The sequence below is a fragment of the Verrucomicrobiota bacterium genome (genome assembly GCA_039192515.1).
Classification (GTDB): Bacteria; Verrucomicrobiota; Verrucomicrobiia; order Methylacidiphilales; family JBCCWR01; genus JBCCWR01.
In genome coordinates this window covers 1-57,671 of sequence record JBCCXA010000019.1, presented here as the reverse complement: position 1 = coordinate 57,671, position 57,671 = coordinate 1, and the positions used below count along the sequence as shown (strand labels likewise).

Below are 57,671 nucleotides of genomic sequence, written 5' to 3'. Positions count from 1 at the left end.
GCCATTCGCCTAATATCTTGAGACACAAAACCGCATACAAGGCTCTACAACATTCATGGTAAAGCCTCTTAACGAGTTGTAAGCGGCAGCCTTAACTACCTACAGCTTGTCTAGCGGCTTCGGCTAATGGTGTAGACAAGTAGCGCTCTCCTGTCGAACAGCCAATGGTGACAATGAGTTTACCTTTATTTTCAGGTCTCTTTGCAACTTCCATAGCTGCCACCACGTTTGCACCTGCCGAAATACCTACGAGTAACCCTTCTTCTTTAGCTAAACGACGAGCCATCTCAAAAGATGCGTCGTTGGATACCTTAATTACTTCATCAACGATGTCTAAGTGAAGATTGTCAGGAACAAAACCTGCCCCTGTGCCTTGGATCTTATGTGGTCCGGGTGTTAACTCCTCTCCATTCTTCGTTTGAGAAATAACTGGAGAATCCTCAGGCTCTACCGCTATGGAAACCAGGTCAGATTTGCGCTTCTTTATCACCTCACTGACACCTGTGATTGTTCCACCAGTTCCCACTGCTGATACAAGGATATCAATTTTCCCATCAGTATCCTTCCAGATCTCCTCAGCAGTTGTCTTCTGATGAACAGTTGGATTGGCAGGATTTTTAAATTGCTGGGGCATCCAAGAATTATCGTTTTCTGCCAACAATTCTTCAGCTTTAGCTATGGCACCCTTCATCCCCTTAGCAGCAGGTGTTAAAACGAGTTCAGCACCTAGCATAGCCAGGAGCGTTCTGCGCTCTAAGCTCATACTCTCGGGCATGGTCAATATAAGTTTATATCCCTTAGCGGCAGCTACAAAAGCTAAAGCAATTCCAGTATTCCCAGAAGTTGGCTCAATAATGGTTGTTCCAGCCTTTAGTCTACCTTCCTGCTCAGCGGCTTCAATCATTGCAGCACCGATACGATCTTTTACGCTGCCTAACGGATTAAAAAATTCACATTTAAGCGCAATGGTCGCATCCACACCTTCAGTCACGCGATTCAGTTTTACCAATGGGGTTTTTCCAATGGTCTCAACAACATTGTTGTATAGGGGCATATTGGGTTCCTTCTCGTTTTAATTAGATTTTTGATCCGATATTCGTTATTACTATCGCCAAGATGAAAGCACTAATTCTAGCGGCTGGCAAGGGTACACGTATGCGTGAGCTCACAAAATCAGTTCCTAAGCCTATGATTGAGGTGTGGGGGAAACCTATTTTGCAACATATCATAGAAGGCTTGCGGGATAAAACAGCTATCCGAGACTTCTTTATTATTACAGGCTTCCAAGCAGAGATCATTGAAGCGTATTTCGGTAGTGGGTCTTCTTTCAATGTCTGCATGCATTATGGAAGGCAGGAGGTTGTAAATGGAACTGGCAAAGCACCTGAGGTGGCTAAAGAGTGGATTGGTGATTCTCCTTTTATACTTGTCTATGGAGATATCTTAGTCGATCAAACAGACTACGCTAATATACTAGAAGTTTTCACTCATGATGGTGTGATTACCGTTCGGAAAGGTGAAAACTTAAAATCAGGAGGAGCAGCCGTGTTTAACAACGATTTCTTTCTGAAAGATCTGGTTGAAAAAGCAAAGCCTGGAACAGTCTCTACTCCTTGGTATAATGCTGGTATCTATGCGTTTAAGCCAGCATTATTCAAATACACTGCTACATTAGAGAAATCGCCTCGTGGCGAATACGAACTTACTGATGCCATAAGATCCATGGCTCAGGATGGACTTAAAATTAAAGGCCTCGAACTTAAAGGCCATTGGGCAGATGTGAGAGATCCTGAAGTTTTAGCACAACTCAATGCCTCAAATGCTATGCCAAAGGTAAACGAAACCAAATAGTTGTTCCTTTACCAAGCTTACTCTCTGCCCAAACCTCACCTTTATGTAAATTGATGACATGCTTTACAATAGATAGACCCAATCCCGTACCACCCAAATCACGTGATCTGGCTTTATCTACTCGATAGAAACGCTCAAAAATATGTATGAGCTTTTCTCTTGGAATACCAATTCCATGATCCATCACAAAGCAATCAATAGACCGTTTTTCTGAGTTAAACTTTGCTCCGAGAATTATTTTTTCATTCTCAGCTGAATACTCTAATGCATTCTCTAATAAGTTATAGACTACTTGCTCAAGCTTAAGAGGGTCTCCCTCTATAGATTCTACCCCCTTACCAATATCGAGAACTAATTCACATTTCTTCCTAGAAAAAAGCATATCCCAATCTTCCTTAAGCCTCACAAAAAATTGCTCAATATTCAACGTCACCATAGAAAGTTCAGGGCGACCTGATTCCAGCCTTGCCAAGGTAAGAAGATCGTTCACCAGCGCAGTAAGTCGGTTAGAGTGCCGGTTTAGGGCATGAAGAACTCGACTGCTATCTTTTGCTTGCAAATCAGGCGTTTCCAATAATGTTTCCAGGTATCCTCTAAAAATTGAAAGCGGTGTTCTCAGCTCATGGGAAACGTTTGTAACAAACTCTTGTCTTACTTGCTCTAGTTGTTGGATACGGGATATATCATGAAAAACCACGACAACTCCAGATAACTTACCATGGGTGTCATGTAAAGGAGCAGAATTCATCTCAAATATTCTGCCCATTCGCTCCTCATCAACCAAATCTGAAAGCTCAATTTCCTGCAAATGTCCGCGCTCTTTCTGATTTGTTTCATCTATGGCTTTTAAAATGATAGGATGTCTTAAAACTTCAATAACTGTCCGTCCTACCACTTCTGCTTTGAAATGAAACATCTCTTTAAGGGCTTCATTTGCCATCAAAATTCGGCCTGTTGTATCTACTACCATCACCCCTTCGACCATGCTTGATACAATTGCTCTCAAGCTAAAATTTTCTGCCTCAGCATTTCGCTCAAGATCTTTTAAACGATGCGCAATGGCCTCAAGATTACGTGTAACTTGAGCTAAACCGAACTTCCCTTTTGCAATAAAACCAGTTGGCACTTCTCCTAGTGCCATTTCGTGCGTTAATTTCCTAATTACTGCGATTGGCTGAAGCACCTTGTAGTATAGAAAGGCTGCCACAAATATCAGGAAAACAATCGCTGTTAAGATGAGATACCACATAGGAGATACTAGAGCATACGATAAAAAACCCTCTGTGAGATCCTTTAAGCTGTTTTCGCTTCAGCCCTCTTCTTCCTAACTTGATACAAATAGAATCATCTAGGCTTAACCAATCAGCTATTAGATTGCCATAAGCATTGATTCACTAATGCGGTATCCAACTCCGCGGACTGTTTCAATGTAGTCAGAAGCAACACCTAGCTTTTCCCTTAAGCGCCGAATATGCGTATCGACGGTTCGAGTATCTATGACACTCTCATATCCCCAAACATCATTCAATAGTCGATCTCTACTTTGAACTCTTCCGCGTCTTTCCATCAAAATAGCTAGAAGTTTGAACTCGGTAGCCGTAAGGCATAACATCTCACCTTGGACGGTTACTTCATGCTTCGCATGATCCAATATGAGTTCTCCAATCTTGACACGTTCCGCAGCCTCTACAGGACCTTTACTGCGTCGCAAGACTGATTTTATTCTCAAGATAAGCTCGCGCGGACTAAAAGGTTTAGACACATAGTCATCCACACCTAGCTCAAGTCCAACAATGCGATCAACCTCCTCAGACTTTGCAGTAAGCATAATAATAGGGATTTGAGAGGTAAGTGTTTCCTTCTTCAGAGCCTTGCAGACCTCTAAGCCAGGAACTTGCGGAAGCATCAAATCTAATAAGATCAGTGCAGGCATTTCAGACCTAGCTTTAGCTAAACCGATTTGACCATTTTCTGCTGCAATCGGGATATAACCAGAAGCTTTTAAGTTCATGGCCACTAAATCTAGAACATCTGGTTCATCTTCTATTACAAGGATTTTAGAACTCATATCTCTCCGTTTACTTTATTCACTAGGGAAACTTTCTGAAAATTCTATACTTCAATTGTTACAGCATGGTGACAATTTGAATATTTTACCCATTTCCATCACCATTTCATGTCATTATGGCAGATTGGAGCCTTCATTTATCCATTTTAAATAAGCTTCTAGGCCATTCTCAGCATCAAAAAAGAGCAATTCAGGGCAATCGTAAGGGTGCAATAGCCTAAATCTTTCCTTGAATTTATCCACTAATTCCTTCTTAAGTTTTATAAGCAATAAGACTTCATTTTCCAGCTCTTGGTTTCCTTTCCAAATGTAGTGTGATTCCACCCCTGGTATAATTGAAATACAAGCTACTAGCTTATCCTTTAATAACTGACTAGCTAACTGCCTGGCTATCTCTAGTGTTGGCGCAGTAGATAGCCCTAGCTGAACTAACCCCCTGGATTCCATCATAATCAAAAGTATTTATAAATTAATTGTTATGTCCAGACCTTCATGATTCCTAGCCCTAGCTTCTTAACTGCTTTAAGAAGAAACCTCTCTGCTTTTCGGAGATGGCCATATCCACTCGCTCCATTACCTCAAGCAGATCCTCCCAAACTTGACGTTTTAAAGCAAGATCCCTTTGATAGAGTAAAAAAGCTGGATGATACGTTGGCATGAGCGGTATTCCTTGAAAATCATGCCACATTCCCCTTGTCCTTGTAATTGACATTTTTTCTCCCATCAGCCCTTCAATAGCCGTAGAACCTAGTGCTACCAAGACTTTTGGTTCTATAATACTGATTTGGGCTGCTAGATAAGGACGACAAGTTGTCATTTCACTCAAAGTAGGTTTGCGATTACCCGGAGCGCCTTGGGGCATGTCTGGCCGACACTTAAGCACATTGGCTATATAAACTTTCTCCCTCGTCAAACCCATAGCAGCAATCATCTTGGTTAAAAGCTGGCCCGCAGCACCCACAAAAGGCTCTCCCTTGAGATCCTCATCCGCACCAGGAGCTTCGCCTACAAACATGATGTCGGCATGAGGATTTCCAACACCAAATACCACTTGTGTGCGACTGCTCGCTAAGTGTTGACACTTCTGGCAAACCGAAGCGGTTTGCTGTAGAGCAGCCAATTCCTCAACTTTATTTGATGTCTCATCAATAGACCTCTCTATTCCCACCATTTCACTTGAAGCCAGAGAATTCTTCTGCTCTTCTACTCTCTGGGATAAACAAATCCTGTCCGTTTCATAAGCACCGGACTTAGAAAAAGTGCTCAGCGCTGAAGTGGTTTGATGAGACACATGACCAGACTTACCAAAATCTACTAGCCTATTGATAAGATCACTTTCAACCTCAACTTCTTTTAACCCTAATACTTGAAGCTGCTTGATATACTCGAGTGTGACTTGTTTGAAATTTGAGCTCATAGCGACATCATTTATACACAAACTTTTTACCACTAACAGCCTCATAAAAGGAACAAAAATCCTCAGGTAACGGAGCAACAAATTGCAACTCTTCCTTTGTCCTAGGATGCCTCAAGTGTAAACGAGAAGCGTGTAAGAGCTGCCGTTGAACACCTAGTTCCGAAGGCCATTTCACGTTTCCTCCATACGTTCTATCCCCAATCACCGGGCAACCGGCGTGAGCACTATGAACACGAATCTGATGTGTCCTTCCAGTATGAATTTGTAGCTCTATGAAAGTCGCCCACCTTGCTGATTGTTGACTTTTTTCATGACTCACACGGCAAAGTTCCTCTATAATACAATAATCTGTTCTCGCATGTCTCCCATTCTTTAAAACGGACATTTTATGCCTTTGAACCGGGTGCCGACCAATTGAACCATCCCAAGTGCCCTTCTCATTCGGAGGTTTTTTCAGAACAAAGGCTTGGTAGAATTTTTGGATAGTACGCGATTGAAATTGTTCAGATAATCCAAGATGCGCCTGATCATTCTTAGCTACAATAAGTATACCACTTGTATCCCTATCTAATCGATGCACTATACCTGGACGCTCAACCCCTCCAATGCCAGATAACTCCCCTTGACAATGGTGTAAAAGCCCCGCAACTAAAGTCGCATCTCGAACTCCTGCACCAGGGTGAACCGTAACACCAGCATTCTTATTTAGTGCTAAAAAGTCATTATCCTCGTATAGAATTTTTAAATCCATCTCCACAGGATTTAAAGCCATAGGCTTAGGGTCTGGCATGTAAACTTCTATCTCTTCATTACCTTCCAACTTGACTCGGGCTCCTACAGCCTCGCCATCGACAAGAACACTTCCACTTTCAATAAGTTGCTTCACCCGCATTCGTGAAATCTCTAACTTCTCTGCCAACGCCTGGTCAAATCTTCTCTTTTTTTTAAGTTCTTGGGCTTTTATGTAATAAATCTTCAAATCTCTTTCTATTAAAGTGTTGCCGCAGCTTTTATCAATGATATCATGAAAACTATCTTGAACATCATTAATACCGCTCTAAACCTTTGTCCAAGTTGTTTAAAGGAAGTGGATGTTTCAGGTCTCGACGTAGGCACGGGTGTGGTATGCCCCTATTGCAGTTACCAATTTTCTGTATTTTCCAAGTTTGACCACTTTCGACTTGAACACAAGCTTGGTGAAGGAGGTATGGGATCTGTCTTTCAAGCAACGGATGAAAATCTCAATCGCATTGTTGCCATTAAAGTTCTTAAAGTTTCCCTGTCGGAAAATAAAAAATTCATCGAAACCTTTTTACGCGAAGTCGAGATTACTTCATCCCTCGCCCATCCAAATATTGTTCAAGTTTATTCATTTGGTCAATTCGAGGGGCAATACTATTTAGTCATGGAATGCTTAGGCGATAATACCTTAGATGACGAAATTTCTAGACGAAAAAAATTGTCTGAAATTGAAGCCATTGACATTGCTATTGGTATCGCTTCAGGTTTAAATTTCGCCTTACAAAAAGGTCAACTCATTCACCGTGACATCAAACCTGGCAATATGATGATTGCCAACGATGGAACCCCCAAGGTAGTGGATTTTGGACTAGCTTTAACGCCTGAGACAGCCGATGAAATTGACGGTGAAATATGGGGAACTCCCTACTACGTCTCTCCTGAAAGGCTAGAAGGTATACCTGAAGACTTCCGAAGTGATATGTACTCCTTAGGTGTCACTATCTATCATTCCTTAGCTGGGCGCCCTCCATTTGATGCTGATACAGCTGAGCTCGTAGCTAGCATGCATTTACATAATACTCCCCTGCCTCTAGCCACATATGCCCCCAATGTAAGTGAACAAACTGTCTATGCCATCACCAAATGCATGGCTCGCCATCGCGATGACCGTTTCCAGAGTTACGATGAGTTTATAGCGCAACTTGAAGACGCAAAACGCAGACTTTCTTCAAAACCCTTTAATGCTGCCGCCCCACCTACGGTTACCCAAATTGAAGATAGCGTCTCGAACAACAAACAGGCTATATTGTTAATAGCTATACTAGTTGGTCTAGTAATCCTCATCATCGGAGCATATCTGTTGCACCGTATTTCACAAAGCGTCTAGAGCCACTGCTAAACTAATTTTGAAACTCTTTGGCCACCAACGCTAGAAAAGGATAAGAAATTATGAAGGGTTTTATCAATAGCTAGGTGATAAAACAGGGTTTTCTGCCCCTGTAATCCCAAGGTCTACTGTCCCATTCGGGTTAGCCTTTATAAATTCTGCACTCCCTCCAACTGTTCCCACAACGACCCCGTCTGGCCCCCACGGGGAATCCGCGCTAGCCATAGCAGGCAACTCAGGGCTGACAACACCCAGATTAGTGAAGGCTTTGACGCCTTTAGTTAAAACCAACGGACAACGACTTGGTGAATTTGTAGTGAGGTTATCTACATAAGCCCATGCCACATTTCTTGGGTCCAAGGTAAAAGCTGGCAGATTACCTGGATCGATTTTTGGAGGATTGGGTGTATTGGTCCCTGCAAAGACCCTTTCATCATCAATGTATCGATTATGAACAAGTTCTTCGAAAACCTCAGTGGAGGATGCCCCAGTAGGATACAATCCATTAGAATCTTGAGCCGCTAGATTAAGTGCTAATACTAAATTTCTCGCATTATTAGTGTCACTGATTCTAGATGCAACCTTTCTCGCTGCTGCTAGTCCTGGCACAGCTAAGCCAATAATAAGAGCAATAATCGTCATAACCACAAGCAGCTCGACAAGCGTAAAACCTTTACGGGATCTAAGTTTTATCATAGCTTCTTATGGTAATGACTTCCCATAATTTTGTCAAAACAAAGCAATGTAAATAATTGCTTTATAAAGTCATTGGCTTTGATTTTAGATGCAACCTATCAGGGCGGAAGCACTTAAATAATATCCTTTACATATCCATGCAGACCAACGATTTTCATTTTGAACTACCTTCTAAACTTATTGCTCGAAAGCCTACTTACCCCAGAGACCGTTCTAAACTCATGGTCATAGAACGAAAAACGAGGCAGATTTTCCACAGCAGCTTTCACCAACTGAGCGAATGGATCACGCCTCGAGATCTTTTAATCCTTAACAACAGCAAAGTAATTCCTGCTCGACTATTTGCTGAAAAAGGAAAAATCGAATTACTTCTGTTAGAAGAAACTTCTCCTAACCACTGGTTAGCTATAGGCAAACCCGCAAGAAAGTTATTACCAGGTAATAAATATCGTTTAGAAAAAAGAGGAACCGATCTCAAAGGACCAGAATTTGAAATTCTGCGCACACTAGAAGATGGCTCAAGAGTGATGAGGTTTTATCAAAAGCCAGATTTAAAAACATTCGGTGAACTCCCTCTCCCCCCCTACATCCAAAAGGCCAGAGAGGCGTCTGATGAAGATACTTTCCAGAATGAAGACTTTTCAGATTATCAAACCACTTATGCCCAAAAGGAAGGTTCCGTAGCAGCGCCAACGGCTGGACTACACTTTACTTCAGAACTTCTAAATCAATTTAATCATCAATTCATCACACTCCATGTAGGTCTAGGAACTTTTCGACCTGTAAAAGCTAAAGAAATCAAGAACCACCAAATGCACCGTGAAAGATATTGGGTTCCAGAAAGTTTATCTGAAGAAGTAAAACTTGCTGAAAGAGTAATAGCGGTAGGCACAACCAGCGCACGTGTTCTAGAAAGCAATCCCAAGCTAAATTCAGGTCCAGGTGACACAAATATTTTTATCCACCCGCCCTACTCTTTTAAACGAGTTGATAGCCTGATCACCAATTTTCATTTACCTGGATCGACATTAATCATGCTCATAGCAGCATTTATGGGTCATGATTTACAAAAAAAGGCTTATCAAGAAGCTATCGATAAAAAATACAGATTTTATTCTTATGGCGACGCCATGCTAATTTTATAAGGCCCCTTATCAATCTACCCCTCAATGGTCTGAATTTCTACGGGCTCAACTTTAACCCCTTGCTTCTCTAGCCAGACGACAGCCTGTTTGATAACTTCCCTAGCACCTGCAAGCTCCATCCCGATCACTCCTACTTCGTGATTCACGGACGCTTGACGTATGATAAATACTATGTCAAATCGCTTAGAGAGCTCGTAGACTAAAGGCTTTCCACAATGCTGCTCATCAAAATTGAGCCAGTAACGTGCTTTATATTCCGACATGGTAGATCATCTTAAAAACAACTTACAATGACCTGTATAAGCTTACAATCATTCATTTAATAGCTAAAAAACCTTCGAAGCAGACATATTTGTAGACCGTCATAACATCCACAAAGCCTGCTCTTTTAAACAAATCTAAGTTACCTTGGGTAGAGAAAGGCTCTAGAACTCCTTTTAAGCTCCTTGTTTTCTGCACGATCTCATCACCAGAATAACCATTAGCTAGTTTATAGTCTGTATACAAAGCGTTCATCATATCTTGAAAACGTGCGTCTGGACCTCTTACCTTTTCAAACAATAAAAATGCGCCGCCCCAGTTGAGGTTTTGGTAGATCAGGTTGACCAAATGCTGTCTGACTTTAGGTCGAATAAATTGTAGTGTATAAAAACAAGTTACGAAATCAGTTGGCTGCCATTCCAAATCCATCACATTGCCATGGCGTATTTCTATACGCTTGTAATCTGCACATCGAGCTTGAGCTCTTTTAACCATGGCCTCTTCAGCATCCACTCCAATGATTTGACAATCTTTAGCCTCATGTCGTCTGGCCAGTTTTTCGGGCAACACACCAGTTGCAGCACCTAAATCATAGACCACAGATTGCTCCATGACAAAGTAATCAGACAGCCGAAGCGCTAATTCATGACATTCGTGATAAAACGGAACAGAACGCTGTACATGCTGATCAAAATACTCCGCTGTTTTTTCGCCAAACTCCCACTGAGCACTTGCAGCTTGAATAAAATCTCCGACTGTTTCCGATCTTTCAGAATTCATAAATCTTATCTTAAAAGGTCTTTCAATTTTCTGATAGTAGAAATATAGATTTCTATCCTGGGTTATGGTTCAAAAACCTGGAATAGGTGCATAAATTAACTCTTGAACACAATAGATATCCCACTATTGAATAATGGTTATATGTTTGCTTTACGGAAGCCCCTACTTTATTGCTTGCTTCTCTTAGCTACTTTCAACGCTCCTTCATATGCTCTAGATCAAGCAAGAGGAACACACCAAAACCATTCGGAGGCCATTTCAAGCAGTGATGCCAAAGAAAATAATCAAGCTAACGATGCAAAAAAGAACTCCCAAGATGATCCAAGGCCTCGGACTAAAATTAGCTGGCTAGGACATGGGTTTCTCTATCTCATTACAAGCACCGATATACGCGTAGCTATCGATCCGTTCGATTATAAAAAAGTAAACTACACTTTTCCCAATAATTTATCAGCTGACATTGTATTAGTAACTGCGAACACTCCGGACCGATCTGATTGGCACCGCTTAATTGGAGACCCTCAAATTTTTATGAGTCTCACTGCTATTGGAACAAATCAGTCTAATGGTATCCTTTTTAAGGGAATCTCATCCTTTCGAGACTCTCAATTAGAACAAGGCGTGGGCCTCAATACTATCTTCACTTTTAGCATAGATCAGGTTCGCTATTGTGCATTAGGCGCTCTCGGCCATCGAATTAACGCTACTCTTCGGCGCAAAATAGGCCGCACGGATGTGCTTTTCTTACCAATCGGCAATAAGGCTCTAACACCTAAACACTGGTGGGACATTGCTGAGGAATTAAAAGCCAAGGTAATTATCCCTATTCTTTATAAAACCCCGAAGTCAGGAGCTTATGAAATGAGAAACCTAGATGAGAGTGGGTTAGAAAATCATAAAACTATCCATCTAGAGAGCAATGCATTAGCCCTTTCTAGCCAAAAACTACCTGCTGAACCAACTGTCTTTATTTTTCCTACACCATAATCTGATTTATTTCACCGCCTCCTGCCAAAATCAATATACTCCTTGCAGAAATCACCCATTTACATTTACTACCTACTCAGGCATGTTCTTGTGATTAATATGAAGGTTCTTATTGTTGGAAGTGGAGGAAGAGAGCACGCCCTGGGTTGGAAATTAGCACAGGATCCTCGTGTGACTCAGTTATTTTTTGCCCAGGGAAACGCAGGAACAGCATGCATTGGAGAAAATATTCCCATCAAAAACACAGATGTGGTTAACCTCACCGCATGGGCGAACGTTAACAAGCCAGATCTAACGGTTGTAGGTCCGGAAGCTCCCCTATGTGCTGGCTTGGTTGATGAACTACAAAATCTTGGCCTAAAAGTTTTTGGCCCCAATAAAAAAGCCGCGCAGCTCGAAGGCAGTAAGCATTTCACCAAAGAATTACTTACTCGGGCAGATATACCTACCGCCACAAGCCACACTTTTACAGATAGTAACGCTGCTAGAGAATATCTCCAATCCTTGGATAAAGAGGAATTTCCAATAGTGGTCAAAGCTGATGGCTTAGCTTCTGGTAAAGGGGTTATTATTTCACAAGACCTAGACCAAGCTCTCGCTGCCATCCAACAAATTATGGACGATAAAAGCTTTAGTGACGCTGGCAGTAAAGTGGTTATTGAAGAATTCCTCACTGGGCAAGAAGCTTCTATTCATGCTTTTACAGATGGACAAACCTATCAACTCCTTCCTACATCTCAGGACCATAAACGTATCTTCGATCACGACCAAGGCCCTAATACAGGGGGTATGGGAGCTTATGCTCCAGCACCTCTTGTTACACCAGAAATCCTCAACACTATCAAAGAAACCATCTTCAAGCCTCTCCTAGCTCAATTCCAAAAAGACGGCATCGATTACAAAGGTGTCCTCTACGGTGGGCTTATGATTGAAGATAGTAAGCCTAAAGTCCTCGAATTTAATTGTCGTTTTGGAGACCCTGAAACACAGGTTCTCTTGCCCCTTCTTGAAACACCTCTTTTAGACCTCATCTTAGCAGTTATTGATGAGACACTTGATAAGTATAAGATCAAAATCAAGAATGACTCTGCAGTAACTATTGTTTCTGCATCACAGGGATACCCTGAACAGCCTAGAACAGGCGACTCCATCACGGGACTCGAGACCAATCAATCCAATGAAGAAATCATCTTTCATGCAGGCACAAAGAAAGAAAACGATCAAGTCGTGACCGCAGGGGGTAGGGTTTTGGCTTGCACTGCTTTAGGCCAGGATTTCATGTCAGCTCGCGAAAAAGCATATAAACTTAACAAAACAATACAATTTGATGGCCGCCAATACCGTAACGACATTGGACAAAAGGCTATTGATAGCATGACACCCCACTAGATTCTATAGACCTAAAGTCTAACATCATGAGTAACAAAAAATCTTTACCACAAATCTCAACCCCCCTTTTCCTTAGTGCTCTAGCTGCCGCTTTTCTCATGGGCGGTTCCATCGTTTACTTTTTCCTCTTAACCACAAATTTCACCGAAAAGGAGCAAACTCCTATCGCAAGCCAAGATATTTCCGAAAAACTAACACAAATCAATACTCTTGGAGACTCTGATAAAAAGGATCAGCAGGAAAATAGGCCCTTAAATGAAATGGAAAAGCAGCAGCCTTTGCTATCACTAACACCAAAGGACACAAACATTCTTCTCAACCTATTGCGTACAGATTATATTGATAGCGCCTCACTCCTTTCTCAGCCCCTCAAACCTGAAAATGTTTCTAGCTATATCCAAAACGCGCCTGATAAAATCAAAGTCACTTTTGCACCTCTTCAAATTTATTCCGCAGACGAGCATAATGTATTGGAGCTACTTGCGCATAATATTGCCTACCTACGACTAACCAGTGTTCGTGAACAGGATATTAACGACCTGACATCTCTGTGGCCAGAATGGCACGAGAAAGCAATAGTTGGACTCATTCTAGATCTACGTTTTTTTTACGAGCAAACTGATTTCAGTTTATCAGCAAAATTCCTAAGCTTATTTGTATCACCTAACACTCCACTATTTTCTGTCCAAGACTCTAGCTCAACACTAAGTGAGTTTGATTCAAGCAGCCAACCTCTTAATATTCCGGCCAAGTTCCCCATACTCATCGTAATAAATAAGGACACCCGCGGAGCCGGAGAACTTATTGCCTCCTATCTCAAGAAACAACTAAATGCCATTCTCCTTGGCACTGAAACCTCTGGAGAAGCTGGACTATTCACCTCATCTAAAAAACTGCCTTCAGGCCGCTATGCTCGACTAGCTAAAGCAACTGCGATTTTACCAGATCAAACTGATCTACTGGGTAAACCTATTATTCCAGATATCCCTTTGCCAGAGAATGAGCAAACTACTGAAGCCTGGGAACTGGCTATCGAGAGTAAAGTATCGAACACAATTTCAGAAATCACACCGTTTCCTAGACGCAACTGGTTTGAGCAACCCGATAAAAATTCTGCACTAAAAAAGCCAAACTCTCTTAGAGATAATAATCTAACTCTGCGAGACAGTTTTTTACAAAAGGCTGTTAGCATCATACGCAGCATACATATCACTCAGCAAACGCCACCTGCCGCCCTTAGCAAATCAGAATAATTCAGTTTATGAAGGTCATTAGATTCCATTCAATAGCTATCAAAATTATAAGCTCAAATTTAAGCTAATTCGTAAGCTTTTCTGTTTCTAGGTCGAAGACAATACCTGGAAACATCATGATCAAATTCATTACAGAAAATATCTTCAAACAAGCCATAAAGCCTAGAACTCATTCTAAAAGCAAACAGAAGGTATGGGTTATCGAACGTCATGGAGGCAGATATTCAGATGCATGGAGAGAAATCTCTGTGAGTCATCACAGCGGGTCAGCTTTTCGGTGCTACAATTCCATCGACAATTCTATTAAGCAAGGTGGCGTAAGAATCACCTGCAACGGCAAGCTTATCAGCTCACGCTGGGTGCCTTTGAGCCGTCGTTATCATTGCGTCTTGAGCAGCTAAATTTAGCTCTTTTGGAGAGATCTTATCCAAATAGCTTGTGCATCGCCTGCGCTGGGAAGTATTTGCCCGGACAAATAGTCCGCTCGTTTTTAATTTCTCGGTGCAACATTAACTTCGGTTTACCGCCAAGTAGATCGCTGCGTAAATAATTCGTGAGCTCAATAAAAGATGCCACTTGATTGCGTGAAGGCTTCTTTTTTTGGAAGTTACCGACTAGACAAATACCAATTGAGTTTTGGTTGTACCAATTTGATTTCACATGTCCTCCATGTATTTGTTTTCGCCATCTTTCTGAAATCTCTATCTGCCCATCGCCCGAATCAGATCCATTGCCAATTACAAAGTGATAGGCTAAGCCGTTTTCCATACCACGACTGCGATGATAAGCATCAAAAATAGCACCACTACCAACTGGTGTTCCACTATGGTGTGCTACGATATACTTCCAGCGTTTACGGTTTAAATTTGCAACCTTGATCCGGCCTCCGATTGCCTTATTCAAAAACACAAACGATCTGCTAGATTCCCTTTTGGAGGAAACAGGTTGAATTGGCACTACAATTTTTTGGCCGATGTATATCAAATCATTTCTCAACTTATTCTCTGAACGAATGGCGGAGATATGACTATTCATTTTACGAGCAATTGTACTAATCGTATCACCCTTTTTTACCGTATAGGTCTTCTTTACAACTTTGTGGGACTTCTGGTTAGACGGCGAAGGAATCTCTAACTTCTGACCGATTAGGATCGTATCTTGTTTAAGGCCATTCGCAGATTTTAATAAAGACACACTACACTTATACTTTCTTGCTATAGAACTAAGTGAATCACCCTTTCTGACGGTGTAAGTTCTTAGTTTTTCAGTAGCCGCATATAAATTTGACGCCTCAAGATCAAGACAATATCCCCCTATGATGATATAGGCACTACTTAGAAAGTCTCGACGTGTCCAATTCATGGTTATCTAGAAATGATAAGTCTAGCTACTCTGCACGCAATACTTGAACATTGGCCCGCTGTAGAGCAAATGAACTTGCTCTCCAACTAAATAAGATACCCATCAAGCACAGAACTAGCATCATCATGAAAAGCCATAATAGCATAGAAAAGCTCCAATTTGCTGATAACGCTGGAATAACTGCTAGCAAGGATGCCATCACCCCTAGCGCTAAACCCCAAGCCATTAGATGAAAGCTTTCTTTTACCACTAAATACCTAACGTTCTTTTTACTGAAACCTACTGCCCGCATTAGACTAAACTCCACTTTACGCTCCATCACATTCCTCAGTAAAGTCACGGCCACACCAATACTACCCAAAATCAACCCAAGTCCTCCTAAGACTTGAAACATGGAGATATAGGCATTTTCCACAGCATAAAGTCGTGCTAGTCTTTCCCAGGTCGTTGTCACAGACATACCATAATCTCCAAGAACACGAGACAATTCCTCTTCCACTTTCTCAGAATGTCCTTCATCACTATCGATTAAAAATGCCTGATAACCTCCTTCATCTACAAAGATATTTCGAAAAGCCTCCTCATCTATGATTAAACTTCCCTGCAATAAGCTTCCTGTTACTGCTGCAACTATTCTTATGCGAAAAGGTTCTCCAAAATCATCTAGGTAATTTATTTCATCACCAATTTTTAAACCCAGTGACCAAGTGAGTGAATTCAAATCGCCTATTGCAGGAATGACTCTCTCCCCAAGATTATCTCTTAACAGAGCCCAACCTTTTCCTTGATTATTCGCTTTACTCGAAAAACTAAACGCCTTTCTGGATTCTAAGTCCTGGCTTTTCACCCCAAGAATCCTTGGCGACTGAGCAGTATTTAGATTTAAACAACTGGCTTCATCTCCTTCTTTGACTCGAAATGGCAAAAAGGCAACTCCATTCAAAACACCTCCCGCAAACCCCAAAGACTCCTGAACACTTGTTCTATTAAGATCATCATAAAGTGGAACAGTAGTTTCGCCCCATAAAACATAACCGCCTGTCCCAAAACTTCTTTCTTCAGACTGAACCGTGGCATCTTTTCGGAAAAGACCTACGGATATCAGCAAGAAAACCCCACATGCCAATACTCCAACTACCACCAAACTTCTACTACGTCTCCTAGCTGCATTTCTAACGGCGAGTTGTGATAGTGAACCGAAGGTATTTTTTAGGTTTGCTCCTTTAGCCAAATAGATGAACCATTCCGAGCATACCAAGATCCCTCCGGCTAAGGCCAAAGCTCCCGCACCAAAAAACATGCCAGATTGAATCACACCGCTGGCTGCTTGACCTCGTAACATCAGCACAAAAACAGACAGGAATGCACCTGCAATCATTACCCATGACCAACGAAATTTTTTACCACTCGGTTTTATTCTGACACTGAATTCATGATGTGTAAGCCCAGCCAACGACTCTCGAACCGAACTAGCAAACTGCTTCCTTAAAACCCAAAACATCGATACCCAAGCTATACCAAGACTAAGAAGCACACCTACTATGATAGACATAGCAGAAATATGGAAAATAAAATCAATCTCACCAACAGCTCCCTTCCAAATTGAATCAAGTCCCCAAAGCATCAACACAGTATAGGCTACGCCTAATAGCACTCCAAGGATCGATCCTAAAACAGACATACCCAAGCCTTCTGTTATAACCAGTTGTTTTATTTTTTTTCGACTCCAGCCAACAGCAAGGTAAACACCAACTTCCCGACTGCGCTGCTCTAAAGAAAATGCAAAAAACAGACCCATTAAAAAAGCTGAAGCCAGAATAATAAAAAAACTAAAACTCAAAAAAAGTTCTGAGAAATCAAATGGCGCTTTTCCTCCCTTGTGCGCTATCTCAGCGAAAGGCAGAAGCATTAGACCTAGATCCATCCCTTGAATCTTGGACCTCAAATCAGTACGTAGGCTTTTACTGGCGGTGTAACGAATAGCTGTTAGCTCTCCAAAACGCGATCCCCAGATTTTTTTTCCTTTAGCCAAAGTCATATAGGCTTTAGGAGCACCTTTATACTCATCCCAATAAACTTCATCTTTCTCACGAATTTTATCCAAATCAATCGGCACGCCAGGATCCCATTCGCGACAATTATCTTCTTCGGAGATTCCAGGAAAATCGGGCATCCATCTAGAATCTATTTGCGGTCCTTGCATCGGTAAAATAGCACGAACGTTCATCACTGTTTCTTGCTCTATAAGTTCTCGCCTTTCACCCTCTACATAATACCGAAGTGCAATCTTATCCTTTATTGAAAGATCTAGATCATCGGCTAACCATTGATTAATGACGACCTCATCATTATCTAAATCATCCGGTAAAAAGCCAACTTGCTTGGGATCAACTGCAGTCACCATAGAATAAGGTGTCCACAAAGAATTTTTATGATCTTCTAACGGCTTTATCTCATTCACTAAGTATGTGACTACACCGTAAGAATCATTGTTAACTTTTAACAACCTATTTTGCAGAGGAGTGTCAATAAAGACACGATCAGATGAAAGCTCATACTGACCATGATTCAGATCTTTTAAATTCAAAGCAAAGTCTTGTAACTTGAAGCAAGTCTCTAAAGCTTCACTCCATAAAGTAACGCCCTGCTTTTCAACATCCCCAATGAGAAGTAGATTAGCCTTACTCTCAAAACCTAAGGTCTTAGCGAGTGATTTCTGATCAATAAACACATTGTATGGAGCTAGATGGCTAGCATTTAAACTAAAAAGACCGAAAGATTTTGCATCTAGCACTCTGTCTACTTCCAATCTAATCGATTCTAGATAATCCCTTCCACCAGATATAGGCGCATCTCGAGATATCAAGGAAGGTCTCTCCATCCTTAGAACAATGGTATCACCAGGTCTAACTGACAACTGATTGGCCAAAGCTTGATTAATACCTACTTTTTTACCTTCTGGTTTCCAATCTATCAGCTCAGGCGCAAATTTCCAAAAGTCAGCCTCCATACCCATTATCTGAGCTTGATTGACTCTACTGTTTCCACTTGGCGTAGCAACCGTTCCAACAACCATGGCGCCCGAAGCTACAAGACCTTTTTGCTTTTCCCTTAAGTCTTGGCTTAATTCCTGACGAAAAAAACGATCTTTGGAAAACAATAAATAATCAATTTTCCCAATTCTTGCATTTACGATTTGCACTAGCGTTTCTCGCACGGAATCACCCACACCTAGTGCTCCCAACAAGACAGTTGTAGCTAATGATGCTCCTAGAACTAAACCTAAATGATCTCTCCAGTAAAACTTCGCATTGCGAATAGTAAGATTTAATAGATTCATAAGTTCAACTCTCAGCAAGTGATCCCTGCTCCAAGCGCAACTGCTTATTCATCTGCTTTGCAAAAACCTCAGAATGTGTCACCATGATCAGTGTTTGCTTATTCTCTCGATTTAGCTTAACCAATAGATCCATCAATTGCTCTCCGTTTTGACGATCCAATGCGCCTGTAGGTTCATCTGCCAGCAACAATACAGGCTCATTGATTAATGCTCTAGCCACCGCAACACGTTGCCTTTCACCTCCAGATAACTCTCCTGGCAAATGATCTACCCGATCCTTTAGGCCCACTTGCTCAAGCAACTCGTTCGCACGCCGCTCAGCCTCTAGCTGATTACCTAGGAACTCATTAGCCAAAGTTGGAATCAGGACATTCTCTAGCGCTGAGCAGTGTGGGAGTAAATGATGAGACTGAAAAACAAAACCCACAATCTCATTACGAAATCTAGCTAGTCCCTCTTCACTGAGATTATGTAAAGCCTGATCACCTACAAAAATTTCACCGCGACTTGGTTCATCTAAACCACCTATGAGGTTTAATAACGTGCTCTTGCCAGAACCAGATACCCCTAGAATTGCGACAGACTCACCTTTACTTATTTTTAGATCAACCTGTTTTAACACCTCTACTTCTGAGGAACCTTCTTGGTATGTTTTACTAAGACCTTTTATCTCAACCATTATTTTATTCCTTAATGATCCAACGTTTGGCCTTCATTTCAAACCTCGGTAAGCTCTCTTCTGGAACCGTTTCTACGGGAATCCTCAAAGCAAAAACCTGATGGAAACGCTCCTGCATCTTCTTGGCAATATCCTCGTTTCTCTGTCCATCTAACTCTACCTCTAATAATAATTCCGGCAAACTAGCAGTTTTGTCCAGCGTTACTCGATATTCTTTTAATTGAGGAAACTCACGCAAAACCCCATCAATCGCTGTAGGATAGATATTTACACCGCGCACAATCACCATGTCATCCATACGGCCGATAATACCTCCTTCTAATAAAGTTCGCCCCTTAGTTTTTTTCATTCGAACTAAATCTCCAGTGCAATATCTTAATACTGGAGTGGCTGATCGCCCTAGTGGTGTTAAAACCAATTCACCTTCAACAGCTTCATCACTTACTGCAATCAAGGCTTTTGTCTCTGGATCGATCAATTCCGCAAGATATCGATGATCAAAGATTTGCAAAGTATCTTGGTATTCTGGATCTCTAACAGCAACAGGACCGACTTCTGTCATCCCATAATGATCGATAAGATCAATCCCAGGCGCAACTTCCGCAAAATATTTCCGAAACGCAAAAGAGCTACCTCCAGGCTCCCCCGCTACTAAAACTTTTTCCAAATGCAGTTGTCTTGGCCCAATCGATTGCTCTCTTGCAATCTCAAAAAACCTTATTGCATAGGTCGGTGTGCAACACAAAACACTAACCTTATGACGTCGAACCATCTCTATTCTAGTTAGCGTATCCATATTGCCACCTGGTATTACAAGAGAACCTAACTCATGAGCCGCTTCATAAGCTGTCCAGAACCCCAAAAATGGACCAAATGAAAATGCACAAAAAATTCTATCATCCTTGCTTACTCCAGCACATTGATAAACCTTCACCCAATTTTCAACCATCCATGCCCAGCTCTTATCTGTATCTAGCCAGACTACTGGCTTTGCACCGCTTGTTGCACTTGTTTGGCTGAAACGAGTGTAGGCTGAAATTGGATAAGTTAAATTTGTACCATAAGGTGGATTAACTTTCTGATCATCCACAAGATCTTGCTTCTTCAACAACGGAAATTTTTCTGTAAAGCCTTCCAAACTCTTAATATCTTCGGTTACACCCGACTCTTTCAGTTTTTTGCTAAAAAACGGATTGGTCTCGCGAAGCTGCCGCAACAAATCATTTAGGCTTATTAGCTGCTGAGCTTGGAGATTCATAAGACACCTAGGTAACTTACGCCATTTCTAAATCGTTATGTTCTTTAATTTGCACTAAAAACGACTCCGGAATACTGCGCGACTTCAACTGCCCCTCTTTTCTGCCTAACTCTACACAAACCGTCGTCAGATAACCCCTTGCAACCTTTTCCAAAACCTCACTATTTCCATCAGTCTTCATAACTTTCTGGAACTGAAATTGCATTTTTAGTGATCGCTCTCGAATTTCCTCAATACGCAGGACAATCTCTACGACATCTTCAAACTTTAGCGGCTTTAGATACTCACAGTGCGCTTCTACTCTAGGCCAACCAATCGTTTTACCATCCACTTTTTCATGAACCGTACTTCCCAGTGAACGGAAAAATGCGTGCTCTGTTTGCTCCATCATCCGAAAAAAATTGGAAAAATGCATGATTCCAGCCATATCAGTCTCTACAAACTCGACTCGCTGCCTCTGTGAAAACTCTGAAATTGCCATTACTTGCTCATTTTTTCGAAAAGATTTATATCACCTAATTTACTCATTATCAATACCTTACAGATAATTTCATCCAATTACTCAAACTATACTTGAATAAGTCGATAGACTTTGTAGACTTTCGAATTATCTTCAATCCATGGTTATTACTAAAACACCAAAAATCGCCATGAATCATACATCTTCACTCGATAGTGCAGCGACTTCTCAAACATGGCAAGACCTAGACCTTAGGGAACTGAATAATACCTTAACGACTCGCAGCGCCGAGGAGCGCCTTCAATGGGCTGTCAATCAATTCCCTGAAAAAATTGTTATGACTAGTAGTTTTGGGGCACAAGCAGCAGTTACTCTCCATTTGACAACACAAATATGGCCAAAAATTCCAGTAGTCCTCATTGACACTGGCTATCTTTTCCCTGAAACCTACAAATTTATCGACGACTTGACTGAACGCTTAAAGCTCAATCTAAAAATATATCGCCCTGAAACTAGTGCCGCCTGGCAAGAAGCGCGCCATGGAAAACTGTGGGAAAAAGGAAAAAAAGGTATTGAACTCTACAACCAAATGAACAAAGTAGAGCCACTGCAACGCGCGCTTCGGGATCTGCGAGCAGACGTCTGGATCGCTGGACTACGTCGTGCTCAATCGAGCAGTCGAGAAAATCTTTCTGTTATTGCGCTGCAAGAAAACCGCCTTAAACTCCACCCTATTGTTGAATGGACAGATAAAAATATCTATGACTATCTCACCAAGCATGACCTGCCCTACCATCCACTATGGCATGAGGGTTATGTCTCTATTGGAGATACCCACACCACTCAAAAATACTCCGATGGAATGTCCATAGAAGAAACTCGCTTCTTCGGCCTCAAAAGAGAATGCGGCATCCACGAGAATGCCCAGATCGATTTTTCAATCTAGATCCTTAAATAAATCGAACACCTAAGGGCACAAGGAAATGTGGATGGAGCACTAAGCCCTTACACCTCTTGACTTTGTAGCCACATCCTTATGAAAGGATTAAAAAATCGGTAGCCTTTTTTATCACGAAAGAGAAGCCGCCTTTGCTCTAGCGCATCTACTGCTCTTCGAACAGAGGCATAATTAGCTGCTTTACTCTTCTTGATAAAATCTGCTCCCAAAACATTATTTCCCTTGTACTTCGCCATTTCCATAAAGACTCTACGTTGCACTTTAGGCAACTGTGTCATAATGAGTTGATACGCACTATTTCTTTCGTTAAAAATCATAGTCATGGCCTTACGAAGTGATTCAGAAGTTAAATGTGTGCCTTCAGTTCGCCAAAGCCATGAGCATAATTCTTGCGCATCCCCTGTGACTCCATCAGCAATCTGTAGTATTTCCTCAACTAACCCTTCATCGACTTCACGTTTCCCCTTAGCAAACTTACCCATAAGAAATTTGCGGAATTGCTTAGCGTCTAAACTGCCAAGCTCTAGGGTGATCGCCTGTTTATAAAAAGGACTATCTGGATCTAAAAAAAGCATATCCATATCATTGCGCACACTTCCCAAATACACAAAAGAGTGTTTAACCAGAAATTGGATCTTAGAGCGTAAAACCGCCAGGATCTGACGGTTTTTCTCCAACTTGAGCAGGTCTTGAAATTCATCTAGCACAATGATGCTATTTCCATAATCAATCTCTTTTTCAATGTAGTATAAACACTCTTCAAGATCATCTGGAGAATGAATAGGATCCACTGTGCGGTTAATAGAAAAAGTTGGATTTCCTGTGATGGCATCAATTTTTACACTAGGTCTCAAGCTTGCCAGCTTCTTCATCGCCTGCTTTAGAGAACTGTTTTTCTCCTCAAACATCAATAAAGCCTTAGCCAGACGACTCACCAGAACTTCCAACGAATCAATACCCAATAAATCTATATACAGTCATTTCCTTTTCATCCGACGGGCCACCTCAAAAATTAGAGATGTTTTGCCAATACGCCGCACTCCGCGAACCTGCACATTTTGACCCGCAGCTACAAGCTCCGACATCTCCTTGATTTTCTGAGGGCGACTACAAAAATCTCGCCCCGAAACGACCACTCCATATTTAAAGGGGTTCCTAGAATAATCATAGCTTGCTGAATAGAAGTTGCAACTTGCAACTTCTATTCAGCAAGTTTGATATCATATTCAACTAGAATGATTCTTTCTTAAAAGAACAGCCCAATAAGTGTGCGCGTAGCGATTCAAATAACACATCTTACTCTTAGTCAAGCTTTTGCGAATAACACGACTCAAGCCACTTCTAGGCTTTTCTGTAGCAAAGGATTCAACCACTTTAAAACCGTAATCTGGAGCCTTATTCTCCACAAACACACTCGCATCCTCTAATGAAAAGAACCATTTATGCCTATCCATAGGAACCTCCAGAGGTAGCCCATAATGCCCAATTTTACCCCTACCTTTTTCGATAGGACGACGCGCATTGGTCCAATTATTGGGGAGTGAGATAACTACATGCCTTCCGGCAACTCGTAGAAGTTCTCCGAAAATAAAATGAAAGCGGTTTAGGTGCTCTAGCACATCACAACAGACTACGGATTGAAATTCCTGATCCTCAAATGGGAGTTTATCTACCTCATCTAGATTTAGAATCATGTCTGGCTTGCCTCCTAAATCAACACCCAAATACCTTGACGGCTTTAGCAATTCTTTCAAATAAGCTTGATCACAACCGACATCTAACAAAGATCCACCAAGATATTTACCAAGCCTGTTCGCAACAAATTCTGATCTGATTCTTCTCTCCGCAAACCATGCAGTTTCACTCTTCATACTGGCAAAGCCTAGTGTCTAAAAGTTGATCTATACAATTAGAATTTCAGGTAAGATACTCTTTATCTATTGACTTCATCTATCCTAAATGGGAATTTCGGACACCTAAAAATAATAGACATATATGAGCAAGACAATTAATGAATATCAGGTAGAGCTACGCCAAGGCAAGCTTTGGATCGATGGCAAACATGAATTTTTAAAAATTGGCAAACCTTTACGCCATTATGGGGATGAGGAGCAGATTGAAAAACTGATCAAGGACTTACCTATTATCAAAGCAAAACACTACCGATGTCTGGAGCTTAATTGTTACTGGCACCACTTAGACCCTAATGGCGATGGTGAGATTGATGTTTCAACAGAACCTCTCAAGAAACTCATTAATGCCATTAATGAGTATGGTATGTTTGCATCTCTATCTGTAGAGACTTATGGTGTCGGGGGTGGACAAATCCCTCAAGGTTTCTGGGACCGCTATCCCAAATCTCTCGCCATGGACCACGAAGGTAACCTCGTAGAAGATACAGAATACGGCTATATGAGTAAAGTTCCCTCACTCTTTAATAGTGAATACCTCAGCGCCTCTAGAGCTTATATTCGTAACCTCACCAAGGCTCTTTCTGATTGTGATATCCTTTGGTATGAAACGACTGTGGAGCCTCAATATATGGGGTCGCGCTGGATTGATTATGGCCCTGATGCCAGAAGTGCTTATGAAAATTGGTTAAAAACAAGTGAGATAGACGGTCCTACATTCCCGGATACATTTCCAGTTACTGAGAGGTTTATGCGCGACCCCATTTGGAACAAATTCCGTGCTCAGAATTTGGCAAAATGGGTAAATGAGGATGCTCAAGCGTACCGTGATATTGTAGGTGAAGATGCTTGGATTGCCACTGATTATTTAGACGCTATTGAGGAAACCATGATCCAGCGTTGTGGCGACCCCCTAGAATTCTTGCGCTATTTGACAGGCCCAAATATTTTACAAGTCAATTGGACCTGGCATAATTTTGATCGCAAACCACATATGCAAGCCTACAACCGGGTTCACCAAATCATGAAGGAAACCGGAAGAGATTGGGCTGTTGCAGAACATATGACAATCAATGGAACAGACTATCACGCAGAAGACATGAATGGCCTGTTGGAGAACACCCTAAAAAATGGGACTTGTCTTGGCTGGGAATTTGTTGATGTCTGCGCCGACCTTGATAGCCCAGATGTAAAAGAAGGGGTAGTTGAGCCAGGTAATTTCAAACCTGCACACTTCACCGTTTATGACAAAGATTGGAATCCTATCCCTACAATGGCAGTGGTTGAAAACAATTGGGACAAATGGCTAGAAAGAGTAAAAGAAGTATGTAGCCAGCCCTCAGCTTAGAATTAGCTTCCTGATTGCTGAGCGCGTTGAATATTCCTCAGAAATATTTCACTAAGAGGGGTTGGAGCTATCACTAGCGGGAATCATGATCTACATAGATCCCGCTATACAATGGACAAGAATAGAGCCCGGATAATGTCATAGAAGTTTGAGCAACAAGAAAAAAGAGTCGACGGAAATATATCAAAATGATGATAGCTCTAAGTGACTCTCTCTCACTAGTGGCCAGGATCTTGTAAAGATGATGAAATCTCTATGGCATCATTCTGGTTAAATGACAGTGCCTTCAAGTGAGAACTTACCTATAATCTTTATTACCTGCTCAACTTGTAACTTGATGGCTAAATAAATTCACATCAGCTAGCCTTGATACAGAGGGAACTATTTAATCGCCGGAATCTCTTCGCTGGGTGGTATTTCTCCTCGCAGCATCTTTCTTATTTTTCCAGCAAGCTTGAGGTAGAAATCATTGGGTAACCCCTCATCATGTGTTCGAAATTCAGATCCTCCTCCCAGCGGAGGATCATTTGTGACTTTGAAAATTTGAGTGCCTTCATCTAACTCATCAAACATTGCTTGATAGATCATCTTGACACCTGCCTTCTTTGCGAGTGTGCTCTGAGTCCAAAGAAATTTCCCTTTAAGTCTTGGAATATAAGCTTCGTGAACTTCTTTTGAAAATTCTCCGATCGGTTTCAAATTCCTCCAACTGAACCCAGGAAACACCACAGGTAAAAAATCCACACGATTCTCTGTGCTCCACTTCACATCATCAATCAACGTATTTTTATAATAATCTTTAACATCAGCGATAGAACGATAACGCCCTATTGTCCATGGCATGACCACATCAGCCTTTTTAATAATTCGTAAGAGATCTTTGTCAGAGACTGTATCTCTATCCAGTGTTCTCCAATAAGTAGGAACTCCTAGAATGATACTGCAGCCTCCATAATTTGGGTCATTTTTCAGGAAGTCCATGAATTCCTCTACTTCATTCAGTGTATATTCTCTATTATCATTGAAACCTACCCCCCATATTCCCACGATAGGCTTACCGTTATGCTCCTGATAGAAATTATCTTTAGGGTCATTTAGCAACTTCAACTCATCTCTAAGATACTTCCAGTCATTTTTAACATTATCCATCCAGCCTTTAGGTATACTACTTAGATCATACATAAGGGCATAGCTACGTCCGTGATGATTAGCTGCAGCCCGCACATAGTTCAGCATATTATTATTAGATGGGAAAAGTTGTTCATATTCGTGATGGCAGGTTGTGACATCACAGGCAAAGCGTTGTAAAAAAGCACCATCTATTCCATATTCTTTCATCCACTTAAAATGAAGATCTACAACGTTAGGATTATGTGAGCTGAAAACATAAGCAGGGCTACCATCTTTGTGTCGAAAGGGAGTCTTAACGCGATCTTTTTCATCCAACTCAGAGACATCTGGCCAAAATTCAATTCCACACTTTCCAGGTTTAAATTCATCATAAATCCCCCGATAGTGCACCCAACCCATGTTAGATCCATCATCAGGAGTGCGAAACCAACCTTGATAACCACACATGAATTTACCGTCTAATGTTGTTATGTCTGTTTTATCAGCTTTGCATCCAGTTATTGAGCTGGCTGCTAATATTAGCCATAAAACTGCCTGTTTACAACTTCTGCGAATCATTAAGTCCTTATTCATTTTCAATATCTGATTTAAGTTTGGTCAGGCTCCTGGTTTATATCTAATTTCAACCTGCCAAACACTCTTATGCTTTTCACCAGCATGAAGAATCACTGATAGATCTGCTGGACCTTTGACAAGTTCTATATCTTTAAAGATTAATTCACCATTCTCTACTACTTTCTTTAACTTCTTGCCTTGAACACTTAGTACAACCTCTTCGATATTCTTTTTAGGACCAAAGAGACATTCTATATCATATTTCCCTCCGTAAGCTACTTCCAGCTTCCAGTAGGGACCTCTATCTCCTCTTGCTGCCTGTTGATCTTGACCCGTTAAAACCATTGGGTTCTCATATTTGGTCCCAACATGAATACTTGGCATAGCATAATCACCCTCACGAGAGCTATCTATCTCCTTTAGCCACGTATCATAAGCACCTCTCATAGACTCCACTATTTCTGGATATAGTGCTGCCACATTTTTTTGCTCATAAGGATCTTTACTGATTTCATATAATTCAAAAATAGGCTCCCCCTCAAACTGCTCTTTGTGAAAGCCACTAGGATGAACAAATTTCCATTCCTCGGTTATCACTGCGCTATGATGATAAGTAGTGGGACGAACTCCACGGTGTGCTTGTATAAAAAGATATCGATCAGGCCATTCAATCTTATCCTCCGAAAGTAGTGACAAAAAACTTCTTCCGTCAAATTCTCCCTCATATGAGACCCCACAAGCTTCTAATAAGGTAGGCATAATATCTATATGCGCCGCCACACGAGGGCTGCTAACAGGCTTCTTAAATTGTGCAGGCCATTCTATTAGAAAGGGCGTTCGAACGCCTCCCTGATAAACCTCTGTTTTAGCTCCTCTGAAACCAGAATTATACCTATTCCCATCAGGCCCATTGTCTGACATAAAAATAATCATCGTATTGTCCAAGATACCAAGCTCCTTAAGTCTTGGTTGAATTTTACCTACGTTTTCATCAATGTTTGAAATCATGGCAAAAATTCTCGCCCTAGTATCGAGCTGCTCATTATTTTCATTGGTCTGTAAAGGATAACCGGCTTGTGGGACATTTTTATTTCTTAAGTCCATTTTGCGATAGATATCATACCAGCTTAGGGGAACATCATGAAAAGGACTATGCGGTGCATTTGTCGAGATGTAAGCAAAGAAAGGCTTACCTTTTTTACTTTGTTTACTGATCCACTCTATAGCTCGGTCAAAATAAATATCTGTGCAATAACCCTTCTCTTGAACCTTTTTCCCATTATGAAAAAGGATAGGATCTGTGTATTTGCCTTCACCGCCAGGTGGATCTGACCTCTGTCCAATCCCTCCACCTTTATGCATCAAAACTTCTTCAAATCCCTGATCCTGTGGGCGCATTGGATAGCAATCCCCAAGATGCCACTTGCCAAAAAGCCCTGTAGCATACCCTGCGTCACGCAGAACCTCTGCCAAGGTAACTTCTTCAGTCTTCATCATCGAACGCCCCTTCCATGTATCCGTCACTCCTGTTCGATAATGGTAACGTCCCGTCATCAAAGACGCTCGAGTTGGTGAACAAACTGGGCTTACATAAAATTGAGTCATCTGAGCACAAGACTCAGCCATCTTATCCAGAAAGGGTGTTTGAATAAGTGGATTCCCAGTGAAGCCAAAATCACCGTATCCTTGGTCATCCGTAATAATAAATACAATGTTTGGTTTTTCTGCCATTACCACTTGAAACTGAAAAAAGGCAACACAAAGAAGAATTATAACTCTCTTGATAACAATCACGAATTGATTCACTTCAATTTTAATAGTCATAGGTCTGCGAAGAGATTTGCCGCAAAGCCTTTCGCGCCTACGTCTCGAATCACAAAAAGGCGACCGGCAAACTCTTCCTTTTCTGTCTTATGAATACCAGTAGTCACATATAGATCATTTAGATCGGACCCACCAAAGCAACATGCTGTTGTTTCAAGGCAGGGCAACTCAATTTTCTGAATCTGTTTACCTGCAACTGGATCAAATTGAATCACACAGGCACCGTGGCAAAAAGTTACCCATAAATGATCATCAGCATCAATAGCCATACCATCTGGAGATGCTTGGATAAATGAGGTATCCACAACACAGCATTTGTTAGTCAAAGAGCCTATTTTCGGATCATAATCAAAGGCAACGACCGTTTTGGTTGGTGTATCTATGTAATAGCAAATATTTCCAACTTTATTCCACACAATACCATTCGAATTAGTAACAGGCTCATAAGCAACTTCACAGTTCAAGTCCTTATTAAGTCGATACAATTTAGCCGACCCCTCTTTCTTCACTAGTGAAATAGTGCCTGCAAAAAGACGTCCATCAGGAGCACATTTACCATCATTGAATCTATTGTCTGGTAGTTCAGGTTCAGGGTCATGGATCGCCTTTATAGATCCGCTTTTTGTATCAAAGAAAAATAATCCTTTGTCTCCACCAAATAGTAGTCTGTTGGACTTAGATGGAACTACAAAACCGACTCGCTGTTCCACAGGCCACTCTTTTTCCTCTCGCGTATTAGGATCATAGGACACAATGGCATGTCCCTCAATATCCACATAATATAAAAGTCCTTCATGCCAAATGGGACCTTCACCCCATTTAGAAACACGCTTTCCCGCTGGTTCTACTTTCAAAGCCGACATTCTACCTTTATGACTCCATAACCCTTAAGGTCAATGGCCTTTTTGTGAAAAATCTTTATTGTAGACGTTTCTATTCATAAAATCATTCGTATTGAAAACCTCCGAGCGCATTGAACTTATCGATCAGTCTCTCTCCTCTGTTTCTTCTTCAATTTTCGTAAGTGCAGAAGATCTCACAGAATTACTACAAATTGAGCTGGGTCACAGGGAAGCACTTGATGCTTTTATTCCCTACTCAAAACACAAAAGAAAGGCCATAGCTCCTCGTAAGATCTACTATATTTGCGCGTCAAATCTTGATATATCCGCCCAGACCTCGCTTATCATTGGCTTATTACTGGGCAGTGAATTGACTTTTAAAATACCTACCCAAGGTCTCTCAGCCTTCTCAAAATTGGTAGAAGAATTACCTATTTCATTGAAGCAATATGTCACACTCATTTCAGAGCACCAAATAGAAAGCATGGCTATCTCGGATGTGGTAGTGGTTTTCGGCACAGATCAAACTATTGCCTCGGTCAAAGAACAAACCCATTGGAAACAACGTTTTTTGGGCTATGGACACAAACTTAGTTTTGGATTCATACCCAAAGGAAATTCAACAGAAGAATGGGCAAAGCTCGCTGTTCAAGAAATTAATGCTTATAACCAACTTGGTTGTTTATCTCCCCAAGCCTACTTCTGCCACTCATTAGAGGAAGCTGAACAACTAACAGATAATATCCGCTTGACATGGAAACAAGAACCTCCTCGTCCTCTACCAGATGATTTTGCATTAGAAGCTAAAATTTACAATGCTCGCCAAGAGTGTTTAGTGGATGGCATTCGGATTTTTACTCCTCAAGACAAAGGCTTAGACTGGACCATTGGGCTTCATCCCTGTGGAAGCACAGTATTTCGCCCCATGCCTGGATATCGCTTTATCCAAATCTATCCTACCCATGATTTAGCTAGTATGCTTAACCCTTGGAAGAATAACCTCTCTGCACTCTCAGTTGCCTCAGAAGAAATTACCCCTTTTACTGAGGAGATGTCTTTACCCTTCAGCCGCTTTTGCCAAACTGGCCGGTTACAAACCCCCCCCCTCCAGTGGTTGCATGATGGACGCCCACGCTTAGCAGATTTAGTAACCTGGCAGTTTATTGATTAGTTTAGGTAAGCTTTAGGCAGGAAGATTTTCGCTAAAAGCTGGCCCTTTTAGAAACTGCTCTCTACCCAAAAAATGGGCTACTTTTTATCTGCATTCGCAGCCGTGATCACTTCCTCAGACACATTTCTAGGGCACGCCGAGTAATGTGAGAACTCCATCGAGAACTGACCACGACCAGATGTCATAGAACGGAGATCTCCGATATAACCAAACATATCACTAAGTGGGCAATCCGCTTTAACACGAACACCTGTAGGCAAAACATCCTGTGTCTTGATCATACCACGGCGACGGTTTAGATCGCCAATCACATCACCAACATGATCTTCAGGAGTGAAGACATCTACGTGCATAATAGGCTCCATAATCTGAGGACCTGATTTTGGAATAGACTGTCGATATGCAGACTTTGCTGCAATTTCAAAGGCAACGGCAGAGGAGTCAACTGCGTGGTAACCACCATCTACTAAAGTAATCTTAACATCTACACATGGGTACCCAGCTAAAACACCTTTCTCCATACTCAGGCGAAATCCTTTTTCAACAGCTGGCCAGTATTCACGAGGAACATTACCTCCAACAACTTTGGACTCAAACTCAAAGCCCGCACCAACCTCGTTGGGCTCAATAACGTAATCAATCTTCCCAAACTGACCTGCACCTCCAGATTGTTTCTTATGCGTGTAAGAATCTTCACAGCGTGTAGTAATTGTCTCACGGTAAGCAACTTGAGGCTTACCAATTTCTACTTCCACACTGTGAGTCCGCTTTAGAATATCTACTTTTATGTCTAGATGGAGCTCTCCCATTCCTTTAAGTATCGTTTCTCCACTGTCCTCATCTGTCTCAACTCGAAATGAAGGATCTTCGCGAACCATCTTACCAAGCGCGATACCAAGCTTTTCAGCATTCACCTTATCCTTAGGCGCAACTGCAATAGAGATAACCGGATCTGGGAAAACCATAGGCTCAAGAGTTGCTGGCTTGTCAGGATCACAGAGCGTATGTCCAGTCTGAACGTTCTTAAGTCCAACAATAGCAATAATATCACCAGCCTGAGCCGAGTCTATTTCCTCACGAGAATCTGCATGCATCTCTACTAAGCGACCAATACGCTCAGTCTTCCCAGTTGCAGTATTGAGAACGTTCATCCCCTTTTCAATTTTACCCGAGTAAACACGTGTAAAGGTCAAAGCACCATATTTGTCATCCATAATTTTAAATGCCAAAGCGCGCAAAGGCTTACCAGGATCTACTGTCGCAACTTCTCCTGTCTCATTACCTTCTAAATCAACTTCTGGCTGAGGATCTACCTCTGTGGGACTTGGCAAATAATCAACCACGGCATCAAGAACAAGCTGAACCCCCTTGTTTTTAAACGAGGACCCGCAATAGGTTGGAAAGAAGGCCATAGAAATTGTTCCTTTACGGATACAACTCTTGATCGTATCTAAATCTGGCTCTTCTCCTTCTAGATATTTCTCCATAACCTCATCATCCTGCTCCACCGCCATCTCAACTAATTGATGGCGCCATTTCTCAACTTCCTCCTTCATGTCTTCAGGAACATCTTTGATTTCGTATTTCTGAGGATCTCCGGAATCATCCCACACCCAAGCCTTACGAGTTAGCAAATCCACCATTCCAACAAATTCACTTTCAGTCCCTATAGGCAGAACCATGACTAATGGTTTAGCAGCGAGCACCTCCTCGACTTGCTTCACGACTCGATAAAAATCTGCACCGATGCGGTCTAGCTTGTTGACATAAATAATACGAGAAACTTCAGACTCATTCGCGTAACGCCAGTTCGTTTCTGACTGAGGTTCTACACCGCCAGAACCACAAAATACGCCAACCCCGCCGTCCAAAACCTTTAAAGATCGGTACACCTCGATCGTAAAGTCTACGTGGCCCGGAGTATCGATTATGTTGAAGCGATGATCCTTCCAAAAGCATGTTGTTGCAGCAGACTGAATGGTGATGCCTCGCTCTTGTTCCTGATCCATGAAATCTGTTGTCGCAGCACCATCGTGCACCTCACCAATTTTGTGAATCTTTCCTGTTAATTTCAAAATTCGCTCAGTTGTCGTAGTCTTACCCGCATCTACGTGTGCGAAGATTCCGATATTTCTATATTTCGAAAGGTCTTTCATCTCTATTTCCTTAATTAATTTAACTCAAATACGTGATTCGCAGGGAACAGTGCTAGAGCATTCGAGTTAAATTGACAATACCTGCTTTACAAAAAAAGTGTAATTTCTTGCAACTTATCCCTCACACAAAAGCCCTAAAGAGTTCACTCTCTTCAGGGCTTCAAATTACTTAATTTACATTACCCCTTTGCGCCTGCCGCCGCACTAGCCGCCAGAGCTGCTAGACCACTTACAGGTGGCTCACTGCTAGAAGCCTTTTCCTTCTCTTCTTCTTCATCCTCATTGCCTACGAGTGGATCTCCTACAGGCTCTCCCAGTTCTTTCAAGCGAATATTATTGTAAAGCGGGAATCCAGTTCCGGCTGGGATCAAGTGCCCCATAATAACATTTTCCTTAAAGCCACGGAGATTGTCAGATTTACCAAGTGTTGCAGCTTCTGTTAGAACGCGAGTCGTGTCTTGGAAAGATGCTGCCGAGATAAAACTTTCTGTCTCAAGCGATGCTTTTGTGATACCCAGGAGAACCGGTGAAGCCTCAGCAGGTTTTCCACCCTTAGTAGCTACCTCACGGTTTTCTTCGTCAAATACTAGACGATCCACTTGATCCCCCCAAAGGAACGAAGTATCACCAGGTTCATTAATTTTAACCTTACGCAACATTTGACGAACGATAATTTCGATGTGCTTGTCGTTAATTTCTACACCTTGGAGGCGGTAAACTTCTTGAACCTCATTGACTAAGTACTCTTGTAACTCTTGTGGTCCGCAAACTTCTAGGATTTCATGGGGCACAACAGGGCCTTCAGTCAATTGCTGCCCCTTCTTTACAAAGTCGCCTTGGTAAACAATCAAGTGCTTAGACAACGGTATCAAATGCTCTTCTTCAAGACCTGTTTCCTTGTCCTTGATGACCAAAAGTCTCTTGCCGCGCTGCGTTCCTGCGATATGGATTTCACCATCAATCTTCGCGATTTCTGCAGCATCCTTAGGACGACGAGCTTCGAAAAGCTCGGCTACACGAGGAAGACCCCCCGTAATATCCTTGGTCTTAGCAACTTTACGAGGAGTTTTAGCAAGACGCTCACCCGCACGAATCTTCTGATCTTCTTTTACCTCGATGTGAGCTCCCGCCGGAATACTATATGCAGCTAATGCAGTGCCCTCCTCATCTGCAATAACAATTTGAGGATGAAGATCTTCCTTGTGGTCAATTACGACAGTCCCAACCAACTTAGTTGCTTCATCAACCTCACGCTTCATGGTAACACCTTCAATGATATCACGGAACTGGATCTTACCAGACTTCTCACTCAAAATGGATACGTTGTAAGGATCCCATTGCACAAAGACTTGACCTTTTTCAACTTTTTCACCTTCCGGAACTGAAATAACAGAACCGATTACAACCGTATAACGCTCAAGCTCACGTCCATCATCTGCATGAATACTAACAGATCCGTTCTTATTGAGTGCGATGTAGTTGCCATCGAGTGCCTTGACCACACGTAATTCAGAATACTGAATAGTTCCGGAGTTTCTCGCTTTGATTTGAGGTTGCTTAAAGACCTGAGCCGCAGTTCCACCAATGTGAAATGTACGCATAGTCAACTGGGTTCCAGGCTCACCGATAGACTGAGCCGCAATGATTCCCACAGACTCACCAAGCTTCGCGGTATGTCCACTCGCTAGATTTAATCCATAACACTTTGCGCAAACACCGCGTCTAGTCTCACAAGTTAATACAGAGCGAATACGGACACGCTCTTGGCCTAGATCTTCAATGATTTTTGCCTTTTCTTCATCGATCTCTTCATTGGCTGCGACTACTACAGTTCCATCGGAATTGTGAATGTCATCGCAAGAAACACGGCCCAATGTTCTATCTGCTAAAGTTACAATCTCATCTTCACCCTCGTAGATAGACTTGACCCATATACCCTTAACAGTGCCACAATCTTGCTCGGTAATAATAACATCATGAGCAACATCAACCAGCTTACGAGTCATATAACCCGAATCCGCAGTTTTTAAGGCAGTGTCCGCAAGCCCCTTACGAGCGCCATGTGAGCTAATAAAGTATTCCAATACGGATAGACCTTCGCGGAAGCTCGCTACAATAGGGCGCTCAATAATTTCACCAGATGGTTTCGCCATCAAACCGCGCATACCAGCTAGCTGACGAACCTGATTACGATTACCCCGCGCTCCTGAATCTACCATCAAGAATACAGGGTTCATTTCCTTGCGACCCTTATTGTGCTGCAGAGTGCGAATCATCATATTAGAAATTTCATCTGTTGCCTGCGTCCAAACATCGACAATCTTGTTGTAGCGCTCACCGTCGGTGATCGCACCCATGCGGTATTGTTTCTCAACAACATTTACCTGGTCGCGAGCTCTGCCCACTATATCTTTCTTCTCATCTGGAATAATCATGTCATCGATACCGATAGAAACGCCAGCACGAGTCGCACGCTTAAAGCCTAATTCCTTAAGACGATCTAAAACCTGTACAGCGACCTCGTGCCCACAAGTCTGATAAGTACGATGAATGATATTACCTAACTGCTTCTTGCCTGCAGACTTGTTATAAAAACCAATCTCATCAGGCCACACTTCATTAAAAAGGACGCGACCAGGAGTTGTTTCTATCAACCTAGCTTCAGGATCACCAAATACCGTTTCCTTGCCGTAGTCAGGATTACGCATCAGAACAGCATCATGAACTTCAAGAATACCTTCATCATAGGCATAAAGAACTTCTTCTCCGTCTTCCATAATGGACAGACGAGGACCTTCGGAAGCATCCTTCTTCTTACCCATCTTCTTTCGCATCTGGGTTAAGTAATAACATCCAAGGGTAATATCCTGACTTGGGGTAGTAATTGGCTTGCCGTTTGAAGGGCCAAAAATGTTGTTTGGAGCCAACATCAAAATACGGGCTTCTAACTGAGCCTCAACAGACAAAGGGACATGCACCGCCATCTGATCACCATCAAAGTCCGCGTTATAAGCTGTACAAACTAACGGATGGATCCTGAGAGCAGAACCTTCAATCAATGTTGGCTCAAAAGCTTGCACTGACAAACGGTGAAGGGTTGGAGCGCGATTCAGCAAAATTGGGTGTTCTTTGGTCACCTCTTCAAGTATGTCCCAAACAATCTCCTCTTTACGCTCAATCATCTTTTTAGCACTACGCACCGTATGGACATAGCCCATTTCTTTCAGACGACGAATAATGAACGGCTCAAAAAGAACGAGTGCCATTTTCTTAGGTAAACCACACTGGTGGATCTTCAACTCAGGCCCAATAACGATAACAGAACGTCCAGAGTAATCGACGCGCTTACCTAGCAGGTTCATACGGAAACGACCACTCTTACCCTTTAACATGTCGGAAAGTGATTTTAACGGTCTATTACCTGCTCCTGTTACAGGGCGGCCATGGCGACCATTGTCTAGAAGAGCATCTACAGCCTCTTGCAGCATACGCTTTTCATTACGAATGATAACTTCAGGAGTTTTAAGCTGCAGTAAAGTACGCAGACGATTATTCCGGTTGATCACACGACGATATAAATCATTCAAATCAGATGTCGCAAAACGACCACCCTCTAGTGGAACTAGTGGACGAAGATCTGGAGGAATGACTGGAAGCGTTTCCAAAATCATCCACTCGGGACGAGTTGCTGAATACATGAAGCCTTGGACGAGCTTAAGTCTCTTAGCAATTTTCTTACGAAGCTGCTTACTCTTAGTGGAATCCAAAGCATCTTGAAGCTCATCAACAGTCGCTGCAAGATCGATCTTTTTTAGTAACTCACGAATAGCTTCAGCTCCCATCTTCGCTTGGAAAGCATCTTCACCATATTGATCTTGTGCCTCGCGATATTCCACCTCGCTCAATAGCTGCTTTGGTTGAAGTGGAGTATGACCTTCGTCAATGACGATGTAGTCTTCGTAATAAATAACTCGTTCTAATTCACGAGCAGTCATATCCATCATTAATCCGATACGACTCGGCATACACTTGTAAAACCAGATGTGAGAAACAGGAACGGCAAGTTCTATGTGACCCATGCGGTCGCGACGAACACGAGCAAGTGTTACTTCAACTCCGCATCGATCGCAAATAACACCTTTATACTTAATTCTTTTATACTTACCACAAGCACACTCATAATCCTTAGTAGGTCCAAATATACGCTCGCAGAATAAACCACCTTTTTCTGGTTTGAATGTGCGATAATTGATTGTTTCAGGATTCTTTACCTCTCCACGGCTCCATGAAAAGATTGTATCTGGAGCTGCAACTGTTATGGAAACCTCATCAAAACCGACAGATTTCTCTACCCCTAATACCTCGCGTGCTGATTGAATGTCTTTGTTCATATTGTTTTGAGACCTTTCTTAAAATGCGCTTAAGCAGCTTCTCCTACTTCTTCCGTTTCAGTAGCGCGTTTGGTTGGCTTTTCAACCCAACGTTTCGTTCGTTCCCCCACCTTTACATCTAAGCAAAGGCTCTGCATTTCCTTGATCAATACATTGAAGGATTCAGGAGTTCCCGCTTCAAGCGAGTTATCACCCTTAACAATGCTCTCATAAATCTTGGTCCGTCCAGGAACGTCATCAGACTTAACAGTCAATAGTTCCTGTAGTGTATAGGCAGCGCCATAGGCTTCCATGGCCCATACTTCCATCTCCCCGTAACGTTGACCACCATATTGTGCTTTACCGCCCAATGGCTGCTGCGTCACCAGAGAATAAGGACCAACTGCACGAGCGTGAATCTTATCAGCTACCAAATGGCCTAGTTTTAGCATATAGATCTGCCCTACCACGACACGTTGGTCAAATCGATCGCCTGTGCGCCCATCATAGAGATAAGATTTACCATCAGGATCTAGCCCCGCCTCTTCTAGATATGAACGGATTTTAGATTCAGGAATACCGTCAAATACAGGAGTAGCTACTTTGAATCCTAATGCTTTGGCAGCGATTCCAAGGTGTGTTTCCAAAACCTGTCCGACATTCATCCGTGAAGGCACACCTAGGGGATTCAAAACAATCTCAACAGGAGTGCCATCCGGCAAGAAAGGCATATCTTCTTCGGGAACAATTTTAGCAACAACACCTTTGTTACCGTGGCGTCCAGCCATTTTATCGCCCACTTGCAATTTTCTCTTGGAAGCTACAAAAACTTTAACTTGCTTGATGATCCCAGGGTCCACTTCATCTCCAGCCTGGACACGATCCATTTCTACTTCCTTCTCATTTTCGAGCTGCTGGAAACGATTTTCAAATGTGCTAATAATCTCACGAATCTTGATACGAATAGGGCTGGGATCAATCTCAATATTATCGTAAACTGAGGCCATCTTACGAAGCAAAGTCTTGGTGATCTTACGGTTTGCGGGAATGATAATTTCTCCGGTTTCCGCATTGACCACATCCAGAGGTATCTTTTCGTTAAGAAGGATGTTTGAAAGCGATTGGGTCAACTCTTCTGTTAACTCGGCAGTCTTCTTTTCATACTTGTCATCAAGTGTCTTTTGCTGACGCTTAGCTTCCGCAGGTGATAGTTTCTGGACCATTACCTTGGTATTTCCAGAAGTGACTTTGACATCCATGATGATACCAGAAGTTCCAGAGGGAACGACAAGTGACGAGTCTTTTACATCTGCAGCTTTTTCACCAAAAATTGCACGCAATAAACGCTCTTCAGGTGCCAACTCTGTTTCACTCTTTGGCGTGATTTTACCTACTAAGATATCCCCAGGGTTTACCTCAGCACCAATACGCACCACACCATCAGGACCAAGATTCTTTAAAGCCTCATCTCCAACATTAGGGATATCCCGTGTGATTTCCTCAGGTCCCAACTTAGTATCGCGAGCTGAAATTTCAAATTCGTCAATATGGATGCTTGTGTAAATGTCCTGTTTAACAATTTTCTCGCTGATCAAGATAGCATCCTCAAAGTTATAACCATTCCAGGGCATGAAAGCCACAAGCACATTGCGCCCTAGACCTAATTCTCCATTTTGAGTGCATGGGCCGTCAGCAATAACCTGACCCTTGGCAACCTTGTCACCATTGGCAACGAGAGCCTTTTGGTTAATGCAAGTTCCTGCATTAGAACGCATGAACTTGCGAAGAGTATAAACCGCAAGTCCTTCTTCAGGATTGTGCCTTAGCTTCTTTTTCTCAGGAAGAGTTCCATCGGAACTAATGACAATTTGATTCGCAGTAACCGACGCAACAACTCCAGCGATCTCTGTAACCATTACAGCATGTGAGTCACGAGCCACTTTCGCTTCCATGCCGGTTCCCACCAATGGAGAGTCTGTTCTCAATAGTGGAACTCCTTGGCGCTGCATATTTGATCCCATCAATGCGCGGTTAGCATCATCGTGCTCCAGAAAAGGAATGAGGCTCGCAGCAACAGAAACCAACTGCTTAGGGGAAACATCCATATAGTGAACACGGTCTGGATCTACTTCCAAGAATTCACCACGATAGCGCACTGAAACTTTGGGATTTACGAAAGTACCCTTATTATCCAATGGCGCGTTAGCCTGAGCCACAATGAAGGATTCCTCTTGGTCGGCTGTCAGGTAGTGAATATCCTTCGTCACTCTTCCTTCGTGGACTCGACGATACGGAGTCTCAATAAAACCAAATTCATTAATCTGGGAGAAAGTCGACATGGACGAGATCAACCCAATGTTAGGTCCTTCAGGGGTCTCAATAGGGCAAATTCGCCCGTAGTGCGATGGATGAACGTCTCGAACCTCAAATCCAGCACGGTCACGACTTAAACCTCCAGGACCAAGCGCAGAAAGCCTACGTTTATGAGTCAATTCCGAAAGTGGATTGGTCTGATCCATCAGCTGGGAAAGCTGGCTCCGACCAAAGAAATCACGAATCACCGCCGAAAGGGCTTTTGGATTGATAAGTTTTTGAGGAGTCATCCCTTCGGTATTCACATCGAATAAGGTCATTCTCTCTTTTACGAGACGCTCGGTTCGTGCAAGACCGGTGCGACACTGATTGGCAAGAAGCTCGCCAACTGCGCGGACGCGCCTACTTCCTAAATGGTCAATGTCATCTGTAGTTCCCTCACCTTGACGAAGGTTAATGACGTAACTCGTTGCTGCAACAATGTCTTCATTTACTAGGGTGCGTATATCTAAATCAACATCAATATTAAGCTTCTGATTGATCTTGTAACGACCCACACGACCAATGTCGTAACGTTTAGGATCGAAGAAAAGACGTTTAATCAGAGCCTTTGCGTTGGTAACTGTGGGAGGATCACCAGGGCGTAAGCGCTTATAAATATCTTTCAACGCCTCTTCTGTGTCACGAGTCGGATCCTTTTTCAGACAACGGATAATGGTGTCATCATTACTAATGTCTACCACAGGCACGTCTGCAATATCCAAATCAAGTAGTTGGCGAACTACAGATTTGGTTAGCGGTTCAAATGCTCTAGCAACCACTAAGTCTTGGTTTGCTGTGTCACGAATTTCACTAATTAAAACAAATCGACTAATTTCATTTTCATCCATCTCGGCTTTTAATTCGAGATCCTCAATTTGGTAGAAAAGAGAAATAATATCCTCATCTGTGCTGTAGCCTAAAGCGCGCAAAAAAGTAGTCACAAGAAACTTGCGACGTCGCTTACGTCGATCCAAGTGAACATAAAGCATGTCACTCGTATCAAAGACAACTTCTAACCATGAACCACGGTCAGGGATAATACGGAACGAATATAAAGTTTTACCGTTTGGGTGGATGGTGGACTCAAAACAAATACCAGGGGAACGATGTAGTTGGCTTACTACCACACGCTCAGCACCATTTACAATGAACGTCCCTTCTGGAGTCATCAAAGGGAGTTCTCCCATGTAAACTTTTTCTTCGAGAACGTTGTCCTCATTTTTTAAACGAAATGTGACATACAAGGGAGCTGCAAACGTGCTACCTTCTCGTTGGCACTCGATCGGGCTCATTTTCGGTTTGGCTATTTCATAATCGACAAAATCTAAAGTGATTTTTTCGTCATAACTCTCAATGGGGAAAACTTCACGAAATACCGCATATAGTCCTTCCATTTTTCTTTTCTTGCCGTCGATGCTTGCTTGCAAGAAATCCTCGTAGGATCTTAGCTGCACTTCTATGAGATTTGGCATCTCAACAGCATCGCCAATTTCGCCAAAATTAATTCTTTCTCCGGTCTTTTGCGCTGTAGCCATTATATATATTGCCTTATTCTTCTAATTTTTAGTTCCCACTTATTCGGGAACCCTCCTCATCCACTACTTCGTTTTTTAGCGGATGGACCGGAGCACTCACTCAAGCACTCCGGCACAAAAAGATTCCACTTACTTATTTAATCTCAATTTTAGCGCCAGTCGCTTCGAGCTTCTTCTTGAGCTCTTCAGCCTCCTCCTTGCTAACGCCTTCCTTGATTGCTTTTGGTGCACTTTCTACTAATGCTTTCGCATCAGCTAAGCCAAGTCCATCGACACAACCACGAACTTCTTTAATTACTGCAATCTTGTTACCCCCAACATCTGCAAGAATGACGTCAAATTCCGTCTTTTCTTCTGCTGGCGCAGCATCACCGCCTCCACCTGCACCAGGTGCTGCTACTGCTGCTACGGGAGCTGCGGCACTTACGCCCCAAGATTCCTCCAATTTCTTAACTAGGTCTGCGGCTTCCACCACAGTGAGACCACTGAGTTGTTCTACAATGTTTTCTAAGTCAGCTGCCATATTATTTAAAGAGGTTTGCTTTGTCACAAACCTTACTTTCTCCATTTTGCTACCAGCCTAGCCGATGGCACCCGCCACCGAATTATCTCGGAAAGGCTTCCGAGCTAGGACAAGTTTATTGCCTTTTCTTTAAATGCGTCCAATAGAACCCATTTAATTTATATGATAAAATCTAGCCTTTCTCTGCTTTCGCTTTAATTACCTGCGCGAGTTGTGAACCTGGAGTATTGATCATAACTGCTAACTTCGTAGCAGGTGCATTGATCAACCCTAGAATCTTAGCTAAAAGAACTTCTCGTGGAGGAAGATCTGCAATTGCTTTAATTCCGTCTTTATCAATAATCGTACGGTCTACAATACCAACTCGTATTTCCGGTTTTTCGCATTCAGATGCAAACTTCTTTAAAATCTTAGCGGCTCCAGTCACTTCAGAATTTCCAAAGCAAATAGCTGTAGCTCCCGCAAGATGCCCATTGAGCTCCGGTAAGCCTTCAACTTCTAGAGACTTACGAACATAGGTGTTCTTTACGATATGAAACTCAGACTCAACTTCTGCGAGGCGATTACGTAAATCATTGAGTTGATCAACTTTCATGCCTCCATAGTCAGCAACGATCAAATAAGGAGACTCATTAAGGTTCTTACAAAGACTCTCTACTATTGATTTCTTTTCCTCTCTCATATGACTCCTTAATTTTTAACAATCTTATTTGTGTCCAATGAGATGCTTGGTGAAAAACTTGCACTCAAGAAACAGGTTTTTATGTATCGCCCTTTAGAACTTGCGGGCTTTGCTTTTTTAATTGCATCAATCACTGCCGCAGCATTTTCCTCTAGTTGAGATTCTGTAAATGATGCCTTCCCGCATACGACATGCAAATTAGATGTCTTATCTACTTTAAATTCAACACGTCCTGCTTTGCATTCATTGACAGCTCTAGCGGTATCTTGCGTTACTGTACCCGTTTTCGGGTTTGGCATCAAACCGCGAGGTCCTAGAACCTTACCAAGCTTACGAACTTCTTTCATCGCTTCAGGTGTAGCAACTGCCACATCAAAGGCTTGAAAACCACCTTGAACTTTCTTAATAAGCTCATCAAAGCCTACGTAATCAGCACCTGCTTCCTTTGCAGCTTCGGCAGCCTGACCTTCAGCAAAAACCAGGACTTTAACCTCTTTCCCAGAACCGTGAGGTAGTGAAACCGTTCCTCTCACCATTTGATCACTTTGACGCGGGTCTACACCTAAGCTAAAAGCTAGGTCCACAGTAGGTTGTGTTTTTCCATGCGGCATTTTTTTCAATACTTCTACCGCTTCTTTTAACTCATAAGATCTGTCCTCAAGTAACTTGATCGACTCTAGATATCTTTTACTTCTTTTTTTCGGCATCTTTACCTTTCTCTCACTTATGTAGAAGTGAGTTGTAGTTCAAACGAGTTTTACTCTCCTACGAATTCAACCACCTAGCTGAACTCTAATCTACTATCTCAATACCAGCTTGTCGCGCTGTTCCGGCAATTATACGGAAAGCTGCTTCATCATCTCTAGTATTCAAATCATTCTTTTTTGTCTTAACAATCTCCATAACCTGCGCACGAGTTACTTTTCCAACCTTATCGCGATTAGGCTCTTTTGAACCAGACGCAATATTCGCTGCCTTCTTAAGAAGGACTGCAGCAGGAGGAGATTTAGTAACAAATGTGAAACTCTTATCTTTAAAGACTGAAATAACCACAGGTAGGATACTACCCGCCTCTTTTTGAGTCTTTGCATTAAATTCCTTGCAAAATGCCATGATATTTACACCTGCCTGACCAAGTGCAGGTCCGACAGGTGGTGCAGGGTTTGCTTGTCCTGCTGGGATTTGCAGTTTAATTGTGTTAACTATTTCCTTCGCCATTATATTTCCCTAATTTCACAGTTTTTCAACTTGCCAATATTCTAATTCTACCGGAGTCGAACGACCAAAAATACTCACTGCCACACGAACTCTTCCTTTTTCTGGATCAACTTCTTCAATGACACCCTCCTGACTTTGGAAAGGACCATCACCTACGCGAACTTTATCACCCACAGTGAAGGAAATCTTTGGTACCACCCGATCTTCTTTCTCTTTTACTTGTGCGAGCATGGCGTTGACCTCACTCATCTTCATTGGTATGGGACGATCTCCATCCGCAAAGCCAATCACACCAGGTGTTTCTTTGATAAAATACCAAGGTGGCTCTACCATGTTGTTATCATCATCATACAGATACATATCTATGAAAATATATCCTGGATAAAGCTTACGATCTGTTTCAGTTTTCTTACCTCGCTTAATCTCTGAGATACGCTCAGTAGGGATAACAATATCGTGGATGTAATCCCCGAGCTCTTCAGCTGGTAAACGCTTACGCATGTAGCGCTCAACATTATTTTCTTGTCCAGATAAAACGTGAACAGCAAACCACTGAGAAGGATACTTCTGCTCGCCCTTCGGATCATCCTCCAACGGTATTGCGTTACCCTCGTTTACAGTCTCAGAAGCTTGCGTGCTTACTGGCTGACCTTGAATCTGAGAATCTTCTTCACTCATTATCTAAAATTTCACCATCATACCAACTAATTTTGTAATTAAATAGTCAAAGCCAGATATGTACGCTGCTAATAAAATTGTACTTATCACTATGAGAACAGTGGTGTTTATCAAAGCCCGATATTTTCTCAACCCCTTTTGGTCCTTTTCCCAGGGCCAAGTGCATTTAATTAACTCCGTGCGAACTTCAGTGCTAAACTTCGCGATTACCTGGCGCTTGAAAATAACAAGCCCGAGAGTAATACCAACCGCAGCGTAAACAAAAATCGTCAACGCTACGCTTTCATTTATCAATAACTGTTCCATTGTTTTTGTTCAGGGCAGGAGGGAATCGAACCCCCAACCTGCGGTTTTGGAGACCGCTGCTCTACCAATTGAGCTACTACCCTAAAAACGGATCTACCTGAACAGATATTTGCTACTGCCCAGGCCACCCGATCTGTAAATCTATTCCAATTAATTTTTATTCAATGATCTTGGTCACACGTCCTGCACCCACGGTGCGTCCACCCTCACGGATCGCGAAACGCATTTGCTCTTCCATAGCGATTGGTGTGATCAGCTCTACTGTAAATTCAACATTGTCACCAGGCATGACCATCTCAACACCTTCCTTCAACGTGACTGCTCCTGTTACGTCAGTTGTTCTAAAATAAAACTGAGGGCGATAATTTGCAAAGAATGGAGTATGGCGTCCGCCTTCTTCTTTAGAGAGAACATAAACGGCTGCCTCAAACTTGGTGTGAGGTGTAATTGTCCCAGGTTTTGCTAGAACTTGGCCACGCTCGATATCCTCTTTTTTTACACCACGTAAAAGTATTCCTACGTTATCACCTGCTTCAGCAGAATCTAAAATCTTACGAAACATCTCAATATCTGTTACAACAGTCTTTTGAGTATCGCGAATTCCTACGATCTCAACCTCATCGTTACGATTTAAAATACCTCGCTCAACACGACCAGTGGCCACTGTTCCGCGTCCAGCTATGTTGAATACATCCTCTATTGGCATGAGGAAAGTTTTATCTTTCGGGCGCTCAGGAATCGGAATGTACTCATCGACAGCATCCATGAGATCAGTGATACATTTAGCAGCGTCACTAGATGGATCACCGGACTCCAACGCCTTAAGAGCTGAACCTTTCACAATAGGTATAGTGTCACCAGGAAACTCATACTTACTTAGCAATTCACGAACTTCCAATTCGACTAAATCTAGAAGCTCTTCATCATCTACCATGTCAACCTTGTTTAAAAACACAACCAAAGCCGGAACACCCACCTGGCGCGCTAGAAGAATGTGCTCTCGGGTCTGGGGCATAGGCCCATCTGCTGCACTGCAGACCAAGATCCCTCCATCCATTTGCGCAGCGCCAGTGATCATGTTTTTGACGTAATCGGCATGGCCAGGGCAATCAACATGAGCATAGTGACGTTTCTCAGTTTGATACTCTACATGCGCAGTGTTAATAGTAATACCGCGCTCTCTTTCCTCAGGTGCATTATCGATTTGATCGTATGCGCGGGCTTCGGCATCACCCTTTTTCGCAAGAATTGTTGTAATTGCTGCGGTCAATGTCGTTTTACCATGGTCTACATGTCCAATGGTTCCGATATTTACGTGTGGTTTATCTCTTTGAAATGATTCTTTGGCCATTTTGCTACTCCTTGAACCTCAACTAATAAGTATCAATCTGTTTTCTATCTTTAATTTATTTTAAGTTTTTTATGTTTCAACTTATCGGTTCCGACCGCTAAGCTTTTAAGGAACAGCCCCCGAGCGGGATTGAACCGCCGACCTCGTCCTTACCAAGGACGCGCTCTGCCACTGAGCTACAGGGGCGAGCCGTTGTCCCTTGTCCGCCAAGGCAGACAAAGCTGTTTCCAGTAAACTTTTCCCCCTCATTTCTTATGTGTCACGAGCAATTTGCCATAATTAAACTAGGCATACCTCAACCTTAAGAAGTTTAGGGGAAGGAAATTTCTAGGCTTTTTAGGCATAGGTGTCAATGGGTTTTTTGAAAAAAATTACTTTCTTCAAAAAACCCTAAAGAATACGCCCATTTACAGCACGAATAAATTTGTCACGTACCATCCAAAAGCTGCAAACGCTGCCACTACAGCAAGAACCAGAGGCATAGGCAGTGAGGCCTTTTTAGCCCCTGGCTTAGCGAAAGGAGCCAGATTGCTAAAGTTGGCAGGTCGCACCGAATTTCTTCCCCCGACCGCGCCTATAGAAGCATTTTGCATCGCATCTGGCATTGGCGGAGCGCTTAAAACGTTTTCTGACTCATACCGCAAAATAACATTACCAAACATAACAATATCATTATTTCGCAAAATAGACTCAGAAATACGCTCATCATTGACCCTTGTCCCATTGGTGGAATTAAAATCGACTATTTTATAATCGCCACCTTCCAGGCGTAATTCTCCATGGTGGCTAGAAATACTAGGGTCTGGTATGTGAACAATGTTATCCGGAACTCTACCAATCGTCATTTTGGGATCTGTCAGCTCGTAAGCTTGGCCAGCAAAGTCAGGGCTCTCGACAATCAAACGCGGCATAGCAATTAACTTATCTGTTCTATTTGCATTTATCAATCACTTTAGCAAACTGCTGAAAAAAGTAATCTGCATCATGAGGACCAGGAGATGCTTCGGGATGATATTGGACAGAAAAAACGGGGAGTTCTTTATGGCGTAACCCCTCGCAAGTTCCATCGTTTAAATTAACATGCGTCACCTTGGCACCGACTGCTTCAATTGATTCTGCATCGACCGCAAAACCGTGATTTTGAGAGGTAATTGCAACGCGATTCGTTTCCAAATCCTTTACTGGTTGATTGCCACCTCGGTGTCCAAATTTTAGCTTCTTGGTTCTGCCTCCAAAAGCATGAGCCAAAATCTGGTTCCCCATACAAATACCGAATATAGGCTTCTTACCAACTAGCTCTTTGACTGCCTGATGTGCATAAGGTAAGGCAGAAGGATCTCCTGGACCATTAGATAAAAAAAGCCCATCTGGATCCATCTTCATCACCTGCTCAGCGGATGTCGAGGCCGGGACTACTGTCACAGCAAAACCATTCTGTCTCAACCTTCTCAGTATGTTATACTTAATGCCAAAATCATATGCGACTATCCGATGCTTCACTGGAGGAAGTTTTTCTCTTTGTTTTAGCACTTTGAGACGATAATTATCTACCCAGGCCTCACTATCCTCATCCATCCATTCATAAGGTTCCTTGCAAGTCACCTCTTTGACGTAATCAATGCCCTCAAGGCCGTGCCAATCCTTTGCCATCCGGACAGCCTCTTGCTCATCCATACCTGCTGTACTAAGGACGCCCTTCATAGCTCCTACCTCCCGTAACTTCTTAGTTAAAGCTCTAGTGTCAACGCCTTTAAGGGCTGGAATATTGTTACGCTGTAAATAAGAGGTCAGCGTCTCGCGACTGCGCCAATTGCTAGCGACAGGAGACAATTCACGAATGACAAAACCACTTACATGAGGGCGCTCTGATTCGACATCCTCTTGGTTAACACCATAATTTCCAATTTCTGGATAAGTAAGAGTCAAGATTTGTCCTTTGTAAGAAGGGTCTGTCAACATCTCTTGATAACCTGTCATAGATGTGTTGAAACAAATCTCTGCAGCCACAGTCATTTCCACGCTAAATGATTCCCCTTTAAAAATTGATCCGTCTTCTAAAGCTAAAAATCCTGACATACCCGCTTAACCTATGCGCTTTGTCAGTCTTGTAAAGGCACTTATCTAATGGGCTGTCCACACGATTCTATGGGGCTTAGTAGCAAATGAACCTTAATGGCATTATGGGTCAGAATTTTTTTGACCTGACGCGCAACTCCATTTAACCCGAATGATGTTATAGAAGTTCAACCAGCTGGCTAAAAGCTTAAGCCACAAGCAAAAGAGAGTCGACGAAGATTTATTACATCATGTCTTATAAGCATCGCTTTTATAAGAAAGCAAAGGGCAACTATCAAGCGTGCAGAATGCCAATCCTAATAAGTTAGCGACATGGGGCTCAATAGGTGATACTTCGAGAAGACTTAATGCCTCTTAGAGCCTAATAGCTTCGGCAGACCTAGAAGTCTCTATGGAATCATTCGGGTTTAAAGTATAAGAGGGAAATGAGATATTGAGTACCATCCTACCTAGTCGTAAATCCACCGTTCACAAATAATATTTGACCTGTAATCCATTGACTTTCAGGTGAACAGAAGAACTCTATTGTAAGGACAATATCTTGAATTTTGCCTAGACGATTTGCCACGCTAGCAGAGCTTAGATATGCAACAGAAACAGAGTCTGCGTTTTCTTCACCATGGAAAAACTCTGTATCTACTCAGCCAGGAGCAACAACATTAACTGTAACACCTCATTCGCCAACCTCCTTCGCTAAGGGCGCGTGAGAAGTCCTCTAGAAGAGCCTTCAAACCCGCGTAAACTCCATAGTAACCTGTAAATGCTCTGAGAAGCTAGGTGCCCGGTGAAATAATTCGTCCATTTTCCTGAATGCAACGAGCAGCCTCTCTCATGACTAAAAATGCCCCCTTAGGGTTGTTGTTAAAAGACTTGTCAAAATCTTCTTCTGTATAATCTACAAAGGACTTTTTGATAACCATACCCAAGCAATTAATCACAATATCAATTTTACCAAAAATATCTTTAACGAGGGGGTAGCTAGAGATATCTCATGATACAATATGGGATTTTGATCCAACACTCTGAACTAAACGTGCAGTCTCCTCAACATCTTGAGCTGAACTCTCCTTCCAATGATGAATTACAACTGAGGCACTTTGCTTTGCTAGGGCATGAACAAAACCGCGCCCCATGTTTCTTGCAGAACCCAATATGACAACAACTTTATCCTGTAATTTTTATCTAGCACAATTTCCTTTCTCATGAATTAGTTTTACAAGACCATATTATCTTGAATCTTTAATTTGGATTCTAATAATAATTTTCTTTTATTAATGCTTGAAATGAAATAATGAATTCTTTACACGAAAGATTTTCCTTTTCCCATTTAAGGCGTTTACGGCTCTCTCTAAAAACCTTCATTATCGCATAACGGCTGAAGAGCTCCGGATCATCCAACCGGCATTAAGCCGTAGAATCAAGGAGCTGGAGGAAATTCTCGGTTTTCTGTTATTCGAACGCAGCATCTAGCAAGGCAGGACTCATGCGAATTCGCATAGTAGGAATGCCAGTATTTAACTTTATTCACGAGCCATTGATTAAATTCAAAAGGGCATATCCAGATTATGAACTAGCTTTAAAAGAAGATTCTTCCTCAGGAATCCGGCAAAAAATTCTTTCCGGATCCCTAGAATGCGGTTTCTTTCTAGATTCACTTAAACACCAAAATATTTCCTCCTCGAAAATTGCTCGAGACAAACTAGGTTTTGCCATTTCTAAAGATAACCCCCTTAGTAAAAAAACAAGACTGAAACTCTCACATCTAAAAGATCAAAAAGTTATTCTTTTCCCAAAAAATCGAAACCCTCAACTCTATCAGAATATATTCGGTGGACTCGAGGGAGTGCCTGACTCGAACTTGCTAGTAGCCATTATGATGGCGACCACAGACTTAGGTATTGCTGTGATTGCTAGCAACATGCGATCTCTATGCCCGAAATCTGTCAAATTTATTCCTCACTCCGGTCCATCTATTGGTATAAACATCATAATAGGATGGCTAAAAGGTAAGACAAACCCGCTCGAGCCATTTCTTTGAACCATATAGCTCGAATAATAGATTCGTTAGCAAAAACTTACAATTTCCCTAAAAGTCAATGCTTGTCTTACCTTTACTAAAAAGATATGCTCTTTTCACCAGTGATGGTGGAGTGGCGGCTGGCGAACCCCGCCAGGGCTGAAAGGCAGCAACGGTACCCTGACCTCCACTGCCGCCATCCTGGCCTACTTACTGATTTGTAACTGAATAGCAACTATTATAGGTTCAACAAAGTTATTAGGTTTTTCTCCGAATCAGTAATATGAAATTTTTAATGGTCGATATATCAGTCTACTAGTCATGTCCTTGAAACCAACCGCTTGCGCATTCATTTGCCTACTCTTCTGCCCTTACTCATATTCACAGGCCACTACTCTTGAACCCACCATCCACTGGCGCATGGAAGAGAATGGTAATGACACCATGAAAAATCACGATTTACTACAGCTTGAAAACATCACTTTTTCTGATGATCGTGTAGAAGGTAGTCACTCGATGCAGTTTGACTCTTCCAGATCAAGCAAATCCATCATCACCAATAGAAGAAGAAAAAGGCAAACTTCTTTCATAAACGAATCGCATTATCAAAGAACCTATTCCTTGTGGTTCAAAACAAAAGAAAGCTCGGCGTCCAGACCAATCAAACAATTTATTTTAAATATCGGATCGGGCAATGGATCGGCCATCTACCTTCAAGACTCTCAACTCGTGGGTACATTTACCCGTTTTAATAATAATCCTAGAGCGTGGTTTTATTTTTCGCTTAAAACGGACTTTCCTTTTGGAAAATGGAATCATGTTGTTTTGCGCTTTGACAACGGCGAGGGTGCACTTTTCCTTAATGGAATCATTGCTGCTAAAGATCAATTTCTTGATCACAACCTCATTCGGTCAGATATCGTAGGCTCCGCTCTTGGCGCTCCTCATGACTGGTATTTCGACGTTGATAGTGGGCTTGATGTGACAACGTTCACCCCTGAAAATCATTTCGATGGGTTAATTGATGATGTAAAAATTTTCTCTACAGCTTTATCAGATAAAGATATTCAAAACCTCTTTCTCCGTAAAAATACCACCGCAGTCGAACCTAGTACCGAATTAGTCAAAGCTAATACGGTGAAGCAACCCACGAAAAACAAAAGCTCTAGCCAACCTACAATGTCTAATACGAGTAAAACCAACCCCTCTTTAAATCAAGCTGTAGAGCCTTCACAAAGTCAACTTACGAATGATAAAAGCCTAGGTAAGCATTATGCCATTCTGATGGCATTCTTTTTGATCTCAGTAGGCGTAGTCGTTGTTGGCATCGGAATATTTTATTTCTTCAAGAAGTAGTCAATTCATATGGTTTTCAGAGTATATGACTAGAATCTTCTCTTAGCCCAATGATGCTTGGGTCATTCTAATATCAGAGAACCAATCCGACGCAAAAATCTGTGAACACTTGAATCCCCCCCCACTTAGGACGGGTTACAACCAAAATGTATCAAAAGATGATACCTCTAGCAGACTCTAGGTTTCTTGGGACCAAGATCTTGTGCAGATCTTTAAGACTCTATTGCACCATTCAGCTCAAAATTTAATTCAATATGCTAGAGCAAGCAGCTCTTTGAGCAACTTCGTGGAAAAGACTTTACCTTGCTTAGGGAAGTCCGTAGGAACATGAAAAACAAACTCACAGTGATGTGGGATAAAATTCTGCTGCGAAAACCTCTCTTACAGAAACCATCCATGATCAACTCAAAAACATCTGCACGACTGAGTGCTCCAGGCATTGCTCGTCCTCCAATTTCTGTGTCAATTGCATTGCTACTCTTTGTGCCTTATTTCCACTTAACCAAGAAACCCGTCTCTAAAACTCCATAATTAAATCACTTATGCCATGCTCAGTTTATAACTTGATGCACTAGCATTGTAACCCAGCCATTAAGATGTATATGCTATATTGCGGCTTTTTAAAAAGTATACTCGGCAGTTTTACTATGTTGAACTTTCCTATAAATCTTCTTGACGAATTGGTCATGCTAAGGCAAATTTCCAGATCCAATAATTATGGAAGCAGTATTAAAACAGAATATCATTAAAGATAATGGATTGCATGAAGGCGACACGGGGTCGGCGGATGTGCAAGTCGCGCTGCTGACTCATCGTATTAATCATCTAACAGAGCACCTTAAAGTCTCGAAAAAAGATCACAGCTCTCGCCGTGGTCTTATTAAAATGGTCAGCCGTCGTCGTAAGCTTCTTGATTACCTTATTCGTACCGACAGGCCTCGTTACGAAAGCCTTATCAAGAAACTAAAAATACGTAAGTAATATGTTATCATTCTAGCCCGAAAGGTGCGGCTTTTCTAATGAGTTCCAGAGAACAAATCAAAGCCACAGGTCTCATGAGTTTGATTTGTCCTCTGCCCTCTCTTTCGAAAATGTCGTTCTCACTGCTAAATCATAGCATCAAATCAAAACCAAATTATAATAAGAAAGCAGAGGAACACACATGTCTACAACCACACTCTCTACCGAACTAGATGGTAAAGAAATCACATTTGAAACAGGTAAAGTTGCCAAACTTGCTGATGGTGCAGTCACTATCCGGTCAGGCGAAACAATCATTTTAGTAACGGCAGTCTCGCAAACCAAAGTCAAGGAGGGACAAGACTTTTTCCCGTTAACTGTTGATTACCGAGAGAAGGCTGCGGCTGCGGGACAATTTCCCGGTGGCTATTTCAAGCGCGAGGGCCGTCCAAGCGAAAAGGAAATTTTAACAGCCAGAATGACAGACCGTCCACTTCGCCCCCTTTTTCCAAAGGGCTATCTCTATGATACTCAAATTATTAGTGTTTTGCTTTCAGCTGATGGTGAAAATGACCCCGACATTTTATCTATAAACGGAGCATCCGCAGCTCTCATGCTCTCGGACATTCCTTGGGCAGGACCAGTGGGAGCCGTTCGAATAGCACGATTAGATGGCAAATTTATTGCTAACCCCACTCATGTTGAGCAAGAAAACAGTGATCTAGATCTAGTCTATGTCGGTAACGAAACAGACGTGCTCATGATAGAGGGCTCTGGTTTGGAGATACCCGAAGCAGATTTCTGTGCAGCGCTCGATTACGCTCAAGAGCAAGTGACTAAACTAGTCGCCTTACAAAATGAGCTTGCTGAAAAAGCTGGAAAAACTAAACGTGAAGTACCCCTTATGCTGGTTCGTGAAGAATTGTTAGAAATTGCTTACGAAGTAGCCGGCGACCGAATTGAAAAAGCTATCTACACGCCCAGTAAGGTAGAACGTGGAAAAGCGGTTTCAACACTAAGAGATGAAGTAGAGGCTAAAATTTTAGAGAAATTTGAAGATGCTACTGAATTTGAAATCAATCAAGCATTTGATTACCTACAAAAGAAAGCTTTTCGGTTGAGTATATTGGATAAACAGCAACGCTGCGATGGAAGAACGACTGAAAAAATCCGCGATCTCAGTGGAGAAGTTGATCTCATTCCGCGCTCCCACGGCTCAGCGCTATTTGCCAGAGGAGAAACTCAGGCACTTTGCTTAGCTACCCTCGCACCTGTGGAAGAAGCTCAACAGCTTGATGGCTACACTGGCGGCGTGGACACCAAGCGTTTTATTTTACATTACAATTTCCCTCCATTCAGTGTGGGTGAAACAGGTCGCACCGGCGGACTTAACAGACGCGAAATTGGGCATGGAGCCCTAGCAGAACGCTCCATCGTTGCGGTTATTCCACCGGAAGAGGAATTTCCTTACGCTATTCGTGTCAGCTCTGAAATCATGGAGTCTAACGGATCTACTTCAATGGCTTCCGTATGCGGCGGAACTTTAGCACTTATGGATGCCGGCGTCCCTCTCACAAAACCAGTAGCAGGTATTTCTTGCGGGTTGGTAACCGAGTTCGATGAGCAAAACAAAATCAAGCGCTATACTTTGCTCGACGACATCATTGGAAGTGAAGACCACTTTGGCGATATGGACTTCAAGCTTTGCGGCACTAGAGATGGAGTAACCGGATTTCAGTTAGATCTAAAACTTCCCGGTATATCCCTAACATTATTTAAAGAAGCGGTAGATCGTGCAACCCGATCACGCTTAAAGGTTTTGGACTTCATGGATACTGTTATGGCATCCCCTCGTAACGAATTATCCAAGTATGCTCCACGCATTGAGACCTTAAAAATTAATCCTGATAAGATCGGCCTATTAATTGGACCCGGTGGTAAGACTATTAAAGGAATCGCCGCAGAAACAGGAGCAGAAATTAATATTGATGATGATGGGACTGTCAAAATTTATTGTACCAATCCTCAAGGTATGGAGCGTGCCAAGGAAATTGTCGATGGTATGTGCGGGGAAATCATCGTTGGCAAGATCTATCGTGGCCGCGTTGTTTCTATCAAGGACTTTGGTGCTTTTGTAGAAGTATTTCCTGGACGAGATGGTCTTGTGCATATTTCAGAATTATCTGACACACGCGTCAATAAAGTTGCGGACGTTGTAAAAGTTGGAGAGGAAGTCTGGATAAAATGCATTGGTATTGATGACAAAGGAAGAGTCAAACTTTCACGCAAGGCTGCAATGAAGGATATTGCTGAAAATGAAGAAAAAGAATCCGAGAAACAACCCGTTTCCCAGTAACCCAAAACCAAAGGAGATATTATGGCTATAACAGTTGGAACTAAAGCTCCCGACTTCACCCTAAAGTGCAAAACAAACGAAGGGATTCAAGACATCACGCTTAGTGATAACTTTGGCGAGAAGAATACTGTTTTGCTCTTCTTCCCATTAGCATTCACTAGTGTATGCACTCAAGAAATGTGCGATATCACTTCTGGAATTAAGCAATATGAGGAACTAAATGCTGAAGTTTATGCTATCAGTGTGGATAGTCCATTTGCTCAAGAAGTGTGGGCTCAAAAAGAGAAAATTGACATCAAAATTTTGAGTGACCTCAACAAGAAAACAGCCCAGGATTATGACGTATTACTGCCTGATCTCTTAGGTTTAGGATCCGTCAGTGCGCGCGCCGCTTTCGTCATTAATAAAGACGGTGAAGTTATTTACAGTGAGCAAACGCCTACACCGAAAGACTTGCCAAACTTTGCCGAGATTAAAAAAGCTCTCGGCGAGACTGTCACGGCTTAAAAGCTCTTTTTTTACTCTGAGATAAGCAAAGGCACTGTTTCCAGAGCCTTTGCTATTTCTTCATAGAGATTTTTCTTATGGGACGTCTGGTCTCGGATTGAAAAAATACTTCCAAGGCTGCCATACTCCTAATACTCATCTAAGGATGATAATTTACAAATTCTTTTCTCTTAGGCTCAAAAGGCGGTGACCCTTCCCACAAAGGTATAGGAATAAGCTCATAAACCGGCATTTGGACCCTAAAAGATAGATTAGAACTCTTACTGATGAGATCCCTCGCGAAATGAGTGGGTGTCTCTCTGAAAATAATCCCCCAAAAATATGAAAGGGATTGCATTATCCACTTTCTCTTTTTCCACATAAAGAACTACAACTCCTCGAACGCGCCCACCTAGAGCATTTTACATTTAGGTTTATACATAGTGACAATGGCTAAAGAAGTTTGTGCAATCTTGGGAAGTAAAAGAGTCAAAGGCGTCATTTACGGCCTCAACTAAATCATCCCAAGTTCTCTTAGCCGCATCTCTAAGAAGTGTTTTAAACTTTGCAAAAGCCATTTCGATAGGGTTGAGATCAGGACTCTAAGCTGGTGAGTAAAAAAGTTTGGCTCCTGCAGCTTCGATAGCTTCTCTGACCCCTTTGACCCTGTGAGCTGGCAAATTATCACAGATGACAATATCACCTTGCTCCAAAGTGGGGCAGAGTTGCTGCTCGATATAGCCTACGAACACCGCTCCGTCCATTGCCCCTTCAATGAGTAGTGGGGCGGTAAGCTTTTCATGTCTTAAGGCTGCTAGGAATGTTGAACTATTCCAATGCCCGTATGGAACATGGCTCTGACACCTTTGGCCTCGCAAGGACCGGCCATAGAGAGGTGTCATCTTGGTATTGACTCCTGTCTCATCAAGGAAAACAAGTCGTTGTGGATTCCAGCGGAGTTGATACCACATCCATTCTTGGCGTTTGGCTTGTATATCAGTGCGCCCACGCTCGCTGGCCCGAAACGTTTTTTTTAAAGCTATAGCCCATTTTCTTTAAGTGATAATGTAAGGTTCTAAGGGTCAGTTTGATCCCACAATGCTTTTCTAGCTTGTGGCTTAGTTGCTTGAGTGTGAGTTCAGGCTTGGCCTCAATCCATTTGATGACCTCGTCTTCAGCCCTCTTAGTTTACTTTTACCATAACCTCCTATTTGCTTACAATAGACCTGACCCTCTTTCTTATAGCGCTGCCAGTATCCAGACACCGTCATTCGGCAAACTCCAAAGGCTATTGATGCCTGTGTTTGACTCATGCCTGATTCTAGGGCTCTTATGATCTTCTCTCTTAAATCCTTACTATATGCTTTCATCCTTAAGCTTATAGTTCCATACCCTTATAATGTACAGAATGATAATAACTAAATGTAAAACGCTCTAGATGTCTTAGCCGAGCGCTTTAGATTGAGTCCTGAAGAAGTAGAAGATTTAAAAATGAAACTAGATCAGAACAAATACAAATTTAACAGTATCCAAGATGACCTAAGACAGATACTTAGCCAAGAAGAAGTAATAGTAGACAGCCATATCGAACTGCTTGCTGTTGCTCAATTAAATCAAATCCAGAGATTTCTAGGCCTAGCCAATGACCAAAAGGATATTGTATTTACGAGGCTATATGATCTAGGCAAGCTAACGCTTAAAGGCCCTGATTAAAATCCTGATGAACCGATCGGCCTATACCTCGAATCTTTCTGAGACCTGAGGCTTCCAGACCCCGATAATGAGAGGGAGCTTGTTCTTTCAGCGATAAAGAGCTAGGAATTTCAAGTAGTCTACTTGAAACCACCGTCAAAGGCTCCCAGTCGCTCTTGTCTTCCGGAGACTCATCAACCTAAAGACTTCATCCTCATGTCTCCTACATTTGGAAGAAAGCAGCCTTACGCATAAACCTTTTCCTGTGAAAGCTGCCTCTTGAGTAACTCAGTCCTCGGTAACCCCTGAGCCTCACATATCTCAGAAAGCCGTATAGACTCCTTCTTACTCATAGGGATGTAAAGTTTCTGCTTATTTATTGTGACCATCATGGTCATATCCTTGTCACCAGCCCTACTTACAAGCTCCTCTACAAAGGCAACATCTGCTTTTCTTATATTCATTTCTTCTCTCTTTATGGTTGATCAGCAAACCTTGGGATACTCTTTTACCCGAGTCACTTGGCATTTTAAAACCAAAGAAGATATATTCATGATCATGGCACCTTCTCCAATGATTCGCAAGATGCCACATCATGAAGTGAATTTGCCGATCGACAAGACTGGTTTTTACTTTTTTTAATAAATTAAATCAACATACGAGTATTTAAATTTTACTATATCGATAAAAATAGCGCAAAATGATCAGTGTCATTTTGGGTCTCAAAAACATCCTTTTTAG

55 protein-coding genes, 2 tRNA genes and 1 other RNA gene (1 of these 58 running past the window's edge) are annotated in these 57,671 nt (G+C 42.2%); 20 read left to right on the top strand and 38 right to left on the bottom strand.

Features of this window, described 5'->3' with window-relative positions; translation table 11 throughout:
• Positions 1-21: the final stretch of a DUF4870 domain-containing protein gene (locus AAGA18_09855; GenBank protein MEM9445643.1), read on the top strand. It extends 345 nt beyond the left edge of the window; only the last 21 of its 366 coding nucleotides appear in the window; the start codon falls outside the window, past its left edge; the stop codon is at positions 19-21.
• Positions 22-91: 70 nt separating this feature from the next.
• Here AAGA18_09855 and cysK read toward each other — a convergent pair whose 3' ends face one another.
• Positions 92-1,054: a cysteine synthase A gene (cysK, locus tag AAGA18_09850; protein ID MEM9445642.1), complete on the bottom strand. Its 963-nt coding sequence runs from the start codon at positions 1,052-1,054 to the stop codon at positions 92-94.
• 62 nt (positions 1,055-1,116) lie between these two features.
• On the opposite strand from cysK, the gene AAGA18_09845 reads away from it, so the two are divergent.
• Positions 1,117-1,851, top strand: a complete 735-nt coding sequence (locus AAGA18_09845) for a nucleotidyltransferase family protein (protein ID MEM9445641.1) — start codon at positions 1,117-1,119, stop codon at positions 1,849-1,851.
• Here AAGA18_09845 and AAGA18_09840 read toward each other — a convergent pair.
• From AAGA18_09840 to AAGA18_09820, 5 genes are all read right to left on the bottom strand, one after another.
• On the bottom strand, positions 1,823-2,992 hold the full coding sequence (locus AAGA18_09840) for an ATP-binding protein (GenBank protein MEM9445640.1): 1,170 nt from the start codon (positions 2,990-2,992) through the stop codon (positions 1,823-1,825). The genes AAGA18_09845 and AAGA18_09840 overlap by 29 nt on opposite strands.
• 228 nt (positions 2,993-3,220) lie before the next feature.
• The gene (locus tag AAGA18_09835; GenBank protein ID MEM9445639.1) at positions 3,221-3,919 is read right to left on the bottom strand and encodes a winged helix-turn-helix domain-containing protein; all 699 of its coding nucleotides are present in this window, start codon (positions 3,917-3,919) and stop codon (positions 3,221-3,223) included.
• A gap of 114 nt (positions 3,920-4,033) precedes the next feature.
• Positions 4,034-4,369 carry a divalent-cation tolerance protein CutA gene (cutA, locus tag AAGA18_09830; protein ID MEM9445638.1) on the bottom strand — a complete coding sequence of 112 codons (336 nt, stop codon included), beginning with the start codon at positions 4,367-4,369 and terminating at the stop codon, positions 4,034-4,036.
• Positions 4,370-4,424: 55 nt separating this feature from the next.
• The gene (locus tag AAGA18_09825; protein MEM9445637.1) at positions 4,425-5,336 is read right to left on the bottom strand and encodes a uracil-DNA glycosylase; all 912 of its coding nucleotides are present in this window, start codon (positions 5,334-5,336) and stop codon (positions 4,425-4,427) included.
• A gap of 7 nt (positions 5,337-5,343) precedes the next feature.
• The gene (locus tag AAGA18_09820) at positions 5,344-6,315 is read right to left on the bottom strand and encodes an RluA family pseudouridine synthase (protein MEM9445636.1); all 972 of its coding nucleotides are present in this window, start codon (positions 6,313-6,315) and stop codon (positions 5,344-5,346) included.
• Positions 6,316-6,360: 45 nt separating this feature from the next.
• On the opposite strand from AAGA18_09820, the gene AAGA18_09815 reads away from it, so the two are divergent.
• Entirely contained in the window at positions 6,361-7,464 is a 1,104-nt protein-coding gene (locus tag AAGA18_09815) for a serine/threonine-protein kinase (protein MEM9445635.1), read from the top strand.
• A gap of 75 nt (positions 7,465-7,539) precedes the next feature.
• On the opposite strand, the gene AAGA18_09810 is transcribed toward AAGA18_09815, so the two are convergent.
• Positions 7,540-8,160 (bottom strand): type II secretion system protein, encoded by a 621-nt coding sequence (locus AAGA18_09810; GenBank protein ID MEM9445634.1) that lies wholly within the window; start codon positions 8,158-8,160, stop codon positions 7,540-7,542.
• A gap of 137 nt (positions 8,161-8,297) precedes the next feature.
• Between AAGA18_09810 and queA the strand changes: the two genes are divergently transcribed.
• Entirely contained in the window at positions 8,298-9,305 is a 1,008-nt protein-coding gene (queA, locus tag AAGA18_09805) for a tRNA preQ1(34) S-adenosylmethionine ribosyltransferase-isomerase QueA (GenBank protein MEM9445633.1), read from the top strand.
• A gap of 14 nt (positions 9,306-9,319) precedes the next feature.
• Here queA and AAGA18_09800 read toward each other — a convergent pair whose 3' ends face one another.
• Together AAGA18_09800 and AAGA18_09795 are read right to left on the bottom strand one after the other, a co-directional pair.
• A complete protein-coding gene (locus AAGA18_09800) occupies positions 9,320-9,568 on the bottom strand; it encodes an NIL domain-containing protein (GenBank protein MEM9445632.1) in 249 nt (82 codons plus the stop codon).
• 52 nt (positions 9,569-9,620) lie between these two features.
• Positions 9,621-10,346 carry a methyltransferase domain-containing protein gene (locus AAGA18_09795; protein ID MEM9445631.1) on the bottom strand — a complete coding sequence of 242 codons (726 nt, stop codon included), beginning with the start codon at positions 10,344-10,346 and terminating at the stop codon, positions 9,621-9,623.
• Positions 10,347-10,487: 141 nt separating this feature from the next.
• Between AAGA18_09795 and AAGA18_09790 the strand changes: the two genes are divergently transcribed.
• The 4 genes from AAGA18_09790 (at position 10,488) to AAGA18_09775 (ending at position 14,376) form a co-directional block, all read left to right on the top strand.
• On the top strand, positions 10,488-11,333 hold the full coding sequence (locus AAGA18_09790; protein ID MEM9445630.1) for an MBL fold metallo-hydrolase: 846 nt from the start codon (positions 10,488-10,490) through the stop codon (positions 11,331-11,333).
• 99 nt (positions 11,334-11,432) lie between these two features.
• Positions 11,433-12,722: a phosphoribosylamine--glycine ligase gene (gene purD, locus AAGA18_09785; protein MEM9445629.1), complete on the top strand. Its 1,290-nt coding sequence runs from the start codon at positions 11,433-11,435 to the stop codon at positions 12,720-12,722.
• A gap of 26 nt (positions 12,723-12,748) precedes the next feature.
• The gene (locus AAGA18_09780) at positions 12,749-13,975 is read left to right on the top strand and encodes a S41 family peptidase (protein MEM9445628.1); all 1,227 of its coding nucleotides are present in this window, start codon (positions 12,749-12,751) and stop codon (positions 13,973-13,975) included.
• 116 nt (positions 13,976-14,091) lie between these two features.
• The gene (locus AAGA18_09775) at positions 14,092-14,376 is read left to right on the top strand and encodes a hypothetical protein (GenBank protein MEM9445627.1); all 285 of its coding nucleotides are present in this window, start codon (positions 14,092-14,094) and stop codon (positions 14,374-14,376) included.
• 22 nt (positions 14,377-14,398) lie between these two features.
• Here the strand turns inward: AAGA18_09775 and AAGA18_09770 are convergent, their stop codons facing one another.
• Genes AAGA18_09770 through AAGA18_09750 form a run of 5 tightly spaced genes read right to left on the bottom strand, consistent with a single transcriptional unit; the run spans position 14,399 to position 21,095 of the window.
• Positions 14,399-15,337 carry a LysM peptidoglycan-binding domain-containing protein gene (locus tag AAGA18_09770; protein MEM9445626.1) on the bottom strand — a complete coding sequence of 313 codons (939 nt, stop codon included), beginning with the start codon at positions 15,335-15,337 and terminating at the stop codon, positions 14,399-14,401.
• 25 nt (positions 15,338-15,362) lie between these two features.
• Positions 15,363-18,677: an ABC transporter permease gene (locus tag AAGA18_09765; GenBank protein MEM9445625.1), complete on the bottom strand. Its 3,315-nt coding sequence runs from the start codon at positions 18,675-18,677 to the stop codon at positions 15,363-15,365.
• A gap of 4 nt (positions 18,678-18,681) precedes the next feature.
• Entirely contained in the window at positions 18,682-19,356 is a 675-nt protein-coding gene (locus tag AAGA18_09760; GenBank protein MEM9445624.1) for an ABC transporter ATP-binding protein, read from the bottom strand.
• A gap of 4 nt (positions 19,357-19,360) precedes the next feature.
• Positions 19,361-20,614: an AMP-binding protein gene (locus AAGA18_09755; GenBank protein MEM9445623.1), complete on the bottom strand. Its 1,254-nt coding sequence runs from the start codon at positions 20,612-20,614 to the stop codon at positions 19,361-19,363.
• A 16-nt stretch (positions 20,615-20,630) separates the two neighbouring features.
• The gene (locus AAGA18_09750; protein MEM9445622.1) at positions 20,631-21,095 is read right to left on the bottom strand and encodes a thioesterase family protein; all 465 of its coding nucleotides are present in this window, start codon (positions 21,093-21,095) and stop codon (positions 20,631-20,633) included.
• A 169-nt stretch (positions 21,096-21,264) separates the two neighbouring features.
• Here AAGA18_09750 and AAGA18_09745 point away from each other — a divergent pair, with 169 nt between their 5' ends.
• Positions 21,265-22,020, top strand: coding sequence for a phosphoadenylyl-sulfate reductase (locus AAGA18_09745; GenBank protein ID MEM9445621.1), 756 nt, complete (start codon positions 21,265-21,267; stop codon positions 22,018-22,020).
• A 59-nt stretch (positions 22,021-22,079) separates the two neighbouring features.
• On the opposite strand, the gene AAGA18_09740 is transcribed toward AAGA18_09745, so the two are convergent.
• Both AAGA18_09740 and AAGA18_09735 read right to left on the bottom strand, forming a co-directional pair.
• Positions 22,080-22,967, bottom strand: a complete 888-nt coding sequence (locus tag AAGA18_09740) for a hypothetical protein (protein ID MEM9445620.1) — start codon at positions 22,965-22,967, stop codon at positions 22,080-22,082.
• A gap of 291 nt (positions 22,968-23,258) precedes the next feature.
• Positions 23,259-23,903, bottom strand: coding sequence for a methyltransferase domain-containing protein (locus AAGA18_09735; GenBank protein ID MEM9445619.1), 645 nt, complete (start codon positions 23,901-23,903; stop codon positions 23,259-23,261).
• A 124-nt stretch (positions 23,904-24,027) separates the two neighbouring features.
• Between AAGA18_09735 and AAGA18_09730 the strand changes: the two genes are divergently transcribed.
• Positions 24,028-25,290, top strand: coding sequence for a hypothetical protein (locus AAGA18_09730; GenBank protein MEM9445618.1), 1,263 nt, complete (start codon positions 24,028-24,030; stop codon positions 25,288-25,290).
• Positions 25,291-25,671: 381 nt separating this feature from the next.
• Here the strand turns inward: AAGA18_09730 and AAGA18_09725 are convergent, their stop codons facing one another.
• Genes AAGA18_09725 through AAGA18_09715 form a run of 3 tightly spaced genes read right to left on the bottom strand, consistent with a single transcriptional unit; the run spans position 25,672 to position 29,663 of the window.
• Positions 25,672-26,994, bottom strand: coding sequence for a glycoside hydrolase family 71/99-like protein (locus AAGA18_09725; GenBank protein ID MEM9445617.1), 1,323 nt, complete (start codon positions 26,992-26,994; stop codon positions 25,672-25,674).
• Positions 26,995-27,018: 24 nt separating this feature from the next.
• Entirely contained in the window at positions 27,019-28,800 is a 1,782-nt protein-coding gene (locus AAGA18_09720; GenBank protein ID MEM9445616.1) for an arylsulfatase, read from the bottom strand.
• On the bottom strand, positions 28,797-29,663 hold the full coding sequence (locus AAGA18_09715; protein ID MEM9445615.1) for an SMP-30/gluconolactonase/LRE family protein: 867 nt from the start codon (positions 29,661-29,663) through the stop codon (positions 28,797-28,799). The genes AAGA18_09720 and AAGA18_09715 overlap by 4 nt, the downstream gene beginning before the upstream one ends.
• A 91-nt stretch (positions 29,664-29,754) precedes the next feature.
• On the opposite strand from AAGA18_09715, the gene AAGA18_09710 reads away from it, so the two are divergent.
• Positions 29,755-30,813 (top strand): acyl-CoA reductase, encoded by a 1,059-nt coding sequence (locus tag AAGA18_09710; protein MEM9445614.1) that lies wholly within the window; start codon positions 29,755-29,757, stop codon positions 30,811-30,813.
• Between the two features lie 77 nt (positions 30,814-30,890).
• On the opposite strand, the gene fusA is transcribed toward AAGA18_09710, so the two are convergent.
• The 16 genes from fusA to AAGA18_09630 form a co-directional block, all read right to left on the bottom strand.
• Positions 30,891-32,969 carry an elongation factor G gene (gene fusA, locus AAGA18_09705; protein ID MEM9445613.1) on the bottom strand — a complete coding sequence of 693 codons (2,079 nt, stop codon included), beginning with the start codon at positions 32,967-32,969 and terminating at the stop codon, positions 30,891-30,893.
• A gap of 179 nt (positions 32,970-33,148) precedes the next feature.
• Complete coding sequence (gene rpoC, locus AAGA18_09700; protein ID MEM9445612.1) at positions 33,149-37,360, bottom strand: DNA-directed RNA polymerase subunit beta'; 4,212 nt, start codon at positions 37,358-37,360, stop codon at positions 33,149-33,151.
• A 29-nt stretch (positions 37,361-37,389) separates the two neighbouring features.
• Positions 37,390-41,229: a DNA-directed RNA polymerase subunit beta gene (gene rpoB, locus AAGA18_09695; GenBank protein MEM9445611.1), complete on the bottom strand. Its 3,840-nt coding sequence runs from the start codon at positions 41,227-41,229 to the stop codon at positions 37,390-37,392.
• A gap of 133 nt (positions 41,230-41,362) precedes the next feature.
• Complete coding sequence (gene rplL / locus AAGA18_09690; GenBank protein ID MEM9445610.1) at positions 41,363-41,752, bottom strand: 50S ribosomal protein L7/L12; 390 nt, start codon at positions 41,750-41,752, stop codon at positions 41,363-41,365.
• A 172-nt stretch (positions 41,753-41,924) separates the two neighbouring features.
• A complete protein-coding gene (gene rplJ, locus AAGA18_09685; protein ID MEM9445609.1) occupies positions 41,925-42,434 on the bottom strand; it encodes a 50S ribosomal protein L10 in 510 nt (169 codons plus the stop codon).
• An 8-nt stretch (positions 42,435-42,442) separates the two neighbouring features.
• Entirely contained in the window at positions 42,443-43,141 is a 699-nt protein-coding gene (rplA, locus tag AAGA18_09680) for a 50S ribosomal protein L1 (protein ID MEM9445608.1), read from the bottom strand.
• 85 nt (positions 43,142-43,226) lie between these two features.
• Positions 43,227-43,652 (bottom strand): 50S ribosomal protein L11, encoded by a 426-nt coding sequence (gene rplK, locus AAGA18_09675; protein ID MEM9445607.1) that lies wholly within the window; start codon positions 43,650-43,652, stop codon positions 43,227-43,229.
• Positions 43,653-43,667: 15 nt separating this feature from the next.
• Positions 43,668-44,330, bottom strand: a complete 663-nt coding sequence (gene nusG, locus AAGA18_09670; protein ID MEM9445606.1) for a transcription termination/antitermination protein NusG — start codon at positions 44,328-44,330, stop codon at positions 43,668-43,670.
• A gap of 3 nt (positions 44,331-44,333) precedes the next feature.
• Positions 44,334-44,636: a preprotein translocase subunit SecE gene (locus AAGA18_09665; GenBank protein ID MEM9445605.1), complete on the bottom strand. Its 303-nt coding sequence runs from the start codon at positions 44,634-44,636 to the stop codon at positions 44,334-44,336.
• Between the two features lie 10 nt (positions 44,637-44,646).
• Positions 44,647-44,719: transfer RNA gene (locus AAGA18_09660), tRNA-Trp, on the bottom strand.
• 74 nt (positions 44,720-44,793) lie between these two features.
• Complete coding sequence (tuf, locus tag AAGA18_09655; protein ID MEM9445604.1) at positions 44,794-45,987, bottom strand: elongation factor Tu; 1,194 nt, start codon at positions 45,985-45,987, stop codon at positions 44,794-44,796.
• 114 nt (positions 45,988-46,101) lie between these two features.
• Positions 46,102-46,173 (bottom strand) — tRNA-Thr (locus tag AAGA18_09650).
• Positions 46,174-46,394: 221 nt separating this feature from the next.
• Positions 46,395-46,898, bottom strand: coding sequence for an FHA domain-containing protein (locus AAGA18_09645; GenBank protein MEM9445603.1), 504 nt, complete (start codon positions 46,896-46,898; stop codon positions 46,395-46,397).
• Positions 46,899-46,917: 19 nt separating this feature from the next.
• On the bottom strand, positions 46,918-48,063 hold the full coding sequence (carA, locus tag AAGA18_09640; GenBank protein ID MEM9445602.1) for a glutamine-hydrolyzing carbamoyl-phosphate synthase small subunit: 1,146 nt from the start codon (positions 48,061-48,063) through the stop codon (positions 46,918-46,920).
• Positions 48,064-48,508: 445 nt separating this feature from the next.
• Complete coding sequence (locus tag AAGA18_09635; GenBank protein ID MEM9445601.1) at positions 48,509-48,631, bottom strand: SDR family oxidoreductase; 123 nt, start codon at positions 48,629-48,631, stop codon at positions 48,509-48,511.
• Positions 48,632-48,836: 205 nt separating this feature from the next.
• A complete protein-coding gene (locus AAGA18_09630; protein MEM9445600.1) occupies positions 48,837-48,983 on the bottom strand; it encodes a hypothetical protein in 147 nt (48 codons plus the stop codon).
• Between the two features lie 391 nt (positions 48,984-49,374).
• Between AAGA18_09630 and AAGA18_09625 the strand changes: the two genes are divergently transcribed.
• The 8 genes from AAGA18_09625 (at position 49,375) to AAGA18_09590 (ending at position 55,259) form a co-directional block, all read left to right on the top strand.
• Positions 49,375-49,533, top strand: a complete 159-nt coding sequence (locus AAGA18_09625; GenBank protein ID MEM9445599.1) for a LysR family transcriptional regulator — start codon at positions 49,375-49,377, stop codon at positions 49,531-49,533.
• Positions 49,534-49,546: 13 nt separating this feature from the next.
• Positions 49,547-50,101: a LysR family substrate-binding domain-containing protein gene (locus AAGA18_09620; GenBank protein MEM9445598.1), complete on the top strand. Its 555-nt coding sequence runs from the start codon at positions 49,547-49,549 to the stop codon at positions 50,099-50,101.
• A 96-nt stretch (positions 50,102-50,197) separates the two neighbouring features.
• Positions 50,198-50,290, top strand: an RNA gene (gene ffs / locus AAGA18_09615) — signal recognition particle sRNA small type.
• Positions 50,291-50,401: 111 nt separating this feature from the next.
• Positions 50,402-51,436, top strand: coding sequence for a LamG domain-containing protein (locus AAGA18_09610; protein ID MEM9445597.1), 1,035 nt, complete (start codon positions 50,402-50,404; stop codon positions 51,434-51,436).
• Between the two features lie 327 nt (positions 51,437-51,763).
• On the top strand, positions 51,764-51,967 hold the full coding sequence (locus tag AAGA18_09605; protein ID MEM9445596.1) for a hypothetical protein: 204 nt from the start codon (positions 51,764-51,766) through the stop codon (positions 51,965-51,967).
• 186 nt (positions 51,968-52,153) lie between these two features.
• On the top strand, positions 52,154-52,417 hold the full coding sequence (gene rpsO / locus AAGA18_09600) for a 30S ribosomal protein S15 (GenBank protein ID MEM9445595.1): 264 nt from the start codon (positions 52,154-52,156) through the stop codon (positions 52,415-52,417).
• Positions 52,418-52,598: 181 nt separating this feature from the next.
• The gene (locus tag AAGA18_09595; protein MEM9445594.1) at positions 52,599-54,752 is read left to right on the top strand and encodes a polyribonucleotide nucleotidyltransferase; all 2,154 of its coding nucleotides are present in this window, start codon (positions 52,599-52,601) and stop codon (positions 54,750-54,752) included.
• 21 nt (positions 54,753-54,773) lie between these two features.
• Entirely contained in the window at positions 54,774-55,259 is a 486-nt protein-coding gene (locus AAGA18_09590) for a redoxin domain-containing protein (GenBank protein ID MEM9445593.1), read from the top strand.
• Positions 55,260-55,840: 581 nt separating this feature from the next.
• Here the strand turns inward: AAGA18_09590 and AAGA18_09585 are convergent.
• Together AAGA18_09585 and AAGA18_09580 are read right to left on the bottom strand one after the other, a co-directional pair.
• Positions 55,841-56,209, bottom strand: coding sequence for a transposase (locus AAGA18_09585; GenBank protein MEM9445592.1), 369 nt, complete (start codon positions 56,207-56,209; stop codon positions 55,841-55,843).
• A 147-nt stretch (positions 56,210-56,356) separates the two neighbouring features.
• Complete coding sequence (locus tag AAGA18_09580) at positions 56,357-56,608, bottom strand: helix-turn-helix domain-containing protein (GenBank protein MEM9445591.1); 252 nt, start codon at positions 56,606-56,608, stop codon at positions 56,357-56,359.
• A 121-nt stretch (positions 56,609-56,729) separates the two neighbouring features.
• Here AAGA18_09580 and AAGA18_09575 point away from each other — a divergent pair, with 121 nt between their 5' ends.
• Positions 56,730-56,951 (top strand): hypothetical protein, encoded by a 222-nt coding sequence (locus tag AAGA18_09575; protein ID MEM9445590.1) that lies wholly within the window; start codon positions 56,730-56,732, stop codon positions 56,949-56,951.
• Positions 56,952-57,175: 224 nt separating this feature from the next.
• Here AAGA18_09575 and AAGA18_09570 read toward each other — a convergent pair whose 3' ends face one another.
• Entirely contained in the window at positions 57,176-57,394 is a 219-nt protein-coding gene (locus AAGA18_09570; protein MEM9445589.1) for a hypothetical protein, read from the bottom strand.
• Positions 57,395-57,671 lie beyond the last annotated feature (277 nt).

What these genes read in the sequence shown, in the direction of transcription:
- cysK (MEM9445642.1), bottom strand. Translation starts at nt 1,054, where the DNA reads ATGCCCCTATACAACAATGTTGTTGAGACCATTGGAAAAACCCCATTG.
- AAGA18_09845 (MEM9445641.1), top strand. Translation starts at nt 1,117, where the DNA reads ATGAAAGCACTAATTCTAGCGGCTGGCAAGGGTACACGTATGCGTGAG.
- AAGA18_09840 (MEM9445640.1), bottom strand. Translation starts at nt 2,992, where the DNA reads ATGGCACTAGGAGAAGTGCCAACTGGTTTTATTGCAAAAGGGAAGTTC.
- AAGA18_09835 (MEM9445639.1), bottom strand. Translation starts at nt 3,919, where the DNA reads ATGAGTTCTAAAATCCTTGTAATAGAAGATGAACCAGATGTTCTAGAT.
- cutA (MEM9445638.1), bottom strand. Translation starts at nt 4,369, where the DNA reads ATGATGGAATCCAGGGGGTTAGTTCAGCTAGGGCTATCTACTGCGCCA.
- AAGA18_09825 (MEM9445637.1), bottom strand. Translation starts at nt 5,336, where the DNA reads ATGAGCTCAAATTTCAAACAAGTCACACTCGAGTATATCAAGCAGCTT.
- AAGA18_09815 (MEM9445635.1), top strand. Translation starts at nt 6,361, where the DNA reads ATGAAAACTATCTTGAACATCATTAATACCGCTCTAAACCTTTGTCCA.
- AAGA18_09810 (MEM9445634.1), bottom strand. Translation starts at nt 8,160, where the DNA reads ATGATAAAACTTAGATCCCGTAAAGGTTTTACGCTTGTCGAGCTGCTT.
- queA (MEM9445633.1), top strand. Translation starts at nt 8,298, where the DNA reads ATGCAGACCAACGATTTTCATTTTGAACTACCTTCTAAACTTATTGCT.
- AAGA18_09800 (MEM9445632.1), bottom strand. Translation starts at nt 9,568, where the DNA reads ATGTCGGAATATAAAGCACGTTACTGGCTCAATTTTGATGAGCAGCAT.
- AAGA18_09795 (MEM9445631.1), bottom strand. Translation starts at nt 10,346, where the DNA reads ATGAATTCTGAAAGATCGGAAACAGTCGGAGATTTTATTCAAGCTGCA.
- AAGA18_09790 (MEM9445630.1), top strand. Translation starts at nt 10,488, where the DNA reads ATGTTTGCTTTACGGAAGCCCCTACTTTATTGCTTGCTTCTCTTAGCT.
- purD (MEM9445629.1), top strand. Translation starts at nt 11,433, where the DNA reads ATGAAGGTTCTTATTGTTGGAAGTGGAGGAAGAGAGCACGCCCTGGGT.
- AAGA18_09780 (MEM9445628.1), top strand. Translation starts at nt 12,749, where the DNA reads ATGAGTAACAAAAAATCTTTACCACAAATCTCAACCCCCCTTTTCCTT.
- AAGA18_09775 (MEM9445627.1), top strand. Translation starts at nt 14,092, where the DNA reads ATGATCAAATTCATTACAGAAAATATCTTCAAACAAGCCATAAAGCCT.
- AAGA18_09770 (MEM9445626.1), bottom strand. Translation starts at nt 15,337, where the DNA reads ATGAATTGGACACGTCGAGACTTTCTAAGTAGTGCCTATATCATCATA.
- AAGA18_09765 (MEM9445625.1), bottom strand. Translation starts at nt 18,677, where the DNA reads ATGAATCTATTAAATCTTACTATTCGCAATGCGAAGTTTTACTGGAGA.
- AAGA18_09760 (MEM9445624.1), bottom strand. Translation starts at nt 19,356, where the DNA reads ATGGTTGAGATAAAAGGTCTTAGTAAAACATACCAAGAAGGTTCCTCA.
- AAGA18_09755 (MEM9445623.1), bottom strand. Translation starts at nt 20,614, where the DNA reads ATGAATCTCCAAGCTCAGCAGCTAATAAGCCTAAATGATTTGTTGCGG.
- AAGA18_09750 (MEM9445622.1), bottom strand. Translation starts at nt 21,095, where the DNA reads ATGGCAATTTCAGAGTTTTCACAGAGGCAGCGAGTCGAGTTTGTAGAG.
- AAGA18_09745 (MEM9445621.1), top strand. Translation starts at nt 21,265, where the DNA reads ATGAATCATACATCTTCACTCGATAGTGCAGCGACTTCTCAAACATGG.
- AAGA18_09735 (MEM9445619.1), bottom strand. Translation starts at nt 23,903, where the DNA reads ATGAAGAGTGAAACTGCATGGTTTGCGGAGAGAAGAATCAGATCAGAA.
- AAGA18_09730 (MEM9445618.1), top strand. Translation starts at nt 24,028, where the DNA reads ATGAGCAAGACAATTAATGAATATCAGGTAGAGCTACGCCAAGGCAAG.
- AAGA18_09725 (MEM9445617.1), bottom strand. Translation starts at nt 26,994, where the DNA reads ATGAATAAGGACTTAATGATTCGCAGAAGTTGTAAACAGGCAGTTTTA.
- AAGA18_09720 (MEM9445616.1), bottom strand. Translation starts at nt 28,800, where the DNA reads ATGACTATTAAAATTGAAGTGAATCAATTCGTGATTGTTATCAAGAGA.
- AAGA18_09715 (MEM9445615.1), bottom strand. Translation starts at nt 29,663, where the DNA reads ATGTCGGCTTTGAAAGTAGAACCAGCGGGAAAGCGTGTTTCTAAATGG.
- fusA (MEM9445613.1), bottom strand. Translation starts at nt 32,969, where the DNA reads ATGAAAGACCTTTCGAAATATAGAAATATCGGAATCTTCGCACACGTA.
- rpoC (MEM9445612.1), bottom strand. Translation starts at nt 37,360, where the DNA reads ATGAACAAAGACATTCAATCAGCACGCGAGGTATTAGGGGTAGAGAAA.
- rpoB (MEM9445611.1), bottom strand. Translation starts at nt 41,229, where the DNA reads ATGGCTACAGCGCAAAAGACCGGAGAAAGAATTAATTTTGGCGAAATT.
- rplL (MEM9445610.1), bottom strand. Translation starts at nt 41,752, where the DNA reads ATGGCAGCTGACTTAGAAAACATTGTAGAACAACTCAGTGGTCTCACT.
- rplJ (MEM9445609.1), bottom strand. Translation starts at nt 42,434, where the DNA reads ATGAGAGAGGAAAAGAAATCAATAGTAGAGAGTCTTTGTAAGAACCTT.
- rplA (MEM9445608.1), bottom strand. Translation starts at nt 43,141, where the DNA reads ATGCCGAAAAAAAGAAGTAAAAGATATCTAGAGTCGATCAAGTTACTT.
- rplK (MEM9445607.1), bottom strand. Translation starts at nt 43,652, where the DNA reads ATGGCGAAGGAAATAGTTAACACAATTAAACTGCAAATCCCAGCAGGA.
- nusG (MEM9445606.1), bottom strand. Translation starts at nt 44,330, where the DNA reads ATGAGTGAAGAAGATTCTCAGATTCAAGGTCAGCCAGTAAGCACGCAA.
- AAGA18_09665 (MEM9445605.1), bottom strand. Translation starts at nt 44,636, where the DNA reads ATGGAACAGTTATTGATAAATGAAAGCGTAGCGTTGACGATTTTTGTT.
- tuf (MEM9445604.1), bottom strand. Translation starts at nt 45,987, where the DNA reads ATGGCCAAAGAATCATTTCAAAGAGATAAACCACACGTAAATATCGGA.
- AAGA18_09645 (MEM9445603.1), bottom strand. Translation starts at nt 46,898, where the DNA reads ATGCCGCGTTTGATTGTCGAGAGCCCTGACTTTGCTGGCCAAGCTTAC.
- carA (MEM9445602.1), bottom strand. Translation starts at nt 48,063, where the DNA reads ATGTCAGGATTTTTAGCTTTAGAAGACGGATCAATTTTTAAAGGGGAA.
- AAGA18_09630 (MEM9445600.1), bottom strand. Translation starts at nt 48,983, where the DNA reads ATGGTTATCAAAAAGTCCTTTGTAGATTATACAGAAGAAGATTTTGAC.
- AAGA18_09620 (MEM9445598.1), top strand. Translation starts at nt 49,547, where the DNA reads ATGCGAATTCGCATAGTAGGAATGCCAGTATTTAACTTTATTCACGAG.
- AAGA18_09610 (MEM9445597.1), top strand. Translation starts at nt 50,402, where the DNA reads ATGTCCTTGAAACCAACCGCTTGCGCATTCATTTGCCTACTCTTCTGC.
- AAGA18_09605 (MEM9445596.1), top strand. Translation starts at nt 51,764, where the DNA reads ATGAAAAACAAACTCACAGTGATGTGGGATAAAATTCTGCTGCGAAAA.
- rpsO (MEM9445595.1), top strand. Translation starts at nt 52,154, where the DNA reads ATGGAAGCAGTATTAAAACAGAATATCATTAAAGATAATGGATTGCAT.
- AAGA18_09595 (MEM9445594.1), top strand. Translation starts at nt 52,599, where the DNA reads ATGTCTACAACCACACTCTCTACCGAACTAGATGGTAAAGAAATCACA.
- AAGA18_09590 (MEM9445593.1), top strand. Translation starts at nt 54,774, where the DNA reads ATGGCTATAACAGTTGGAACTAAAGCTCCCGACTTCACCCTAAAGTGC.
- AAGA18_09585 (MEM9445592.1), bottom strand. Translation starts at nt 56,209, where the DNA reads ATGTGGTATCAACTCCGCTGGAATCCACAACGACTTGTTTTCCTTGAT.
- AAGA18_09580 (MEM9445591.1), bottom strand. Translation starts at nt 56,608, where the DNA reads ATGAAAGCATATAGTAAGGATTTAAGAGAGAAGATCATAAGAGCCCTA.
- AAGA18_09575 (MEM9445590.1), top strand. Translation starts at nt 56,730, where the DNA reads ATGAAACTAGATCAGAACAAATACAAATTTAACAGTATCCAAGATGAC.
- AAGA18_09570 (MEM9445589.1), bottom strand. Translation starts at nt 57,394, where the DNA reads ATGAATATAAGAAAAGCAGATGTTGCCTTTGTAGAGGAGCTTGTAAGT.